Origin of the sequence: Streptomyces sp. NPDC004065 (assembly GCF_044903565.1) — a bacterium.
Lineage (GTDB): Bacteria > Actinomycetota > Actinomycetes > Streptomycetales > Streptomycetaceae > Streptomyces.
This window is the reverse complement of record NZ_JBJDQT010000003.1, coordinates 189,173-245,224: the sequence shown is the minus strand read 5'-3', so window position 1 is coordinate 245,224 and position 56,052 is coordinate 189,173. Positions and strand designations below refer to the sequence as shown.

The following is a 56,052-nucleotide window of genomic DNA, read 5'->3' as shown; positions in this document are numbered from 1 at the left end:
ACTTCTCCGACGTGCTCGCCGAGTACCCCTCGTTCCGGGTGCCGAGGTTCGTGCCCCCCTCCGCGTTCAGCGCGGCGGCCCTGCCGCAGCGCGAACGCCCGTACTACGAGCGCGTCATCGCCCTCTACGGCACCTACTTCCGCAGACGCGTCCACTTCGACGACGCGCGGGCCGCCGCCTTCGCCGGCCGTCCGTCCGCCCCGCGCGGGCGGACCCATCTGCGCCGCCTGCTCGACCACTGCCTCAGGGCCGGCTACCTCGGCACGCCCCGGCGGCCGGCCGCACCCCCAGCCCACGGGAGCGCCCAGTGACCACCCACCCCGAGCCCACGTACGGCATGCCGGTGTCGCCGCAGCTCACCTGCCACCCGGCCAAGCAGCGGCTGTACGGCGCCGACACCTACTACCAGGAGTGCGCGGAACAACTCGCCGCCCTCACCGACGACGTCACCGGCTTCGCCCGGCACCACGCCGCGCTGCTGCTCAAGCCCGACGCCGTGGTGGCCCGCAGACTCGAACCGGCCGTCCAGTGGCTGGCCGAGCGGGACTTCCGGATCGTCGGCGCGGCGATCACCCGCCTGACCCGCACCATGATCCGCGCCCTGTGGTACTTCCAGTGGAACCTGGCCACCCCCGAGCGCAGGCGGCTCGCCGCGCTCTTCCTCGAGGACGCCGACGCCCTCGTCCTCGTCGTCCGCCCCGGCCACCCCCTGGACATCCCGGCCGCGGTCGAGCTCACCCGGCTCAAGGGCCCCACCGATCCCGACGCCCGCCTCCCCGGCCAGCTCCGCCACCTCCTCGGCCGCCACAGCTACCTGCTCAACCTCGTCCACACCCCCGACGAACCCGCCGACGTGCTGCGGGAGCTGGGCGTCCACTTCGACGACACCGAGCGCGAACTCCTGCTGCGCTCCGCCCTCGCGGGCGAGGACCGCACCGGTCACGCCCTGGAACTCGCCCGCCGGCTCTACGCCGCCACCGACCCCCGCGACCTGGACTTCGCCCCCGCACTCCGGCGGCTGCGCGAGGCCCTGTCCCCGCACCCGGTCCCGCACCCGGCCGCCGACCCGGCCCGGATGCTGCGGGAGGCCTGGCGGCAGGGAGCCGAACTGGACCCGTGGGACACCGTCATCGTCGGCTCCCGGGTCCTCCCCATGCGCCGGCCCGGCCGCCTGCCCGTGCTGGACGGGGCCGACGCCGCGGCATGGCGCCGCCATCTGACCGCCCTGCGCGTCACCGCAACCTGAACGAGGAGTCCCCATGCAGTTCGCCCGGACCCTTCCCCGGGACCTGGTGCACCGGGCCGCGATCGCCGAGGTCCTCCTGACCGACGCGGAGCGCCTGAGCGAGGACGAGACACTGCTCGCGGCGCAGCTTCCGCGCCGCCACGCCTTCCACGACGACACGCTCGCGCCCCGTACCCACCACGACCCCCTCCTGCTGCTGGAGGCGTGCCGGCAGGGCATATTCGTGGTCGCCCACCGCCACCTCGGCGTCCCGGCCGGCCACAGGTTCCTGCTGCGTGCCGTCGAGTTCGAGGTGCCCGACCCGGCCGCACTGCGGGCGGGCCCGGCGCCCACGGAGGCCGTCATCACCGCCCGGATCGAGCACCGGTTCCGCGGGCGCGGCGGCGTCACCGGACTGCGGCTGCGCTTCACCGCGGTCATCGGCGGTCACGAGGCGATGTCGGCCCGCATCGACTACTCGTGGATGACGGCGGCGGACTGGACCCGGCTGCGCACCCGGCAGCGGCACGCCCTCGGCCTCTTCGGCACCCCCGTCGCCCTCGGCGGCCCGCGCGCCGACCCCGCCCGGGTCGGCCGCCGCGACCCCGCCAACGTGGTCATCTCGCCCCCGCACACCTCGGGCGACGGCCGCAGCACGGCCCGCCTGGTCGCCGAGACCAGCCATCCGACGCTCTACGACCACTGGGTCGACCATGTGCCCGGCATGCTGGAACTGGAGGCGTTCCGGCAGCTCGCGCTGAGCGCCGCCGTCTCCGCGGGCACGCTGCGCACCCCCACGGCCATGCCGGTCGGCCTGTCCGCACGGTTCAGCCGCTTCGCCGAGATGGACCTCCCCCTGCGGTGCGTCACCGCCCCGGTCCGGCCCGGCGACGAGATCGAGTGCGCCCTGCACCAGCTCGGCGCCGTCGTCGCCGAGGCCCGCCTCACCCTCGCCGGCGACCGGACACCGACCGGCGCCCTCGTCGGCACCGGGCCGGGCCGCGCCGCGGCCGGGCCCCGGAGCGGTCCCCGGTGAGCGCCGTCGCCGCACCGGCGCGGGCCCGGCGGGGCCGCGTCGTGCTGCGCCTGCTCCGCCCCCACGTCCACATCACCTACGCCCTGCTGTGGGTGCTCGCCCTGGAGGGCTCGGCGGCCTCGCCGGCCGGCACCGCCTGGCGTCCGGCCGCCGCCACCTGGGTGCGGGTGGCGAGCGTCGTGCTGGCCCTGCTGTTCCTGCGCCTGCTGGACGAGCAGAAGGACCTGGACTACGACCGGGTCCACCACCCCGGCCGGCCGCTGGTCACCGGCGAGGTCACCGCCACCGGGCTGCGCCTGGGCATGGCCGCCGCGGCGGCCGTGGCGACCGGCCTGAACACCGCGCTGTCGCCGGCCGCCGTGCTGCTGATCCTGGCGGTCCTCGGCTACGCCCTGCTGCTCGCCGCCCTGGAACGGGCTTCCGCGGCGGTACGCGACCGGCAGCTGCTCGACCTCGCCGTCACCTACCCGGTGCAGCTGCTGCTGGGCGGGTACGTGTACGGGTCGGCGGCCGCCGCCGGAACGGTGTCCGCCGACTGGCGCGGCGCGGTGCTGCTGGCGCTGAGCGCGTGTGTGCTCCTGCACTTCGAGTTCGCCCGCAAGACGGCCTGGGAGGCGCCCGCCGGAGAGCGTCTGTACTCCACGGTGCTCGGCCCCCGGCGCAGCGCCGCGGTGGCCGCACTCCTCGCCGCGGGGGCGGTCGCCTGCCAGCTCGTGCTGTTCCTCCCGGCGGACGGCCCGGCCGCCCTGCTGCTCGGCCTGACCGCGCTGCTGCCCGCCTGGGGTCTGCGGCAGTTCCTGCGGGCACGCCGCGGCCGCTGGCCGCTGCCGGCCGCCATGGGGTACGTCGCCGCCACCCATCTCGCCCTGACCGTCCGCGCCCTGCTGCCGCTGTGAGCCGCGCCGGCCGGCGGCCACGCCCCGCGACCCTCCGCGCGGGGGGTGGTGCGGGGCGGCGTGTGAGGTGTGCGGGCGGCGTGCGACATGATGAAAACGGCAAATGCGGATATCCAGCGACTTGATCGACTCCAGATAAGGCGTACGGTCGTATGTCTGACAAGAGACCCGCAGCCGTCCCCCCAAAGGCACACCCCTCCATGGACCCAACTGTTTCCCGCGCGACCGAACCGGGCGAATCCCTCGCCCGGGCGGCCGTTCTCCGCCCCTGGCGCCCCGAGGCGCCCGCTCGGCCCCCGGCCCCCGGGGCCGGCCTGCCCACGACCGGCGTGGAGTCCTTCGTGGGCGGCCCCTGGGTGCTGCCGTGGTCGCCGACCGCCTGCGCCACGGCGAGGGAGGCGGTGCGCGACGTCCTGCCCCGGTGGGGTCTGGAGGAACTCGTTCCGACGGCCGAGCTGCTGGTCAGTGAGCTGGTGTGCAACGCGCTGCGCCACGCCCGGGGACCGCTGAGCCTCACTTTCGAGTACCTGTCCGAGCTGCGCTGTCTGGTCGGCGACGGCTCCTCGCTGCCGCCCCGTCCCACCGAGGCCGGTCCCGACGACGAGAACGGCCGCGGACTGGCCCTGGTCGACATGCTGGCCGCGCGCTGGGGCTGCTCCTACGCCCCGGAGGGCAAGAGCGTGTGGTTCGAGCTCACCGCGGACGCTGACGCGGACGGCGCGACGGCGCGGCTGGACGAGGGCGAGGAGGACGCGGCGGCATGAACGGCACGACGGCCGCCTCGCCCGCCGGAGAACCCATGGCGCGGGCCGCGGAGCGGCTGCGCGCGGCCGGCCTGCGGGTGACCGCGCCGCGCATGGCCATGCTGGTGGCCGTCACCCAGTCGCCCGCCCATCTCGACGCCGACGCCCTGCGCGAGCGGGCCCAGCGGATCACGGGCAGCCTGTCCCTGCAGGCCACCTACAACGTGCTGCACGCCCTCACGGACGCCGGGCTGATCCGCTGCACCCAGATCCCCGGCCACTCCGCCCGGTACGAGATCGAGCGCCACGACAACCACCACCACTTCGTGTGCCGCCGCTGCGGCGCCATCGAGGACGTGCGCTGCACGATCGGTGCCCCTCCGTGCATGGAACCCCAGCTGCCCGAGGGGTACGCCACCCAGGAGGCGGCCGTCACCTTCTGGGGCCTGTGCCCCCGCTGCCGGGACACGGCTCCCGCGTCCTGAGCCACCCGCCACCCGCGACCCACCACTGGCCACCCGCCGACCCGCAACCCGTCACCACAACGCTGACCCGCCACCTGCTCACCGGCCGCCTGTCCCGCCCGCCCGCTCGGACGCGGACCGGCCACGCCCGCCCCGAGCCACCGCGATCCGCCCGCCGGACCGATACCGCCGCTATACCGCCGCTCTCCCCGAGCCCGGCAGGGTGAGGCACGCACTCCGCGGTGGAGCCGTCGCCCCGGAGCGCAGGGCTGGCGGGAGGGCCGTGATGCACGGGATCGCACGCAGAGAGGGCCGGTATGCGCCGACCGCCGCCGCGGGGCGCGGCAGGGGAGCCTGACATGACCCACCTCCACGACCCGCGCCGCCCGGAACGCCTGTGCGCCGGGCCGCGCGCCGAGGGATGCCCCGACTGCGACCTCGGCTTCGGCCGGCAGGTGCACCTGCATCTGCGGACGGCGGCCGTGGAGGTGCGCCGGGCCCGCACGGCGGCCGGCGCGGCCCTGGTCGCCTGGGGCTGTCCGCCCGCCACCGTCGACGACGGCCGGCTGCTGGTCAGCGAACTGGTCGGCAACGCGATCAGATACGCACCCGACACCGGGATCACCCTGGACGTGATGCAGATCGGCGACCGCCTCCTGGTGGAGGTCACCGACGGCTCGGCGGCCCGGCCCCTGGTCCAGCGGGTGGGTCCCGAGGAGGAACAGGGCCGCGGGATGTACCTCGTGCAGGCGATCGCCTCGGCCTGGGGCGCCCGCCGGGACCGCCACGGGAGGAAGACCACCTGGTGCACCCTCGCCGTCGAGGGGAGCGACGGGATCCCCCGGCCCGCCGACCGGTGCGGCCCGAGCTGAACCCGGAAGCAGGGGAGGACCGGTGAACGGTACGACCGACGGCGGGGACCGCCGCGCCCACGTGCCGGCGGGCGGCAGCCTGTACGGCTGGGAGGTGCACCAGGTCTGCGACAGCAGGCATCAGCAGGGCCCGTGCGGCACCTGCGCGACCGAGCAGAGCGCGCGCGCCTGCATCGAGGCGGCCCTGTCCGCCGCCGCCCGTCCGGGCGTGCACGCCTGGGGACTGCTCAGCCGCCTGCCGGCCGCGTCACGTCAGCCGCTGCCCTCCTGCCCGCCGGATCCCATCGCGCGGGCGGCCCTCGGACCGGACGGCAGCGTCGCGTGGCAGCCGCCCGGCGGCCGCGGGCTCGCGGACCCGGACGCGCCGGACGCCGCGTCCGGGAGGCCGGGCGGTGAGAGCCTGCTGTCCGCGCTGAACCGCTTCGGCGCCGCCCTGCGCGGCTACCGGCTGGCGGCCGGACTGGGCCTGCCGGAGCTCGCCGGGCGGATGGGCTGCCCCGAGGACGTCCTGGAGCGGGTCGAGAACGCCGGGCGGATGCCGTCCCGCGGCTTCGCCGAGGAGGCCGACCGGCTCCTCGGCACGGGCGGCGCCCTGGCGGCGCGGTGGCCCGCGCTCGTGGAGTCGGCCTACCCGGACTGGTTCTGGCAGGTCGTCGAGGTGGAACAACAGGCCAGTTTCCTCCAGGAGTTCGAGACGGTCGCCGTTCCCGGCCTGCTGCAGACGGAGGCGTACGCCCGGGCCGTCTTCACCACCGCCCAGCCGGTGCTCCCGGCGCTGCGGATCGAGCAGCTCGTGACCGCGCGGATGGACCGCCGGCGCCTGCTCGACCGGTGCGACCCGCCCCGCATCATGATCGTGCTCGACGAGTCGGTGCTCCGCCGCCGGGTCGGCGGCCGCCGGATCATGGGCGAGCAGCTCGGGCACCTGGCCGCCGTGACCGAACTGCCCAAGGTGGACCTGCAGGTCATCCCGTTCGGACTGCGCGAGCACCCCGGGACCATGACCCCCTTCCGGATCATGGGTTTCCGGGAGGGCCCGGACCTGCTGTACGGGGAGTCGTTCCTCGGCGGCCAGGTGACCGACGACGCCCACCAGCTCAGACAGCACCAGCTCGCCTTCAACCTGCTCCAGGCCAACGCGCTGTCACCGCACGACTCGCGCGTCCTGATACGGCGGCTGAGAAAGGAACTCGATGGCGGACCGGACTGAACCGCGCTGGCGCAGGAGCAGCCGCAGCATGGGAAACGGGGGCAACTGCGTGGAGGTCGCCGACTCGGGGGACGTGGTCCACGTCCGCGACAGCAAGAACCCCGACGGCCCGGTCGTGGGACTCGGCGCGCAGCCGTGGCGGGCCTTCCTCACGGCTCTCGCGGCCGACCGTGCCCCGGCCGACCGAGCCGCGGCCGACCGTGCCGCGGCCGACCGTGCCGCGGCCGGCCCACCGGGTCGGGGCCGGCCGACCGGGCCCGGGCAGGCCGGCCGGCCGAGCCCGGGGCCGGCCGCCCCGCCCCGGCCGGCCAAGTGACGTACGGCACACAGCACTTCTACACTCTCCACGGTTCCGCGGACCGCCGCGGCGCCTGTCGTCCACGGAGGCCTCATGGGTTCGTTCGGTGCGCACGCGGTGGTCGTCGGCGGGTCGATGGCGGGGCTGGCCGCGGCGCGCGTACTGGCCGACCGGTTCGACGAGGTCACGGTCGTGGAGCGCGATCACCTTCCCGGCGGGGCGGTGGACCGGCGTGGTGTGCCGCAGGGCGGGCACGCGCACGCGCTCCTCGTCAGCGGCAACCACGCGCTCGAGGAGCTGTTCCCCGGCCTCACCGACGAACTAGTCACCGCCGGCGCGGTGGCCTTCGACCCCGGGTCGGACGTCGTCTTCCACCAGATGGGAGGCGCCCGCCTCCGCTTCGCCAGCGGCATGCTCGGCATCAGCCTCAGCCGCGCCCTCCTGGAGCACACGGTACGGTCACGGGTGGCCGCACTGCCCGCCGTACGGATACGCGACCGCATCGCGGTGTGCGGGCTGACCGGATCCGCCGGGCGGGTGACCGGCGTCGAACTGGACGGGGGAGAGACGCTCGCCGCCGATCTGGTGGTGGACGCCACCGGCCACAGCGGTGCGCGGACCGACCGGTGGCTGCGCGCCCTGGGCTGCCCGGTCCCCGGCACGGCGACCGTGAAGGTCGACATCGGCTACACCACCCGGCTGTTGCGGCGCGAGCCGGGCGAGCGGCTGGCCGACGGCGCACTGCTGTACCTGATCGCCGGAGTCCCGCCGCACGACAGGCGGGCGGCCGCCGTCCTTCCCGTCGAGGACGGGCGGTGGGTGGTCACCCTGGCCGGCTGGCACGGTGCCCACGCGCCCGCCGACCCGCGAGGGTTCGCCGGCTTCGCCGCCGGCCTGCCCGCCCCGCACATCGGCGAACTGGTCGCCCGCGCGCGGCCCGCCGACGACGGCGGCCCCCGCAAGTTCACCTACCCGCGGTCCCGGCGGCGCTTCTTCGAACGGCTGCGCACGCCTCCCGCGGGCCTGGTGACCGTCGGGGACGCCCTGTGCAGCTTCAACCCGGTGTACGGGCAGGGCATGAGCGTCGCCGCGCTGGAGGCGATCCAGCTCGGGCGCTGCCTGGACCGGTTCGGCACCCCGTCGGCTCCCATGGCCCGCGCGTACTACCGCGCGGCCGCCAGGGTGGTCGCCGCGCCCTGGCAACTGGCCACGGGCGGGGACTTCATGTACCCGGAGACCGCCGGTCCCCGCCCGCCGGGCACCGGTCTGGTCAACCGCTACGTGCGCCTGATGCTGCGGGCGAGCCATGTCTCGGTGGAGGCGCACCGCGTCGTACTCGGCATGCAGCACCTGCTGGTCCCGCCGAGCGCGGCGCTGCGTCCCGCCACGGTGGTCCGCACCCTGCTGGCCGCCCGCCGGGCTCGGCGCGGTGCGGGCCCTTCATGAGGGGGCGGGCGGGATGTTCTGGTTGGCGCGGAAGAAGTTGTCGGGATCGTAGGCGCGCTTGACGGCGGCGAGCCGGTCGTAGTGGTGGCGGTACGTACCGCGGACCCGGTCGGCGCTCTCCTCCTCGCCGAGGAAGTTGATGTAGGCGCCGCCCATCGAGTAGGGGTGCAGGTCGTTCCAGTAGTCGACGCACCACTGGCGGATCAGGCCGGCGTTGGCGGGGTCGGGGTCGATGCCGGCGATGACGCCGGACCACGTGGCGTCGCGGTAGGCCCAGGCCGTGTCCCCGGCGCCGACCCGGCGGGTGGCGCCGTCGACCGGGTACAGGTGCATGGTGGACAGGGCGGTCGGGAGGGTGTGGCCGTACCGCTCGTGCACGTCGACGGCCTCGTCGGGGATGGCGTCGAAGAAGTCGCCGCGCCAGTACCACTGGAGTCCCCGCGGCAGCAGTCCGTCGAACATGCGCTGCAACTCGGGGTAGGGCATGGGGGCGACGAAGTGGAAGGCCGGCGGGCCCGGCGCGTCCACGACGGCCAGCGCCTCCTTCAGGCGGTCGGCCTCCGGTTCGCCGGTGTGGCACCACACGACGGCGCACATCCGCCGCCCGTGGACCGGCTCGGGGAAGGGCGGTGCGGGCGGTACGGTCAGCAGGGCGAAGAATCCGCTGAGCTCCTGGGGCGCGGCGGGCAGGAACTCCCGGTACCACTGGAGCACTTCGCGGACCCGGTCGAGGGGCCAGAGGGTCAGTCCGACGCCGACGGTGTCCACGGGGTGCAGCCGGAACGTGAACGACGTGACGACGCCGAAGTTGCCGCCACCGCCGCGCAGGGCCCAGAACAGGTCCGGGTGGTCGTCCTCGGAGGCGGTGACGAACGTGCCGTCGGCGAGGACCACGTCGGCGGACAGCAGGTTGTCGATGGTCAGGCCGTATGCGCGGGTCAGATGCCCGTGCCCGCCGCCGAGGGTGAGACCGCCGACCCCCGTGGTCGACACGATCCCGGCCGGGGTGGCCAGGCCGAAGGTGTGCGTCGCGTGGTCGAGGTCGCCCAGCAGGCTTCCGCCGCCCACCCGCGCGGTCCTCGTCCCCGGATCGACGTCCACCCAGCGCATCGGGGCCAGATCGAGCGTCAGCGCGCCGTCGGCCACGCACAGCCCCGGACCGCTGTGTCCGCCGCCGCGCACCGCCGGCGGCACCCCGGTGTCCCGGCAGAAGGCGAGCGCGGTCCGTACGTCCGCCACGTCGGCGCATCCGGCGATCACCGCCGGACGCCGGTCGATCATGGCGTTGTAGACGCCGCGGGCCTCGTCGTAGCCGGGGTCCCCCGGAGCGACGACGGGCCCCCGCAGCGCCCCGCGCAGACTCTCCAGAGCCGGTCCGCTGATACCGCCCATGGTCGAACGCCCCTGTTCACGCGCGCGGCGCGCGGACGGACGCGAGCGCGACGTCCGGACGGGCCACGGGACGTGGGACGCGGGGTCCGTACGCGCCTGTGAGGAAGGCCTGCGGGGTGCACACCCCACAGCGACAGTCTCCGCCCGCCCGCGCCGTTCCGCACATCGGCCGGCGGGCCCGGACGCGCCTCACTGGCGCGGCCGCCGGGGTGGCGGGACAGTAGTGGCACGAAGGAGTGAGGAAGCCCTTCCCGCCCCGTGGAGGGAGCACTCGTGATCGGTGTGACCGTTACCTTCTCCTACCCCGACGGCTTCGACCGCGCACGGATCACCGAGGTCGCCAGGAACGCCCGCGGCATGTTCGAGGGCATGCCGGGCCTGCGCTTCAAGTTCTTCACGTTCGACGAGAACCGGAAGCAGGCGGTGAACTTCTACGTCTGGGAGTCCGAGGAAAAGGCGAAGCGCTTCTTCTCCGAGGAACTGCGCGGGCGGGTCACCGAGCTGTACGGCGTGGCGCCGTCCGTGGACTTCGTGCAGATCGCCGAGATCGTCGACAACGCGCACTGACCGGCCCGCGCCGGGCCAGGAGGGGCCCGCCGGCCCCGCCGGCGCACCTCACCGCGTCCCCCCGGCCGTCACCACTTCCCCTGGCCATCACCACTTCCCCTGGCCGTCACCACGTCCCCTGTTTCCCTACTGGCTTGCCACGCAAGGAAATTGGGCCGAGGATGTGCCAATCCCGCGCCAGGTCCTGCGTGCGCGGGTGACGAGTGACGGAGCGTGGCAGGCATGCGGTATCGGTTCCTCGGTCCGCTCGGGGTGTGGCGCGACGGCGAGGAGATCCCCCTGGCCCCGGCGAAGTGGCGGATGCTGCTCGCGGTGCTGCTGTGCGACGCCAACCAGGTGGTCTCCACCGACCGGCTGGTCGCGGAACTCTGGGACGCCGCACCACCGCAGAGCGCCGGCAAGCTCCTCCAGGGCTACGTCTCGCGGGTGCGGCGCGCGCTGGGCGACGAGTCGGGCCGGCTGCTGGTGACCCACGCCCAGGGGTACCGGGCCCACGGCTACCGGCTCGTCGTGCGGCCCGGCGAGGCCGACGCGCACCGCTTCGTGGAACTGGTCGAGGAGGGCGGGCGGGAACTCGACCGCGACGCCCCCGAGGCCGCCGCCGACCGCTTCGACGAGGCGCTCGGGCTCTGGCGCGACACGCCCTTCACCGACGTGCCGCCGACCCCGGCCGTGGAGGCCGAGACGATGCGTCTGGCGGCGTACCACACCCAGGCCCGCGAGTCGCGCATCGAAGCCCGGTTACGGCTGGGCCGGCACGAGGCCGTCCTCGACGAACTGGACGCGCTGGTCGCCGAGCACCCGCTGCGCGAAGGACTGCGGGGGCGGCTCATGCTGGCCCTGTACCGGTCGGGCCGGCAGGCCGACGCCCTGGCCGCCTACCGCGACCTGCGCCACCGGCTCGCCGAGGAGCTCGGCATCGAGCCGGGGCCACCCCTGCAACAGCTCCACCAGCGCATTCTGCGGGCCGACGCCGCGCTGCTGCCCGAACCCCGGCCGCCCGCCGCGGCGCCGGGCACCCCGGAGCGCCGGCTCCCGGTGGTGCCCAGGGAACTTCCGCACCCCAGTCCCACCTTCGTCGGCCGCGCCGGCGAGAGCTCGGTGCTGCACCGCCTGCTGGAGGACGCGGCCGAGGGACAGCTGACGATCACCGTGATCGACGGGGCCGGCGGAGTCGGCAAGTCGGCGCTGGCCGTGCACACCGCGCACCGGCTCGCCGACCGCTTCCCGGACGGCCAGTTCTACGTCGACCTGCACGGCGCCACCGCCGGGCTGAAGCCCCTGGAACCCGCGGAGGTGCTGGCCCGCTTCCTGACCACCCTGGGCGTTCCGGAGACGGCCGTACCGGCCGGCACCGAGGAGGCCGCCGCCGCGTTCCGCTCGCTGGTGGCCGACCGCCGCCTGCTGATGGTGCTGGACAACGCCGCCGGTGTCGAGCAGGTACGGCCGCTGCTCCCGGCCGGGCCCGGCTGCGCCGTGCTGATCACCAGCCGCGAGAGCCTCACCCCCCTGGAGGGCGCCACCCATCTCCACCTCGGCGTCATGTTCCACGACCAGGCGAGCGCCCTGCTGGAGCGGCTGGTCGGCGCCGAGCGGGTGGCCCGCGAGCCGGAGGCCACCGACGCGCTGGTGCAGCTGTGCGGCCGCCTGCCGCTGGCCCTGCGCATCGTCGGCGCCCGGATGGCCGCCCGCCCGGGCTGGCCGCTGAGCGCCTTCGTGGAACGGCTGACCGACGCGCAGAACCGCCTGGACGAGATCCGGGTCGGGGACCTGTCCGTGCGCGCCAGCTTCCACGCCGGCTACGACGGCATCCGGCACAGCGAGCACCCCACGGACCGGGCCGCCGCGCGCGCCTTCCGCTTCTGCGGAGTGCTCCCCGGACCGAACACGGGCCTTCCGACGGCGGCCGCCCTGCTCGGCGTGGACCGCCGGCAGGCCGAGGACGCCCTGGAACGGCTGGTCGACGCCCACCTGCTGCACAGCCTCGCCCCGGGCCGCTACCAAATGCACGATCTCATCCGCCTGTTCGCCCGCGAGCAGGTGTGCGCCGAGGAACCGCAGGACGAGCGGGAACAGGCCCTGATCCGCGTGCTGCGCTTCTACCTGGCGACGGCCGAACGGGCGGTGGCGTTCCTCGACGGGCCGTGGCCGCCGGCGCACCGCCCCACCGGGGAGCGTCCCACCGGGGAGGCTCCGGCCGGGGAGGTTCCGGCCGCCGGGTTGCCTCCGGCCGGGTTGCTTGCGACCGGGGAGCGGTCCGGCGACGGCGACCCGCCGGGCATGCCGATCGGGGACCGGCGGCAGGCCGAGGCCTGGCTGGACGCCGAACGCGCCAACCTGACGGCCGCCGTCACGCACGCCGCCGCGGGCTCCGAGCCGGCCGCCCGGCTCGCGCTGCGCCTGGCACGGCCACTGCACCGGTACCTGTACCCGCACGCCCGCGCCCGGGAGCTGCGCGTCCTGGCCGACACCGTCCTCGGCGCCGCCCGCCGCCTGGGCGACCGGCGCGCCCAGGCCCAGGGCCTGGACCAGCTGTCGGCCGTGCACTGGCTGCACCGGCGGTACGACAGCATGCGGCAGTGCCTGGAGTCGGCGCTCGCCCTGTGGCGCGAGACCGGCGACCGCGACGGCGAACTGCACGCCCTGGGCACCCTCGCGGACGCGCTGGCGGAACTGGGCCGCTACGAGGAGTCCGTCGCCGTGCAGCACCGCCGCCTCGCCCTGGCCCGGGAGACCGGCGACCGCATGGCGCAGCTGACCGGCATGGGCAACCTCGGACGGGCCTACCAGGGCCTCGGCCGGACCGAGGACGCGCTGTCCTGCCTGCGCCAGAGCCTGGCGCACGCCCGGGACACCGGTGAACGGGCGCTGGAGAGCCTCGCCCTCAACGAGATCAGCTTCATCCTGTTCGACCAGGGCAGGACACGGGAGGCCCAGGAGCACATGCGGCGCGCCGGCCTCCTCGCGGACGGCGGGCTCGGGGCGTACGTGCGCTGGCGCGGGTACGCCTGGAGCGCCTTCTTCCCCGCCTGCCTGACCCTGGGCATCGACCGCGACACCGAACGGGGAGCGGCCTGATGACCCACTCCGTGATCGTCCCGGCGGCCGGCGGCACGCCCGCCCCCGGCACGGTATACCGCCGCTATACCGGCGCCCCGCAGACTGGGGCCACCGCCGCGGCGGGACGCCGGTCAGGGCCCTGTCGCACGCCGGGCGACCGGCCGCGGAGGCCCCGGCCTCCTTCCCCGGCCGGGCGCGCGCGTCCTTTCGAGAGCTCACCCACCCAGAACCTGGCAGGCCTCATGGAAGTCATCGCACACTCCGGCGAGCGCACGCTCCGCATCGCACGCACGCTCGATCCTCCGGGCATCCGGCTGGAGGGGGAACTCGACGCGACATGGCACCGGGAGGTCGAGGAGACGCTGCTCCCGCTGGCGGCCCGGGGCGGCCGGGTACGGCTCGACCTCGGCGGACTGAGCTTCATCGACCTCGGCGCCCTGCGCCTGCTGACGCGCCTGGTGGAGCGCTGCGCCAACGGCGTCGAACTGGTCCTGGACGACCTGCCGCCGCAGGTGGAACACATGATCGAGACCGTGAGCTGGGAACGTCTGCCCGGGCTGGTCCCGGGGCGGAAGGGGATGTCATGACCGCCGAGGCACCCGCGGAGCAGCCCATGGGGGCCGACGCGACGAACACCCCGCGGGGAGTCCAGCACTGCGCCCTGCTGTACGCGGACGAGCAGGAGTTCCTCGCCGGCGCGCTGCCCCATCTGCGCGAGGGCATCGAGGCCGGCGACCCGGCCTTCGCGGTCACCCCCCGGCAGGAGGCCGAGGTGCTGCGCGACTCGCTGGGCCGGGACGCCGCGGCGGTGCAGTTCATCGACCCCTCGGACTTCTACAGCACCCCCGTGCGGGCCATGGCCGGCATGATCGCCGTCGCCAGGACGCTCGGCTCGCGCCCGGCCTGGGTGGTCGCGTCGGCCGACTGGTCCAAGTATCCGGACGCGATGGAGTGGGTGCGCTACGACTCGATCTTCAACATGGGCTTCGGCAACGCGGACTTCCGGGGCTACTGCTGCTACAACACCGCGGTCCTGTCACCCGACGTCATCTCGCTGGTGCGGCAGACCCATCCCACCCTCCACGAGGGCGCCCGGCTGCGGGAGAACCCGGACTTCCGGGACCCCCGCGACTTCGTCGCCGACGTCGACAGCACACCGCTGCCGCCCTCGCCGCGCTCGGCGGCCACGATGGCCGTCCGGCCCACCGACCTGCACGCGGTGCGGGCCTTCGTCACCGAGCGGGCGAAGTCCTGCGGGATCGCGGGGGAGGCGCTGTACAACCTCCTCGTGGCGGTGACCGAGGTGGCCACCAACGCCCTGCGCCACGGCCGCGCGCCGGTGTCCCTGCGCGTGTGGCCCGACAACGGACTGGTCTGCGAGATCACCGACTCCGGCCACTGGCAGCCCGAGGAGTTCCTCAGCTGGGTGCCGCCGGAGTCCGCCCTGAAGTCCGGCTTCGGCATCTGGGGCGTCGGCATGCTGTGCGACACCGTGCAGGTGCGGACCGGCCCCAAGGGCACCGCCGTACGCCTGCGGACGTGCCGGGAGTGACACCCCGCGCGGCCGGCGTCCCCCTTCGGGCCCGGTCCTGGTGACAGCCGCCGGCGCCGTGGACGGAATCGTGGAAACCCGGCACCTGCTCGCGCGCGCCGCAGGAGAAGACGCCTGTGAACCTGGACGCCGTCGCCGACGGGCTGTACGGGCTGTACGGGCTGTACGGGCTGCGGCCGGACGGGTCGGTCCGGCCCCGGCCGGGGGTGCGACCAGCGGGGGCCGGGGCCGGCCTGCCCGGGGGCGCCGGGACCGGCCGCCGGGCCGTCGCCGAGGGCAGGACGGGCGGCGGCCGGTGGCGCCGGACCGGCATCGGGCGGGGCGAGGCCCACCGGTACCGGACGGTGACGCCGGGCCGGCCGCGCGGCCCTCCGGCGCGCGCGGAATGCGTCCGGCCGCACTCTGGTTACCCCGCCATGACCGATGCTTCCCCTGCCCAAGTCCTGCGCTACACCGCGTTCTCCGCCGACCCCGGCGGCGGCAACCCCGCGGGAGTCGTGCTGGACGCCACGGGTCTCGCGGACCACGAGATGCAGGCCATCGCCGCCGAAGTCGGATACAGCGAGACCGCCTTCCTGTTCCCGGGCCCGCCCCCGGGCCCCACGCCGCACAAGGCCGGACGGCGGAAGGACCAACGGACCTTCCGCGTCCGCTACTTCAGCCCCGAGGCGGAGGTCACCTTCTGCGGGCACGCGACGATCGCGAGCGCCGTGGCGCTCGCCGAACGCACGGGCCCCGGCGACCTCGTGTTCCACACCCCGGCGGGGACCGTGCCCGTCACGGTGACCGTGGACGGGGCCGGCCGGCCGCGTGCCACGCTGACCAGCGTCGAGCCTCGCGTCGAGGACGCGGCGCCGGAGGTCGTCGCGGAGGCGTGCGCCGCACTCGGCTGGAAGCCGTCCGAACTGGACGCCGCGCTCCCGCCGCGAATCGCCTACGCGGGCGCGCGCCACCTGGTCCTGGCCGCCGCCACCCGGGAGCGGCTGGCGGACCTCTCCTACGACTTCTCCCGCCTGGCCGGGCTGATGCGCCAGGAGGACCTGACGACCCTTCAGCTGGTGTGGCGGGAGTCGGCGACGACCTTCCACGTACGGGATCCGTTCCCCGTGGGCGGCGTGGTCGAGGACCCGGCCACCGGCGCCGCGGCGGCGGCCTTCGGCGCGTACGCCCGGGAGACCGGGCTGGTCCCCGGCGCGGCGGTCCTCACCCTGCACCAGGGCGCCGACATGGGACGCCCCAGCACGCTGACGGTCGAACTCCGGGCGGGCGACCCCCGCGTCCGGGTCTCCGGCACCGGCGCCCGCATCTGAGCCCGGCGGACGGCCGGACCCGCCGGCCGTCCGAGCCCGGCGGCCGGCCCGACCCACCGGCCGTCCGGCTTGCCGCACCGGCGGCGGGTGGGCCCGCTCGGCGGTGGCGCTACCTGGATCCCTGACACACCACACCCGCCCGACGGGGGCGGCAGTGGCGGCCGCTTGCCAAGCGGAACGGCGCTCCGTATTGTTCCGGAGCGAGGTTCCGTTTATTTGCGACGCCGCGCCGTCACGGCGGCGCGGAACCCGCCGCCGGCCCGCGCGCACGACGTGCGCCGCCGCGGCGCCACTCGGCGTCGCCCCCGCCCGCAAAGGAAGAACACGGTCATGCAGTACCGCACTCTGGGCCGCACCGGTGTACAGGTCAGCTCCCTCGCGCTCGGCGCGATGAACTTCGGCAGGATCGGGCGCACCACCCAGGAGGAGGCCACCGCCATCGTCGACGCCGCCCTGGAGGCCGGCGTCAACCTCATCGACACCGCCGACGTCTACAGCGGCGGCGAGTCGGAGGAGATGGTGGGCAAGGCCGTCGCCGGCCGCCGCGACGACATCGTGCTGGCCACGAAGGCGAGCCTGCCCATGGGCGAGGAGCGCAACCACCGGGGCGGCTCGCGCCGCTGGCTGGTCACCGCACTGGAGGGCAGTCTGCGCCGGCTCGGCGTCGACCACGTGGACCTCTACCAGATCCACCGGTGGGACCCGGCCACCAGCGACGAGGAGACCCTGTCGGCGCTGACCGACCTGCAACGGGCCGGGAAGATCCGCTACTTCGGCTCCTCCACCTTCCCCGCCCACCGCATCGTCCAGGCCCAGTGGGCCGCCCGCGAGCACCGCCTGGGCCGCTACGTCACCGAGCAGCCCAGCTACTCGGTCCTCCAGCGCGGGATCGAGGCCCACGTCCTGCCCGTGGCCGAGGAGTACGGGCTCGGAGTGCTGGTGTGGAGCCCCCTGGCCTCGGGCTGGCTGTCGGGGGCGATCCGGGCCGGCCGGGAGATCACCACCAACCGCTCGGCGTTCATGCCCCAGCGCTTCGACCCCGCCGTCCCCGCCAACCGGGCCCGGCTCGACGCCGTCGAGAAGCTGGCCGGGGTGGCCGACGAGGCCGGCCTCACCATGATCCAGCTGGCCCTCGGATTCGTCACCGCGCATCCCGCCGTCACCGGCGCCCTCATCGGCCCCCGCACCCTGGACCATCTGCACGCACAACTCGCCGCCGCGGACACCGTGCTGCCCGCCGACGTGCTGGACGCGATCGACGCGATCGTCGCCCCCGGCACGGACCTCGCCCCCCACGAGAAGAACGACACCCCGCCCGCGCTCCTCCACCCTTCGCTGCGCCGCCGCTGAGCCGGCCGCCGCTCGCGGCCCGCCCGCACCGCTCCCGGTCCGGCCGCCCGGGGAAGCCTCTGAAGTTCCTCAAGACGCTTGTTGGTGCCCGGACTTGGCAGAGAGGGTGATCCATATGAGGGGTATCGCGGCACTGAACCGCAAGAGCAACCACGTACTGCTGATCCGGGACGCGGACGTCATCGCCCACGCGGTGGGGGAGGCGCTGGCCCAGGCCTCGCCCGAGGAACGGCCGGGCCTGGAACGCGCCGCCGCGCTCGTGGAGTCCACCGCCGCCGCGACCGACGGCCGGCTGCGGGCCCGCTGGGTGCGCTCCCGGCTGGCCGCCACCGGGTTCACCGGTGACATCGCCTCGGTCGCGGCGATCCGCGCACTGCGTCAGGCGGAGCCCCGGCTGAGCCTGATCGCGGCGGTGGAACTGCAGAAGGAGGCCGTGGCCCACCCGGAGTGATCTCCGCGGCGCCACCCGAGGGCCGGCAGGCGTGCACACCTCGCCTGCGTCGGCCTGCGTCGCCGGACCGCCGCCGGCGCCGGCCCGGGCCCGCTGCATCGGTGCTGACGCGCCGCCCGACGGCCCGGGCCTGGCCGGCCGATCGCCTGACCTTCCATCACCTCGCCCCGCCTGACACCCTGTTGGCGGCAGGCGGAGTTCTGACAACGATGTCCGATACGGGTGTGGACACCGGGAATCCGGCGTGGTCTCATGCCTGGGAGCCGCGATGACAACGTTGTAAAAGCCGTGTCCGGGTAGGCCGTTCACGGCCGACGGCGCCTGTCCGTCGCGTGTTCGCCGGAGTGCTGCCTCCCGAGACGGAGCGTGCTGGATGGAACGTGCTGTGCGACCAACGCCCTCGAGATCTCCCCGCACCTGGCGCACGTCCGTGACCGGCCACCTCGTGGCCGTCGCGGCGCTGGGGCTGAGTCTGGCCGGCCCAGGCGTCACGGCCGCGGACGCCATGGACACCACGGCCGCCATGGACGCCGCGGCCCGCACCGCGACGGTGTCCCTGCCGGACGCCCGCTTCGAGATCCTGTCACCGACCCTGCTCCGCACCGAGTACGCCGGCGACGGCCGCTTCGAGGACCGGCCCACCTTCAACGCGGTCGGCCGGAACTCCTTCACGCCGCCCCGCTACACGTCGTCGGTCCGCGACGGCGTGCTGACCGTCACCACGAGCGCGATGACGCTGCGCTACCGCGTCGGGTCCGGCCCGTTCACCGCGGACAACCTGACGGTCCGGCTCAAGGCGGGGCAGCAGGACGTGCTGGCGGCCCCCTGGAAGCACCCTGTCTGCTCCCCGGGCGCCCTGTGCGAGGCCGAGGACCAGCTGTACGACGGCCCAGGACTGGCCGGCGACCACGCCGGGTTCACCGGCAAGGGCTTCCTGGCCGGCTTCGAGGCCGGCAACAACTCTCTGGCCACGGACGTACAGGTCGGCACGGCCGGCACCTATGACTTCGCCGTGCGGTACGCCAACTCCACCGGCGGCGACGGCCGGCACGAGACCCGCACCCTCAGCCTCGCCGTGGACGGCGGCGCCGCCCGGACCCTCACCCTCCCCGCGACGGCCGACTGGAACACCTGGGCGGTCGCCCGGCTCCCGCTCACCCTCACCGCCGGTCACCACACGGTGCGGCTGCGGCGCGCCGCCGCCGACTCCGGCAACGTCAACATCGACAGCGTCGCCCTCCTCGCGCCCTCCGCCACGTACCCCGGCCGGGCCGCCACCGCGCTCCCCGGCTGCCGGTTCGGCACCGGCTGTGAGGCCGAGGACGCCGTCCTGTCCGGCTCCGCCGTCGTCGCCACCGACCACAAGGGCCACGCCGGCCACGGCTTCACCGCCGAGCTCGACCAGGGCTCCGGCGTCACCGACCGGATCGTGGGCGTCCCCGCGGACGGCACCTACACGCTCAGCCTGCGCTACGCCAACGGCACGGGCGGCGACGGCCTGCACCGGGCACGGAACGTCCGGATCACCACCAAGGGCGGCACCGACAGCACCCTGTCCCTGCCGCCCACGGACGACTGGGACACCTGGGCGTCGGCGTCCGTCCCGGTCGGCCTCAAGGCCGGCACGGACGAGGTCACCCTGTCCTGCCCCGGCGCCGCCGACTGCCACGTCAACGTGGACACCCTCGCCCTGGCCGCCCAGGGCGACCGGGCCCCCGCGCCGCACCTGGCCCTGGGCGGCTACCGGCGCAGCCTCGACGGACTCGACGGCGACCGCGACCCCACCCCCTGGACCACGCCCGGCCTGCTGCACCGGGACGGCTGGTACCTGCTCGACGACACGCCGTCCGCCCGCTACGACACCGGCACCGGGAAGACCTCCGCGCGCCCGGGCCACGGCGGCCGGCCCTACCAGGACGGATACCTCTTCGGCTTCGGCCACGACTACGCCCGGGGCCTGTCCGACCTCGCCACGCTGACCGGGCCGTCGCGGCTGCTGCCCCGCTGGGCCTACGGCGTCTGGTACTCCGAGTACATCGACCGCACCGCCGCCGACTACGAGAAGACCGTACTGCCCGCGTTCCGCGCCGCCGGGGTGCCCCTCGACGTCCTCGTCACCGACACCGACTTCAAGTCCCCCAACACGTGGAGCGGCTGGAACTTCGACCCGGCCAAGTTCCCCGACCCCGAAGGCTTCTTCGACTGGTCCCAGAGCCAGGGCCTGCACAACACCCTCAACGTGCACCCCAGCATCGTCGGCAGTGACCCGCGGTACGCCGCGGCGCAGGCCACGGCGGGCGGCAAACTGAGCAAGGGCGCCTGCGCGGCCGGCCCCGACTGCCACACCTTCGACTTCGGGGACCCCGACCAGCTCAGGGCCTATCTGGACCTGCACCGGCCGATGGACCGGGCCGGCAACGACTTCTGGTGGCTGGACTGGTGCTGCGACGCCTCACGGTCCTCGCGGGCCGGTGTCACCCCGGACGCCTGGATCAACCAGAAGTACGCCGAACTCACCTCCGAGACGAGTGAGCGGGGCTTCGTCCTCTCCCGCGCCTACGGTTCCCTCCAGGCCGGCGGCTACAGCGGGGGAGTGGGCCTGCCCACCGGGCCCTGGGCCGACAAGCGCAGCACGGTGCACTTCTCGGGCGACACCACCTCCAACTGGGGAACGCTGCGCGCCGAGGTCGGCTACACGCCCGGGGAGTCCGCCGCCACCGGCCTGGCCGCCGTCAGCCACGACATCGGCGGCCACAACGACGGCTACGGCATCCCCGGGGCGGAGACGTACACTTCGGGCGGCCAGACGCGCCGCACCACGAAACTGCCCGACGACCTGTACGCGCGCTGGGTGCAGTTCGGGACGTTCCAGCCGGTCGACCGCCTGCACAGCAACCACAGCGACCGGCTCCCCTGGCAGTACGGCCCCGGGGCGAAGGCGTCCGCGGAGAAGTTCCTCCAGCTGCGCGAGGCGCTGGTGCCCTACACCTACACCCTGGCGCACGAGGCCGGCGTCACCGGAGTCCCGATCGTCCGGCCGCTGTACCTGCAGTACCCGGAGGAGGAGGCCGCGTACGCCAGGGCGGGCACCGAGTACCTGTACGGGCCCGACCTGCTGGTCGCGCCGGTCACCACGCCCGGGACGAGCACCACGACCCCCGTCTGGTTTCCGCCGGGCCGGTGGACGGACTACTTCACCGGACGCACGTACACGGCGCCCGCCGGCGGCGCCACCCACGACGTCACGACCACCCTGGACACCATGCCGGTCTTCGTCCGGGCGGGCGGCGTCGTCGCCACCCGCGCCGAGGACGTGCCGGGCGACGCACGGCACCCGCTGGACAAGGCCGCCGTCACGGTGGCCGCCGGCGCCTCCGGCGCGCTGTCCCTCTACGAGGACGACGGCGTGGGCAAGGTGTCCGGGCGGGCGGCGACCACGGCCCTGCGGTACACCGAGCACCACGGCGACCACCGGTTGCGCATCGCCCCCGCGAGGGGCTCCTTCAAGGGCCAGGTGACCCGGCGCGCCTGGACGGTGTCCTTCGTCGGGGTGGAGCGCCCGCCGTCCCGGGTGACCCTCAACGGCACCCGGGCGGCGGCCCCGGCCTGGCGGTGGAACGCCGGCACGCACACCCTCAGCGTGACCGTGCCCTCGCGCGGCGTCCGCGAGGCGGTGACCGTCGCGTTCCGCTAGCGGGCCGGCGACCGCCGGGCCCGCCCTCGCGTCCGCGACGCGCCCCCGCCGTACGGCCGCCCCGGCCGTACGGCGGGGGCACGTGCGTCATGCCACCGGGGCGCGCCGGCCGGAACCCGCCGTGGCGCGCGGGCCGGGTGGTCACAGCACCCCGCAGGCGCAGGCCAGCGCGTAGGCGGCGAGGGTGAAGCCGTCGGTGATCTCGCCGTCCGCGATCATCCGGCGGAGAGTCTCCGGGGCCACCGGCCGCACTGCGTCGATCCCCTCCTCCACGGCGTGTTCCGCGACCGCGGTCCCGTCGAAGCTCCGCGCCGGGATGTGCGCCACGTAGATGTCGTCCGCGGCGGCACGCAGCCCGCTGTCGCCGTTGACCGCGCCGAGCCGCTCCATCCGCTCCACCGAACACCCCAGTTCCTCCGCGAGTTCACGGCGCGCGGTGTCACCGCCCCGGTCGCCGGCCTCGGCGAAACCCCGCGGGATCTCCCAGTGCCAGCCGCGGTCGGCGTGCCGGAAGTGCCGGATCAGCACCACCCGGCCGTCGGACAGCAACGGCAGTACCGCCGCCCCCACCCCGTCCTGAGCACCGCAGAGCCTGATGTACGCCCCGCGCCGGCCGGACCGGAAACGGACGGCGTCGCGGACCAGCATGACGAAGCGGTCGCGGTAGACCACGCCGATGTCCCCGTCCTCCGCCGGCAGGCCGCCTCGTTCGTTGTCGGCGGCGCTCCGGTCGGCGACGGACTCCTGCTCGGCGGGGTCGAAGAGGATCTCGAAGGCGGCGTCGGGCGGATTCGCGAAGAGCCGGGGCCGCTCCGCCCTCAGCCGTTCGTAGGCCGCCAGCCGGACCTGGCGCCGCTGCTCGTTCAAGGCAACGTCCTTCCCTGTTGTCCGCATCTCCCGAATGATCACGACGCTATACTCCGCAGCATCCGACGGACGGCGGACGGGGGCCGGGGTGCTGGTGAGCGGTGCGATCGGCTTCGGCGCCGTCGTCGGCTGGTGCCTGGCACACGGTCTCGCCCCGCACCCGGCCCGCTGGCCGGCGCGCACCGCCGCGGTCGTCGCGGCGGCGGGGGTCGCCCATCTCGCGGCAGGTCCCCAAGGACCTCCGGTCGTCGTCGCCGGGGTGGCGCTGGGTGCCGGTCTGCACCTTGCCTTCCGCGCTCTCGTCCGGCGCTCGACGGCGGGCCCGGCAAGCGACTCCAGGGGGATCAGGTGACATTCGTCGAGTGCGGAGCGCTCCTGTTCGGAGTGGTCGTCGGCTGGCAAGCCTATTTCGTCAACCGTTACCGTGCCAGGGTGGCCGTCACGGACGTGGCCGCCATCGTGGCCGTCCTCGGCGGGGGCACCGTCCTCACGCTCTTCCCCGAGCAGACGCGTCTGTTCGCGGCCTACGGAGTCGGTCTCGCCCTCGGTTTCTTCGGGTATTTCGTGCTGCTCGTCGTGCTCGTGCTGTCCAGCGGGAGGAGGAGCGCGAAGGGCACGGCCCAGGGAGAGCCGGCCGAGGGCCGCTGGACCATGGAGTGGTTCCTGGACGGCCGCCGGCCCAAGCTGAAGGAGTGGCAGATCGCCTCGGACGGCAGCCGTGCCATGGGGCGCCCGGAAGGAACCCCGCGGGTACGGTGACCCCGCCGCCGTGCCGGGTCACACCTTCCGCAACCGAAGATGCGGTGGTGCGTAGGCGACGTAGATCAGCCCGAGCGGGTTGCCCTGGGCGAGGAGCGCGAGCCGGGCGGCCCGCATGGCGTACGCGATCGACGTCCGCCCCTCGATGAAGTGGGCGAGCACCGCCTCCGCGAACTCGGCCGCGAGCGACTCATAGGTGATGATCTCGGTCCCGATCAGGCCCGAGGCGCGGGCGCGCCGGACGAAGGCGTCGACGAAGGTCAGGGCGTGCCGGGGTTCGACGGCGGCGGTGCGGCAACCGTTGAGGAAGACCAGGGGCCGGCTGTCCGGCCAGTACATGTCGTCGGCGATCTGCTCGTAGGAGATGGCGGGCGTCGCCGCATCGCCGATCAGCAGCACCGGCATGCCTCTGTCCAGGTCTCCGTGGCAGTAGAAGTAGACGAGCTGGGACGCCGTGCTGCCGCGCAGCTCCGCCAGGAGTTCCTCGCGGTCGGTGTAGATCCTGCCCAGATACCGCTCCCGCATCGTCGCGGTGTGCCCGCCGGCGAACTCCTCGGCGATTCCGATCACGCAGGACGGCCGGTCGGCGCAGGGGATGCAGGGCGCGCCGTGGGACGGAACGAGCGACGCGTCGTCGAGGACGGGGGCGATCGACTGGGGCAGACCGATCTCGTGCCGGTAGCCCCAGAATCCGCTGGGACACACCACGGCCCTGTCGTCGTACCAGGGGCAGCCGCCCTGGAAGCACGGGGTGCTCAGCGGATCGGCGCCGTCGCGCAGGGCGGCGAGCGCGTCCGGGCAGAAGGACAGGTCCAGTCCGCTGTCCAGGGGCTGATCGTAGAAGAGCGCCGCCGGGACGACCATCCTGGCGCCGACCTTGTTGGCGATCTCGATCACACCGGGTGCGCGCAGCCGGTCCGCCAGCTGCCGGACGGGCGCCGTGCGGGCCGGCGGCAGGGACGACTCGGCGAACTCCCCGCCGATGGACACCCACAGGCGGTAGCCGCTGCATGCCAGGTCGATCAGGTCCTCCGTCCAGTCGTGCGGAGGGCCGGCGTCGTACCGGAACGGCGGCCCGCAGGTGTCCGCCCCGCTGTCGCCCCAGGAGACTCTGCGCAGTGCGCCCCGCGCGTGGTCGATGTGGCTCTGCAGGGCGCCCTCGCCCAGGACGGCCTGCCCCTTGACGTCGCCGTCGCCCCAGAAGCGGAAGGCGTGGGTGCCGTCACCGTTGTCGTTGACGAAGACGGACAGGGTCAGCGGCCGCAGGTCCGCCAGCGCGTGCAGGTCGAGAGCAGTGCCCGAGGTGTAGTCCACCCTTGTCGTCAGCGCGTGCGTCCGGACGCGGGCGCCGTCCGCGACCTCCATCTCGACCAGCCGGGACTGCAGCAGCGTACGGTCGTGGTACAGGTGGCAGCGCATGCGGTATCGGCCGGGCTCGTCCGGTGTGCGGATGGGGAAGAACAGGCGGGATCCGGCGGCCGGGGTGCCGGCCGGGCGGCTGCGCACCACGGCCGCCCCGTCCTGCCGCAGCAGGAGGCGGCCGATGTCCCGTCCGGCCTGGATCTCGATGTGCCCCTGGAACGGGAAGAGCATCACGGTCAGCTCTCCGGCGGGCAGTTCCACCGGATCGGGGTTCTGCTCGATGCTCCCGGCCGCCGGGCGGGCGCCGATCTCGAACCAGAACAGGTAGTCCGCCGCCGGTTCGAGACATCGCCCGGCGGGCAGGGGGAGCTCCGGTGCCGCGGTCGTCGCGACTCCCGTGCTGATGTGCCGGGACAGCCGTCCGGGGGCACCGAGCGGGCCCGGCCGTCCGGGGTCGTCGAACGGGCCCGGCCGGCCGAGGGCACCGGCGTCGTCGTCGGCCGCCCGGAAGGACGAGTCCTCGTCGGCCATCCACGGGGACGGGGCCTCCCCGGTGTCCAGGTCCTCCTCCTCGACGACCCACGGCGCCCCCCGCACCGGCGGGACCGGTCCCGCGGTCCCAAGTCTCTCCTCGAGACGCGAGACGGCCTGCCGGCACGCCGACCGGACCACGTCCCGGCCGAGTCGGGCCGCGACGTGGTCGGCGTCCGGGAGGCTCGCATGGGACGCGTCCAGCTCGGCCGCCGCCGACGGCCAGGGTGCCCGTCGCCTGGCCAGTTCGGCGAGACGGCGGCCCCAGCGCGGGCCGAGCCGGTCCGCGACCGAGGAGACGCCCGCCCGGCTCGCGTCGTCGAGGCAGGGCGCCGCCCTGGCCGCGAGTGCCGTCGCGTACCAGCCGGCCTCCGCCCGCGCGGCCGCCTCCACCGCTGTCACCACCCGCGGACCCAGGTCCCGCCGCACGGAGCCGGGCAGAAAGGGCAGCAGGTAGACGACCTCCTGGTCGGTCAGTTCGTACAGAGGCGTGCCGCGGGGCAGCGCGAGCCGGGCGAGGCCCTCGTCCAGCGAGGCGGGCGGCGGCGCGTCGGGCGCGAGGAAGGGCACCCCGTCCCGGCGGGAGGCGACCTGCTGCCGTACCGCGTCGCCGATGACCGGCCAGCCCGTGTGCGGCCTCATACGGCCCGCCACCGCGGCGAGTTCGGCGACGCGCGGCAGCTCGGAGGGGGAGCAGTGGGCCGCCAGCCAGCCGAGCAGGGAGGGTTCCGGCGGTTCCGTCCCGACGGCTCCGAGCAGCCGCTCCAGCTCGTTGCTCATCCGTCCCGCCTCCGGGCGTGCAGGGCGTGCGCCAGGTCGTCGAGGTACTCGCCCGCCGCGAAGGACTGGTCCAGCTCCTCCTCCGCCGGCCGGCCCATCTGGACGGTCTGCACACAGCCCAGTTCGCCCGACGGCACGGGGACCGCCAGCCGGCCGCGCTCCACGGCCACCACATGGGGCAGCCCCGCCCGCAGCTGGGCCAGATGGGACTCCCACGCGTGCCGCAACTCCTCGTCGACCGGGCGGCGCAGGCTCAGCAGACGGTCGAGATACGCGCAGGAGTCCTGCCACGCGGGACGCAGTTCGTCGTCGGCCAGCAGCGCCCAATAGGCCTCGAACACCTTGCGCAGCGGAGCGACCGACAGCCCGGGCACCGTCTCGGCGGCGGCGAACATGCCGGCCATCCGGGGAGAGCGGACGTCCGCGTCCGCTTCCCCCGTCCGGTCACCGAGCTTCGCCCGGCGGGTGTCCTGGATGACGGCCATGGCCAGCGCGTTGACGTACTTCAGCTCGTCACGTCCGTCCACACGCGGCACCGAGGACATGTAGTCGAACCGCGCGCAGGCCGACTCCGCCAGCACGGCGTTGTACAGCGTGTCCACCAGTTCTCTGAGCTGGTCGGCGAGCAGCGGCTCCGGCCCGGCAGGATCCCCGACGTGGTGCGCCCAGCCGCGGTTCACCGCGCCCGGGCCGGCCTCGGTGGCCGCCGCTCTGGCGGCCACCGCCGCCCGCACCCCTCGCGCGTCCGGCTCCGGGCAGCCGTACTCGGCGGCCAGCTCCACCAGTCCGCTCTCCGGGAGGCCGATGAGCCGGGTCACGTACTCGGACAGCGGGATGCCCGGCACGGCGGCCTCCCGGCTGCGGTCGTGCCGGGAGAAGTAGGAGTTCAGCCTGCGCAGCAGGTCGAGCCGCCGGCTCAGCTGGTCGTCCTCGCGGATCTCCGCGGGCAGGACCCGGGCGGCGCCGCCGCCGTCCTCCTGCTCCAGCGCGTCCGCCAGCGCGTGCCGGACCGCGGGCAGTCCGTCGATCCGCTGCCATGCGGAGAGCTGGAAGAAGTCCGCTCCGGACCGGTCGGAACGGCGCAACTGGTCGGCGCAGGCCGCGAAGAAGGTGGGCCGGCGGAAGCGGTGCAGGACGAAGGGACGCGCCCGGTTCAGCTCCGCCCGGCTCGTGGCCGGGGCGGTGCGCACCGCCTGCTGCCAGGTGTCCAGGACGACTTCGGCCAGGTCGTGCATCCCCCGCGAGTCGAAGGCGTAGGTGTGGTTGACGGACAGCGACCGGCCCAGCAGCAGGCTCACCACGGCCTCCGCCTGTGCCTGGGCGAGGTTGGGGTGGTCGTCGGGGTCGGCCGACGTGGCGCGGGTCGAGTCGAAGGATTCGTGGAAGACCAGCCGGTCCGGCATGGCCACCTCCAGTCACGACGAGATCAGGTGTGGTCCGGTGCGGGAAAGAGGCGGCCGTCGGAACCGGCGGCCAGATGCAGCAGCGGTACCGCCGGAGCGCCGGGCTGACCGGTGAGCACGTAGTGGCGCAGGGCCTCGGCGAAGGCCAGGTCCACGGGGGTTCCGGTCAGGGCTCGTGCCGTCAGCTCCTCCACGAGTGGTTGCACGGTATGGCTGTACACCGCCACCCGCATGCCCACCACGGCCGCCACGCCGCGGCGCACGGTCTCCCTGCCCAGCGCGGCCGAGCTGCAGCCGACCAGGACGACCAGGCGTGCGCCGGTGGCGGCGATGCGGCGCGCCATGTCCTCGACCGGCACCGGGCCGGCCCGCGCGGGGAGTTCCACACCGTCGGGTCCCGAGTGCGCCCAGAGGTGGACGATGTCGGCGGCCCGCAGCGCGCGGTCCAGGTGATCCGTCGTCCGTACGATCTCCGGCATGCCGCTGACCAGCCGGACGTCGGTACGGCGGGTGCGCCGGCGCATCATGTCGTAGGCGGCGTCCACGCCGGCGAGGACCGGATCGTCCGTCCTGACCACCAGCAGGCGGGGACGGCCCCCGCGCTCTCCGGAGCCGTCGGGGGCGGCCGGTTCGCCGTCCGGCCGCACCACGCGGACCATGGTGACCGGGGGTTCGGCGAACCACGGCAACGGTTGCAGCGCGGGATGGAGCAGTTCCCAGGGGAGGTCGACGAAGGGGCCCTCCTCGATCAGCCAGTCGAGCCTGACGCGCCCATCGGGGCGGTCGCCGCGCGCCCTGTCGATCTCCCGGTCGAGTCCCGCCGCCCACAGCCGGTCCCCCAGCCGGGCGCCGAGGTGAACCGCGTCCGACAGCGCCCGCACACTGTCGCCGGCGGCCTGGTCCCGGAACCGGGCGAGCCCGGCGGCGGGAAGGACGGGCCCGGCGCCGTCGGGGAGCCGGACGCGGCAGTCGCCGCCCTCGGCGACGACGCGCAGGGGCACGGTCCAGGACGGTCCCCGGCCGCTCCCGGGGTCCTCGCGGTCGTAGCCGGCCACCCGTCCGCGCCCGGCGGCCACGATCCGCCGCCCGCGGACCGCGACCGCGGAGAACTGGCCGGGAACCTTGCTCACCACCACGGGACCGCCCGCTCCCGCGGCGCCGGACCGGTCCACGACCGTCAGCCCCGCGTCGGGGAAGGCCGCCACCAGCGCGCCGTCGTCCGTCGCGGCGACCGACGCGGCCCCGGGAGGCAGCCGGGCGTACGCACGGCTGCCGCGGGGCGACACCAGGGAGACGACGCCGTCCGCGGCGGCCAGCGTGAGAAGCCGTTCTCCCGGGAGGCAGGCCAGCAGCCGGTCACTCGTACGGTCCCGTTCCCGCGGTGTGCCGTCGGGTCCCCACACCACCACGGTGCCACCGCGGTCCCGCGCCGCGAGACAGCCGTCGGCGGCGACCGCCAGGTCGAGGACGGGCTCGGCGAATTCCCGCAGGACGGCCCGGCCGCCGCCGGGCAGGTCCCGGCCGTCGGCGCGCAGGCTCCGGCGGACCAGTGAGGTGCCACAGCCGAACACCGCCGTTCCGCTCGTCGCCGCCACGGCCAGGCACATCCTGTTGGACAGCCGGCGCGGGGCGGCGGGAGGCCGCCACCAGTAGGCGCCGCTGTGACAGGCGACCAGCCATCCCCCGCGGTGCGCGACCAGTTGGTGCACCGTCCCCCTCACCCGGGCGGGGCTGCCCGGGGACGGGACGCCGTGGCCGTCGTACTGCCACAGCAGCCCCACCCGGGAGCCGGCGGCCGACGACGCGCGGTCGTCCGGTGCCAGGCCGACCGCCGTGATCTCGTCGTCGGCCTCGAAGGTGGGGTCGTCGCTGCCCGACCGGTGCAGGTCCCATTGCACCAGGTCACGACCGTGGGCGGTGACGAGGAAACGGTCGCCCGCGAACGCCATCGCGGTGACGCGGCCGCCGACGCCCAGCTCGTCGGGGTCCGCGCCCGGCAGCGGTGACGCGACACGGACATGGTGATCCGCGCCGGCCGTCGCCAGCCGGCCCGCCGACGACCAGGCGACGGCGCGCACACCGTGGTGGGACCAGGCCGTGCGGATCTCGTCGCCCTCCCTGATCCGGACGGCCGCGGTCCCGGCCGGTACGAAGGCGAGCCGGCCGTCGGCGGACCAGGCGGCGCAGCCGACCGGGCCGCCCAGGTCGCCGTGCGTGTGCCGCTGCCAGGTGTCACCGTGCCGCGTCATCACGGCCACCGCGCCGTCGCGCCACACGGCGCTGACGCGCCCGCTGTCCACGGCGACCGCGAGCACCTTGGACGACTGGCGCACCGGCAGCTCGGTCCACCGGCCGCCGGGGGCGCAGCAGCGCACGACACCCCGCTCGTCACCACAGACCACGAGCCCGTCCGGGCCGATGGCCGCGCAGCTCACGCCCGCCGTGTGAGAGGGCTCGGGCCAGGGCGAGCCACCGGCCGGGTCACGGCCCCAGGAATGGGCGTGCGCGCCCGTCGCGAACAGCCACCGCCGGTGCGCCGCCACGGCCCACACCGCCTCGCGCACGCTGCCGATCGGCGTCGAGCCGCCGTCCGGCGTCCACGTCTCGACGACGCCGGCCTCGGTGCCCAGGCAGACGCCCGTGCCGAACCCCGCCATGGTCCGGACCTCACCGGTGGCCCGCCCGTCCAGCCGGGCCCTGCCGTCGCGTGAGCGGGACGACCAGCGCAGCCGCAGATACGGGCGCCGCGACGCCCTGAGCCAGGCCACCGCCCAGCGTTCGACCTCCGGCATCCGCCACTCGACCGCCGCCTCGACAACCGCCTGCGCGTGCCGGACCGCGAGCGGCGCGGCGTTGGGTCCGGCCGGGACGAACCCCCTGACCCGGGCCGAGGCGTGCCGCAGGGCGACCGCGAGATCCCCCGCCCGGCCGGCGGCTTCCGGCCGGGCGTCCAGTAAGCGCAGCAGGGCGCCCACGTCGATGTCGGCGGCCCCCTCCCGCCACGGCACCGGCAGGCCACCCGCGAGCGTCGTCATATGTGCTTCCCCCCAGTCGAACCGGCACCTGTGACGGCCCACCCCCGAAGCTAGCGGAGGTCACCGGCGGATGTGACGGGAAAGCGCCTCGACCACACCCGAACCGGAGCCGCACCGGCCGGGGTTGACACCGACGCGGGCCGGCCATCCCCGGAGTGCCCCCGGGCCGCCGCGCGCCGGTGCGAGAAAAAGATCACGTCGGCCGGGGCGGTCTTGGCCCGGCATCCGCCACGCGGTACGGTCGGTGCGATATCGACGACGGCGGAACGGAAGCCGGTGGGAATCCGGCACGGTCGCGCCACTGTAAGCGAGGGCCCCTCGGGGCGAGTTCGTGAGTCAGACCCGGAGCCGTCGTCTCCTGCACCACCGAGATGGGACGCGAATTCCCAGAGGAGGTCCTGCCATGGCGCAGACCGTCGCTCAGCCGACAGCCACCAACCCCGTCGTTCCCGCCAAGCTGCCGCTGAAGGCGATCGCCCCGTGGGCGGTCTTCTTCGGCGTCCTCATGCTCGTCCTGCTGTACTTCGTCGGCGCCGAGCAGGGCGCCACCTCCGTGTTCAACGGCACGGACGTCCACGAGTGGGTGCACGACGCCCGCCATCTGCTCGGCTTCCCCTGCCACTGACGCCAGGGACGGACGCCGTACGCCCATGAATTCCGCACTGGTCAGAAACCTGCTCGTGCGGGGCATGCTCGCCGGCCTCGCCGCCGGCGTGCTCGCCCTGATCGCCGCCTACTTCCTCGGAGAGCCGAGCGTCGACCGCGCCATCGGCTTCGAGGAGGCCCACTCCCACGAGCACGAGACGGAGGTCGTCTCCCGTTCCCTTCAGTCAACCGCCGGACTCGCCACGGGCGTTCTCGTCTACGGCATCGCGTTCGGCGGTATCGCCGCGCTCGTCTTCTGCTTCGCGCTCGGCAGAGTCGGCCGCTTCGGCCCACGGGCGACCGCACTGCTGCTGTCCGGCTGTGCGCTGCTCGCCGTCTACGTGGTGCCCTTCCTGAAGTACCCGGCGAACCCGCCGTCCGTCGGCGACCCCGGCACCATCGGCGAACGGACCAGCCTGTACTTCCTGATGATGCTGCTCAGCGTGCTGCTGGCGGTCGCCTGCACCCTGCTGGGCAAGCGGCTCGCGGGTGCGCTCGGCACCTGGTACGCCACCGTGGCCGCGGTCGCCGCCTTCGCCCTCGCGATCGGTCTGGCGTACGCCTTCCTGCCGGCCGTCAACGAGGTGCCGAAGGACTTCCCGGCCACCCTGCTGTGGCGCTTCCGGCTGTCCGCACTGGCCGTCCAGGCCGTGCTGTGGGGCGGTTTCGGCCTGCTCTTCGGCGAGTTGGCCGAACGGCTGCTGAACCCGAGGCCCGCGGCGGCGGTGCCCGGGCACACCGCGCCCGCGGCGCACTGACAACTCCCGCGCGCGCCAGGGCCCTCCGGAACCGTCCGGAGGGCCCTGGCGCACTTTCCGGTACCGGGTACCCGCTACCCGGTAGGCGGTACGACTCAGGAAACCCCGGTGAGGACCCTGCCGAGCCGCAGGTTCCAGCGGCCGGACCGGCCGGTGACCTCCGTCGCCGTGAGCGGGGGGACGTCGACGCGCCAGAACGCGGCCTGCGGGGCGCCCAGGACGTGCACCGCCACCGCCCGCACCACCTCCGGTTCCACCACGGCGACCGTCCCGCCGCTGTGCGTGCCCGCCCCGTCCAGCCAGCGCGCGACCCGCGCGCACAGCGCCCGCACCGACTCCCCGCCGTGCGGCGCGGCCTCCGGGTCGCCCAGCCAGCGGGCCACCGCCTCGGGCTCGGCCGCGCTCACCTCCTCCAGCGTCCGCCCCCGCCAGCGGCCGACGTCCAGGCCGCGCAGCTCCGCCTCCTGCCCGGCGTCCAGACCCAGCGCCACCGCCGTCTCACGGCACCGCACGCTGGGGGAGGCGACGGCGCGCCCGGCGGCCCGCAGGGACGGCGCGGCCGACCGGGCCCGTGCCGCCGCGCCGTCCTCGACCGAGTCGCCGTCGTCGAAGCGGCCGCGCCGCAGGGAGGGCGTGATCGCCGGTGCGATGAGGGTCACTCGGCTGGTCACGCGGCTGCTCCTCCTGGTTGCGCCGTCCGGACGGCCGGCCGGACGCCGTGCGCCGCCCGGCCCGCGTCCACGGCGCGGGCGGCGGCGTCGCGCGGGTGCACACGGCGGCGTCGTGCGGGTGCACGCCGCCATGGTACGGACCGCGGCAACAGGCCGGTCAGGAGAGCCAGTCGGTGTAACGGGTGGCCGCGGTCCGGGCGTCGGGGTCGGTGAGGACGTCGCCCCGCACGGCGGCGAAGATCCCGGCGGTGGGGTCGGTCACCACCCTGCGGTTGTCGCCCCTGCAGGCCAGGGTGATCCTGCCCAGCTCGTCCAGGGTGAAGACCTCGGGTCCGGCGATGTTGCGCACGCCGTTCAGCGGGGAGCCCGCGGCGACCTCCGCCACCGCGGCGGCCACGTCGTCGGCGGCGATCGGCTGGATCGGCGTGGCGGGCAGCCGGACCGTGTCGCCCTCGGTGGTCCAGGCCATGACGTCCTCCATGAACTCCATGAACTGCGTCGCCCTGACGATCGAGTAGGGGACCGGCCCCGCCGCGAGCAGTTCCTCCTGGAGCGTCTTGGCCCGGTAGTACACCAGCTCCGGCACCTGATCCACGCCCACGATGGACAGCACGACGACGTGGCCGGCACCGGCCTTGCCCGCCGCGGCCAGGAGGTTGCCCATCGAGGTCCGGAAGAAGTCCAGGGAGGCTTCGTCGAAGGTGGGCGAGTTCGTCAGATTGACGACGACGTCGGCTCCGGCCAGCGCCTCGTCCAGTCCCCGGCCGCCGACGATGTCGACTCCGGTGGACTTCGAGTGCGGTACCGCCTCGTGCCCGGCGGCGTTCAGCTTCTCGACGACCCGGGAACCGATCAGCCCGGTACCGCCGATGACTGCGATCTTCATGACGCGCCTTTCGTCAGCTCCTCGTACGAAATATGGCATATGGGCGGCGCTGTGGCCGGGGTGGCGGGGAGCGCCCCTGCCCCTGACGCCCCCGCCGGACGTGATTCACGCGTTCGGCCCACCTCAACCACCCGCCGGGCACGTTCCGTGATGGGCTGATCGCAGCACGGAGACAGGGCGCGCCGGTGCGACACCACGCACGGCGGCCCCGCGCACCGATCCGTCCGGACGCGTGCCGGTCCCGCCGAAGCCCCGCCGTCCGCCGGGCCCCCTGGGACCGCCCGCGGTTCGCGGAGCGGCCCGACGCCCCCGCCGAACGCCCGGGCGACGGCCGTGCCCGCGCTGCCGTGACGGCCCGCCCGGCAGGGCCCGGGGCGTCACGGCCGTACGAGGAAGGCATGGCGATGACCGCTGTTCAAGACCCCGACCCCACGCCCGGCCCCGGCTCCCCGCCCGGCCCCGACCCCACGCCCGGCCCCGAGCCCGCGCCCGGTCCCCGCCGCACCCGCGGGGGCAGGCGGCGCAGAACCCTGTCGGTGCTGGCCGGCTGCGCGCTGCTGCCGGCCGCCCTCTACCCCGCCGCGCCCGCGGCGGCGCCCTCCGCCGCACGCCCGGCCGGCGCGGACGGCACCGCCGCGCACAGCGCCGCGGACGCGGGCATACCCGCGGAGCTGCGGCGGTACTACCGGCAACGGCTCCAGTGGGAGCCCTGTCCCAGCCGCCCGTCGTACCAGTGCGCCACCCTGGACGTCCCGCTCGACTACGCCCGTCCGCGCGCCGGCGAGCTGCAGTTGACGGCCGCCCGGAAGAAGGCCACCGGCAACGGCGCCGGACTCGGCTCGCTGCTGGTCAACCCCGGCGGCCCCGGAGCGTCCGCGATCGACTATCTGACGGGCGGCGGCGCCGACGTGTTCTCGCCGTCCGTGCGCGCCTCCTACGACCTGGTCGCCCTCGACCCGCGCGGCGTGCAGTACAGCACCCCGGTGCTCTGCGAGAGCGGCACCTCCTCGGCGACCCTGGGAACCGGACGCCGCGTGTCCGCCGAATCGACCCGGCTCGCCGCCTCCGACGCGGCCTACGAGCAGCTCACCGACGCGTGCGCACAGCGCGCGGGCAAGCTGCTGCCCCACGTCGGAACCCTCGACGCGGCCCGCGACATGGACGTACTCAGGGCGCTCCTGGGCGACGAACGCCTCCACTACGTGGGCTTCTCCTACGGCACCTACCTGGGCGCCACCTACGCCGGCCTCTTCCCCTCCCGCGTGGGCCGGATGGTGCTGGACGGCGCCGTCGACCCGACGATCGACGGCTACCAGGACTTCCTGGACACCGCGCGGGGCTTCCAGGTGGCCTGGGAGTCCTTCGCCGCCGACTGCGCCGCCCGCGCCGACTGCCCGCTGGGCCGCTCGACCGGGCAGATCGGCCGCGCACTGGACGCGCTGCGCGACCGCCTGGACAGCACGCCCCTGCGCCAGGGCAAGGACATCTCCATCACCGGCGACGACCTGCTCACCGCGGTTGTCGCCGGACTCGAGGCTCCCAACTGGCAACTGCTGCGCGCCGCGCTCCAAGGAGCGCTCAAGGGGGACACCACCGCCCTGCAGCAGCTTCTCGCACCCGCCACGGACACCTCCAGCAACGCCGGCGACGCCTTCTTCGCCATCAGCTGCCTGAGCGAACCCCTGGCACCGCGCTCCACCCCCGCCCAGGTGCAGGCGGCGCTCGGGCAGTTCCTGCGGGCCTCGCCCCAGTTCGGCAAGTTCTACGCGACCCAGCTGATGCAGTGCTCCCACTGGCCGGTCCGGCCGGTGCAGCCCTCGGGCCGCGTCACCGCCCCGGGCGCCGCCCCCATCCTGGTGCTGGGCACCACACGCGACCCGGCCACCCCGTACCCCTGGGCCAAGGCGCTCGCCGCCCAGCTCTCCTCCGGCCGTCTGCTCACCTACGACGCCGACGGCCACACCGCCTACCACCGCGGCAGCGCCTGCGTCGACGACGCCGTGGACCGCTATCTGGCACAGGGCCGGCTTCCCGCGCCCGGCACCGTGTGCACGGACCAGGCCCGGCCCGCCGCGCCGCCCCCGGAGTGACCCGGCCCGCGCCCGAACCGGTTCCGCCGCCCGGGCGGACGTCCCTCGCCCCCCTGTTCGCGGTGTGCGTCGGCTACTTCATGGTCATCCTCGACGTGACCATCATCAACGTGGCCGTACCCGTCGTGGGCCGCGACCTGTCCGCCTCGCTGACCGCAATGCAGTGGATCACGGACGGATACACCCTGGTCTTCGCCGGCTTCCTGATGACCGCGGGCGCGCTGGGCGACCGCTCGGGCAGCCGGCGGGTCTTCTGCTGGGGCGTGGTGGTGTTCACGGCGGCCTCGGCCGGGTGCGCGGCCGCGCCGGACGTACCCGTCCTGGTGGCCGCCCGCCTGGTGGAAGGGTTCGGCGCGGCCCTCGTCGTGCCCGGATCGCTGGCCCTGCTCCAGGAGGCCTATCCGGAGCCGGCGGCCCGGTCACGGGCCTTCGGGCTGTGGGGGTCGATGGCGGGCGCCGCCGCCTCCGCCGGTCCGCTGCTGGGCGGCCTGCTGGTCTCCGCCGCGGGCTGGCGGTGGGTGTTCCTCGTCAACCTGCCCGTCGGCGCGGCGTGCCTGCTGCTGACGCTGCGGCACGTCGCGCCCTCGCCACGCGACCCCGCCCGGGCCCTGGACTGGCCGGCGCAGTGCGCGGTCGTCGTGGCCGTGGCCCTGCTGACCGGGGCGCTGAACGAGGCCGGGCGGCGCGGGTGGACCGATCCCGCCGTGCTCGCCGGGACCGGCCTCGCCGCGGTGGCCGCCGCGGCCTTCGCGGTGCGCGAGCGGCTGGCGCGGTCTCCGGTCCTGCCGCCGCGACTGCTGCGCTCGCGCCCGCTGTCCGGCGGTACGGCCATCGGCCTGCTGTTCAACTTCGGCTTCTACGGCATGGTGTTCACCGCCAGCCTGTACTTCCAGCACCAGCGCGGCTACACCGCCCTCGAGGCCGGGGCGGCGCTGTTCCCGGCGGTGGCGATGACCATGTTCGCCTCCGCGCTGTCCGGGCGCCTGGCCCGGCGCACCGGTGACCGGCCGCTGGTCGCCGGCGGGATGCTGCTCGCCGCGGCGGGGCTCGCCGGCTGGTCGCTGGCGGGAGCCGATCCGCCCTACGCGCTGCTGGTGGCACCGCTGATGGCCGCGGGCTTCGGCACCTCCTTCGCCCTCACCGGGACCACCACCACCGTCATGGGCGCCGCACCCCAGGCCCACGCGGGCGCCGCCTCCGCGCTGTTCAACACCGCCCGCCAGATCGGCAGCGCCGTCGGCGTGGCCCTGGGGGGCAGTCTTCTCGCCTCGGCCGCCGGCTACGGCGCCGGGCTGCGCACCGGCATGGCCGTCGGCGCGGCGGCCTACCTGGCCGCGGCGGTCCTCGCCTGGCGGTGCGTACCGCCGGGACCCGCGCGCACGGCGGTGGCAGCGGGACCCACCCGGGCCCCGGAGGAGACCTGACCCCCTTGGCGCAAGGGACACCCTCAGTCGCCCGAGAACCCGAAAATGCCCAGGTGGGTGGGGCGTTCACCGGTGTACAGCACCACGTAGACACCGGTCCACCGCATACGGCACTCGTCGAGAAGCGTCCGAGGGCCGTCGGGCCCGGGTCCCCTGCCGGCACGGGCCCGGGCGAGCGACCCGGTGAATGCGTCGGGCGTGGGCCGGTCGGTGCCGAAGTGGCGCACGACGCGCTCGGGCGCCAGCGGGCGCAGCGTGCCGTAGTCCTCGACGCGGTGGGGCGACGGGGCCTCGGTGGTGTGGACGACGCGATCGATGTCCAGGATCGAGTGGGTCCCCTCCTCACCCATGAACTCCTCGTCCCGCCACAGCTCCCCGACACTGCGGTACGTCCTGTCGCCGCCGTAGAGCTCCTGGAAGACCCGCTCGTGCAGAGATCTCAGGGACTGCTCGACGGTGCCTTCGAACTCGGTGACGTACTCCCAGCAACTGGCACCCACGTGCCGCTCCTCCCACTCGGGTCCCGACCGCACCGCTGCCACCGTAAGGCGGGCCACTGACAGAGCCGTTGGGCTACAGTCGGCAGCGGTGAGGTGCTGATCCGAGGGGGGCGGACCAATGCCGTCGCACACCCGGCGTCCGGTGCGGACCGGGCGGCCGCCGCTGCCCCTCGACGAGCGCGACACGCGCGCCCGCGCCCGCCTGTCCTCCGTCCCCGCCCCTGAGGTGGTAGCCGATGACCGTCGTCGATCTGGCCGCGCTCGGTGAGTCGTTCACCCGCGACCCCTATCCCGTCTACGCCCGCTTACGGGCCCAGGGCCCCGTGCACCGCATCCGGATGCCGGAGGGCGGCGCCGAGGCCTGGCTCGTGGTCGGATACGAGGCCGGACGGGCCGCACTCGCGGACCCCGGACTGTCCAAGGACTGGAGCAAGGCCTCGCCCGCGCTGCCGCTGGGCGCCGTCTCGGCCGGCCCGCACATGCTCAGGGCGGACCCGCCCGAACACGCGCGGCTGCGCCGGCTGGTCGCCCGCGAGTTCACCGCCCGCCGCGTGGCGGAACTGGAACCACGCGTGCAGCGGACCACCGACGAACTCCTGGACCGGATGCTCTCCTCCGACGGCGGCCGCGCCGACCTCGTCGAGGCGCTGTCCTTCCCGCTGCCCATCTCGGTGATCTGCGAACTCCTCGGCGTCCCCGACCTGGACCGCGACTCCTTCAGGAACTGGTCCAACGAGGCGCTCGGCGCCACCGACCCCGAACTGCGCCGGGCCGCCGCGGTCTCGATGGCGAAGTACATCGAGGAACTGGTCGAGGGCAAGCGGCTGCGGCCCGGCGACGACCTCATGAGCGCGCTGATCCACGGCTCGGACGACTCCGGCGACCGGCTCACGCGGGAGGAACTGGTCGGCATGGCCTGGCTGTTGCTCGTCGCGGGCCACGAGACCACCGTGAACCTGATCTCCAACGGCGTCCTCGCCCTGCTCACCCACCCGGAACAGCTCGCCGCCCTGCGCGCGGACCTCACCCTCGTCGACGCCGCGGTCGAGGAAATGCTCCGCTACGAGGGCCCGGTGGAGACCCCCACCTACCGCTTCACCACGGAGCCGCTGACCATCGGCGACACGGTCGTCCCCGGCGGCGGCGAACTAGTCCTGGTCGCCATGGCCGACGCCAACCGCGACCCCGCCCGCTTTCCCTCGCCCGACCGCTTCGACATCTCCCGCGACGCCCGCGGGCACGTGGCGTTCGGCCACGGCATCCACTACTGCCTGGGCGCGCCGCTCGCCCGGCTGGAGGCGCGCGTCGCCGTGCGGACCCTGCTGGAACGGTGCCCCTCCCTGGCGCTGGACATCCACCCGGCGGCCATCACCTGGCGGCCGGGGATGATGATCCGCGGCCCGCTCAGCCTGCCGGTACGGTTCGCCTGACGCGCCGGTGCCACGGCCGCCGCCCGCCGCCGCTCACGCCGCCTCGGCACCGGCCGGCCCACGTCCGGCGGAGGCCTTCCCGCGGTGCGGCACCGGCGAGTTCCCGGTCGCCGGCGGGCGGTTCGCGGCCGGCGGGACGACGGCGACGTACGGGCCCGCGTCCCGGCCGACGGCGAAAGCCTCCTCGGCCGGGCGCCGGCCGGCCCCGCGCGACGACGCCGCGCGGCCCCCGCGCGGTGCGTCACACGGCGCGTCACGCGGTGCGTCGCACGGCGCGTCACGCGGCGTCGTCGCCGAGCGGATCGTGGCCCCAGTTCATCAGCGAGTGCCGCCAGCGGGTACCGCTGACGTCCCCCGGCGGCCGCTGCGCGAGATGCCGGCGGATGTAGCCGACCACCTTGCGCATGTGGTCGTAGTCCGCGTCCGACAGATCGGCCTTCTTCTTGCGGAGGATGGACACGATCCGGCGGCCGGAGGCGTGCCCCGTGGACTCGCCGCCGTCCTTGTGCTCGCCGGCCGCCCACGACTCCTCGGTGGCCAGCCACTTCTCCAGGTCGGAGGGCGTCATGTCGACCAGTGCGCGGAACGCGTCCCAGGTCTCCTGCCGGTCGTCGCCCGCCACGGCCGCTACTTCCTCCCCGGCTTCTTCAGCGCCGACGGATTGTGCACCGCCGAGCGGCCGGACTTGTCGCTGCGCACCTGGTACTGGGGCTCCTCGGGGGAGGCGTCCACCGTGCGGCCCGCCGCCTCGGTCCGCTCGGTGATCTTCTTCTCCACCCGCCCCGTCGTCTCGCTGCCGTGGCTGCGCCAGGCGACCTCGTCGCCCTTGGCCGGCTCCTTCTTCGTCTTCCTGCCCGAGGTGCCCGAGGTGCCCGAGGTGCCCGAGGTGTCCTTGGCCGTCATGGTCTCTCCCGCGCTTCGGTGATGTCCCCTCCAGCCTGCTGGCAGCTCCGCTCGCCCGCACCTTCGTACGGGCCGTCCCGCCCGGCCTCGGGATGGGTCGCCCGCCCGGCGGCCCGGGGGTTCCGCCCCGCCCGGCGGCCCGGGGTCCGGTCCGCTCAGGCTTCCGGGTCTTCCGCCCGGCGGTAGCGGGCGGCCACCGACCTGCCGGACCCCTCGCGCAGGGCGCGCTCCACGGCGGCCAGCCGGTCGACGACCCCGGCGTCCGGCAGGCCGGGCACGCACACCACCTCGCCGCTCTCCAGCGCGGCGAGGGAGGCGGTGACGACGTCGGCGGCCGGCATCCCGCCTTCCTCGTGCACCCGCGCCTCGCCCGGCACCGGGGCCTCACCCCGGCTCAGGTGGAACTCGGTGGCGGTCAGGCCCGGGCAGACCACCTGCACCCGCACCGGCGTGCCGGCCAGCTCCGCGGCCAGGGTCCTGGTGAACGTCACCACGTACCCCTTGGTGCCGGCGTAGACGGCCCGCTGGGGGAGGGGGCCGGGGGGCAGCGAGCCGGCGAACGCCAGCAGGAAGGCGACGTTGACGACCGCGCCCCGGCCCCGCTCCAGCATGTGGGGAACGGCCGCGCGGGTCAGCACGGTGAGCGCCACCACGTTCACGTCCAGCACCTTGGTCAGCAGCGCGGCGTCGACCTCGGCGAAGGGGCCGTACCCGTTGATGCCGGCGTTGTTCACCAGCAGCGCCACGTCGCCGGCGGCCACCCGGGCGGCGACCCGGGCCAGGTCCTGCGGGTCGGCGAGGTCGGCGACGGCCGTCTCCACCCGCGCACCGGTCTCCTCGCGCAGCCGGTCCGCCAGCGCCGCCAGCCGTCCGGCCCGGCGGGCCACCAGCACCAGGTCCCAGCCCCGGCGCGCCAGCCGTACGGCGTACTCGGCGCCGATCCCCGACGACGCCCCCGTGACCACGGCGGTGCCCTTGGTCCGCTCTGTCATGCGACGCACCCTCCGCTCGACGGCCCCGGCCCCCGGCACCCCGGCCCCTGGCCTCCGGCCCCGGGCCACCACCGCGGGGAGCGGCCCTCCCCGACCGCCCTGCCGGGTCACCAGCCGCCGGCGAGCCGAAACCCCACGTCGGCGGACACCCTCTGACGTGGTGTTTTACAGTGACTTCCATCAGCTCCGGCGACAGGACCTGTGAGGTAATCGCGAACATGGCAACCGAGACGTTTGAGTTTCAGGTGGAGGCCCGTCAGCTGCTCCAGCTGATGATCCACTCGGTGTACTCGAACAAGGACGTGTTCCTGCGGGAACTGGTCTCCAACGCCTCCGACGCGCTGGACAAACTGCGCCTGGAGAAGCTGCGGGACGACTCCCTCGACGCCGACGTGTCCGATCCGCACATCGAGATCGAGGTCGACAAGGACGCCCGCACGCTCACCGTCCGCGACAACGGCATCGGCATGTCGTACGACGAGGTCGGACAGCTGATCGGCACCATCGCCAACTCGGGCACCGCGCAGTTCCTCCAGGAGCTGCGGGAGGCCAGGGACGGAGCCGGGGCGGAGGGGCTCATCGGCCAGTTCGGCGTCGGCTTCTACTCCGGCTTCATGGTGGCGGACGAGGTCACCCTGGTGACCCGGCGGGCGGGCGAGGCGCACGGCACCCGCTGGACCTCGCGCGGCGAGGGCACGTACACCCTGGAGACGGTCGACGACGCCCCGCAGGGCACCTCGGTCACGCTGCACCTCAAGCCCGCCGACCCGGACAACCAGCTCCACGACTACACCGACCCGTGGCGGATCCGGCAGATCATCAAGCGGTACTCGGACTTCATCACCTGGCCCATCAGGATGGCGCCCGCCTCCCCGGCCACGGCCGGCGAGAAGGCCCAGGACGGCACGGGAGCCCCCGCCGGCGCGAGCGACGCGACGTCCGGGCCCGAGACGCTCAACTCCATGAAGGCGCTGTGGGCGCGCTCGCGCGACGAAGTGTCCGACGAGGAGTACCACGAGCTGTACAAGCACATCGGCCACGACTGGCGCGACCCGCTGGAGACCATCCGGCTCCAGGCCGAGGGCACCTTCGAGTACCAGGCCCTGCTGTTCCTGCCCGCCCACGCCCCGCACGACCTGTTCACCCGGGACTTCCGGCGCGGCCTGCAGCTGTACGTCAAGCGCGTGCTCATCATGGACGACTGCGAGGCGCTGCTGCCGCCCTACCTGCGCTTCGTCAAGGGCGTCGTCGACGCGGCGGACCTCTCGCTCAACGTCTCCCGCGAGATCCTCCAGCAGGACCGCCACATCGAGCTGATGCGGCGCCGGCTGACGAAGAAGGTCCTGTCCACCGTCAAGGAGATGATGGCCAAGGACCGGGACCGCTACACCACGTTCTGGCGGGAGTTCGGCACCGTCCTGAAGGAGGGCCTGGTCACCGACCCGGAGAACCGGGACGCCATCCTCGCCGTCGCGACCTTCGCGAGCACCCACGACGACACCGAGCCCACCTCGCTCAGCGGCTACGTCGAGCGGATGAAGGACGGGCAGGACGACATCTACTACCTGACCGGCGAGTCCCGGCAGAGCATCGAGAACTCCCCGCACATGGAGGCGTTCCGGGACCGGGGCATCGAGGTGCTGCTGCTCACCGACCCGGTCGACGAGGTCTGGGCCGAGACCGTCGGCGAGTACGAGGGCCACAAGCTGCGGTCCGTCGCCAAGGGCCGCATCGACCTCGACGCCGAGGGCGGCGAGAGCGGCGACGGCGAGCGCGAGAAGCGGAGCGAGGAGTACGCCGGGCTGCTCGGCTGGATGAAGGAGCAACTGGAGGACGACATCAAGGAGGTGCGCCTGTCCTCCCGCCTGACCGTCTCCCCGGCCTGTGTCGTCTCCGACGCGCACGACCTGACCCCGGCCCTGGAGAACATGTACCGCGCGATGGGCCAGGAGGTGCCCCGGACCAAGCGGATCCTGGAGCTCAACCCGGACCACCAGCTCGTCAAGGGCCTCAACCAGGCGTACCGGGAGCGCGAGGACCGCACCTCGCTCGCCGAGACCGCCGAACTCCTGCACGGCCTCGCGGTGCTCGCCGAAGGCGGTCAGCCGAAGGAACCGGCCCGCTTCGTCAAGCTGATGGCGGACCGCCTGGAGCGCGCACTGTGACACCGCCGTCCGCACACCCGCGGGCCGGCCGGGTCCGCGGGCGTCCGGACGCGCTCAGGGAAGGACGCCCGCCGGGCCGCACGCGGCGTCCCGCGGACGGGCCGCCTCCCGCAGCAGGGCGGCGTCCCGGCTCGGCGGCGCCCCGAACCGGCGCCGGTACTCACGGCTGAACTGGGACGGGTTGTCGTACCCGACGCGCCGCCCGACCCCGGTGACGTCGCCGGGGCGGGCGGCCAGCAGCAGCCGTGCCTCCTGGAGCCGGATCTGCTTCTGGAACTGGACGGGGCTCATCGCGGTCACCGCCTGGAAGTGGCGGTGGAACGCGGACACGCTCATCCCGGACAGCCGGGCCAGGTCCGCCACCCGGAACGGCTGCGCGTAGTGCTCGCGGATCCAGCGCACCGCCCGGGAGATGTGGCTCAGACCGCTGTCGGCGAGTCCGAGCCGGCGTACGGCCCGGCCCTGCTCGCCGGTGATCAGACGCCACAGGATCTCCCGTTTCACCAGCGGCGCCAGCACGGCCCGGTCGCGGGGCTCGTCGAGCAGACGCAGCAGCCGGACCACGGCGTCCAGCCGATCTGGGCGGCCGGCGGCCAGGCCGAACTCCACGTCTGGGCAGGCGGGTTCCACGGCTTCGATGCCCTGTACCCGCAGGCGCGCGTCTCGGCGACGGTCCGCCGCACCCGCACGGCGTGGCTCGCCCGCCTGCTGCGCCCGCACGAGCCCGTCCGGGAGGAGCCGCGGCCGTGAGGACCGAGGGCCTGAGCCCGCTCGGGGGCGGCCCACGGTTCAAGCGGCGGTCTCGCCCGCGCCGGCGCCCGGTGCGGGCGGGAGCGTCGATGAGCTCCTCGCGGCTCATCCTGGACCGGCCCTGAACGTCCTGTTCGGCGGCGCGGTCGTCCCCCTGGGAGTAGTCGAATGGTCGTATACTCGCGGTATGGGACGATCGAGCGACGCCAGGGGCAAGATTCTCACCGCCGCGCAGTCGCTGATCGAGCTGCGGGGCTACTCCGCGCTGGGTGTGGCGGAGATCTGCAAGACGGCAGGGGTGCCCAAGGGCAGCTTCTACTACTTCTTCGAGTCGAAGGAAGCCCTGGCGCTGGCCGTGATCGACGAGCACTGGGCCGCTCAGCGGCGCGACTGGGAGCGCGTCCTGCGTGACGAGCGCGAGCCCCTGCAGCGGCTGCGGCGGCTCTTCGAGGAGACCGAGGCCGCTCAGCGCGCCGGCCGGGAGACCTGCGGATCGGTCTCGGGGTGCATGTTCGGCAACCTCACCCTCGAGCTGAGCACCCAGACCGAGGCGATCCGGCTCCGGCTCCAGCAGATCTTCGAGGAGCAGGTCGACATGATCGAAGAGGTGGTCGCCGCCGCACTGGCGCGCGAGGACGTCACCGTCGCCGACACCCGGGCCGCCGCCCGCTCGGTCGTCGCGCAGCTGGAGGGCCAGGTGCTGTTCGCCAAGCTCTACAACGACACCGCCACTCTCGACGCGCTGTGGCACAACTGCCTGGCTCTGCTGGGGGCCCGCACCGCCGGCCGGGACGCCACCGCGCCGGCCTGACCCGCCCCGCCCCGCGCCGCCGGCCGGCGGCCGCCCGACCCGACCCACTCCGCCGCCGGCCGCGGCGGCCCGGCACCCCTGAGCGCGCCCGGATCGACCACCCGCGCGCCCTTTCCGGGGTCTGAGGATATCGGTATCAGATCGTCGCCAAGCCCTCGTCGGCCCTGGTGGGCGGCCGACCTGTTCCTCGACTTGCTCGGCAACCCGAACGCCGTCCGGAACTACGGCATTGCCGTCGGGAAGACCGTCGAGCGCCTCGGCGAGGGCCGGCCGCTCGCCTCGGTGGAGGACGCCGAGATCGGCGAGGCGCTGGAGCTGCTGTGGGGCCGCTCGGCGGTGAACACCTGGAACGCCCGCCGCGGTGCCGTGCTGTCCTGGACGGGCTGGTGCTCCGAGCGCGGGTACGAGGGCCCGACGGTCCCGGCCTGGGCGAAGCGACCGGCCGTGCCGGACTCCGAGACCCCGGCCCGCTGGAAGATGGCCGTCGACCGGCCGCCCGGCGCGAGGTGGCCGCACCCGCGGGCCGGTGTTCGTCACCCACCGCCGCCCGGGCCCGGGAAGGTCGTCAGCCCGCGCGATGTCTGCCCGGACACTGGGTTCGCCCGGCTGCCGTACGGGCAGGCCCGCGCCCCCTCACCCGCAGCGTGCCTGCGGCCTGGTCAGGCGCCGACTGCACGAGGCGTCGGTGCTGTTCTCTTGACGCCGCGGTCCAGCGAGAAGGACCTCTCCGCGACGGCGGTCCGTCGGTTCCTGGGCCGTGACGGCGGATTCCTCAGCCCGCTCCGGCGTCGTGATCAACAGCTCGGCGACCGGGCCTTGTGAGCGATCCGGCCGGTCGGCGGACCCGGTACAAACCCCAGGCGAAGCCTGGCCACACCCCACAGGGGCGGTCCGGCCGGGAGGACTCGGTCGACGTACGCGACACAACATGCCGACGGGCGCGTCGGCAACATCCGATAAGATGCCGACATTCACGTCGTCAAGTTCAGGCAAAGAGGCGACGTGGCCAGTCTGTCGTGTCCTCATTCCCTTCTCGCTCGGAGAGCTCCGTGTTCCTTGCCCTACGCGATCTGCGCTTCGCCCGCGGTCGCTTCGCCCTGATGGGCGCGGTGGTAGCGCTCATCGCCGTACTCGGTGTCCTCCTGTCCGGGCTTGCCTCCGGTCTGGCGGACGCCGGCATATCCGGCCTGCGCGCGCTGCCCGTGACTCACATGGCCTTCGACGAGAAGGCGACCAGCGAGCAGTTCTCCCGCTCGACCGTGGAAGAGGAGGACTGGCAGACATGGTCCAGGGCCCCAGGCGTGGAGCGCGCGGAGCCGTTCGGGAACACCCTGGCCAATGCCCAGGTGACCCAGGGCGCCAAGAAGGGCGAGCAGGTCAACCTCGCCGTCTTCGGTATGACACCGGACTCCTCCCTGGCGCCCCGCCCCAGCAAGGGTGAGGGCCTGAAGAAGGGCAGTGCGGGCATCGTGATCACCCGGGAGATCGCCGATCTCGGGGTGGAGATCGGCGACGTTCTGACCGCGGACCGGAGCGGGGTGCGGCTGAAGGTCGTAGGACTGGTCGACGAGACCGTCTCCTACGGCCACATCGGCGTCGTCTACGCAGACCTCGGCACATGGCGGCATCTGCACTACGGCCTGCCCGGCGACCTGCCCGAGGCCGCGAGCCGCCAGGCCACCGCCGTCGCCCTGACCCTGAAGCCGGGCGCCGACGTCGCCGCTGTGGAAAAGGCAACCGGGACCCTCGCCGAGACCAAGGAGGCCACGTTCGACGCGTCCCCCGGCTACGAGGCCGAGTCGAGCACCATGGCCCTGATCAAGGGATTCCTGTACGTCATCTCCGCCCTGGTCGTCGGCGCGTTCTTCACCGTCTGGACCGTCCAGCGCAAGCCCGAGATCGCCCTGATGAAGGCACTGGGCGCCCCCACCCGGTACATCCTGCGCGACGCGCTCGCCCAGGTCGTCGCCGTGCTCGTCGGAGCCACGGCCCTCGGCACCGCCGTCGGCCTGGCCCTGGGCAGCGCGATGATCGGCAAGGCCCCCTTCTCCCTCTCCGCACCGGCCATCGCCACCTCCTCCGGCCTCCTCATCGTCCTCGGGACCGTGGGCGCCGTCGTCGCAGTCCGCCGCATCACCGCCGTCGACCCCCTGACCGCTCTGGGAGCCACCCGATGACCACACCTGCCACCGGCCACCAGGCCGCCGCGGACCCCGACCGCTCCGGCGGGCTGCGCCTGGACGACGTCACCCTCACCCTCGGTGACGGCGATACCGCCGTCACCGCCCTCGACCACGTCGGCCTGAGGGTCGCCCCCGGTGAGTTCGTCGCCGTCGTCGGCCCCTCCGGATCCGGCAAGTCCAGCCTCCTCGCCGTCGCCGGCGGCCTCCAGCGGCCCACCTCGGGCACCGTGCACATCGCCGGCACCGAGCTGACCGCCCTCTCGGACAAGGAACGCACCGCCGCCCGCCGCCGCCACATCGGCTTCGTCTTCCAGCAGTCGAACCTGCTGGCCTCCCTCACCGTCAGGGAACAGCTCCTGCTGCCTCTGCACATCGACGGACGCCTCGACGCCGCGGCCCGCAGCCGGGCCGACGAACTCATCGAGGCAGTCGGGCTCAGCCACCGGGCAGGCTCCCGTCCGCACCAGCTCTCCGGCGGCGAGCGCCAGCGCGCCGGCCTGGCCCGCGCCCTGATGACCTCCCCCGCCGTCCTGCTGGTGGACGAACCCACCTCGGCACTGGACCGGGTACGGTCCGCCGAGGCGGTGCGGCTGATCGCCGAGCAGACCCATGAGCGCGGCACGGCCACGGTCATGGTCACCCACGACACGGCGATAATGGACGCTGCCGACCGGGTGTACGAGATGGTCGACGGCCGCCTGTCCTGACGGGGGCCGCCAACCGGCATCGCATTCCCGGCCCTGTCCACCCTTCCAGGAGCCCGCCCCGCATGCCGAAGATCAACGCCTCCAGCGTCGCCGAGCACCGTGCCCAGCAACGGGAGGCGCTGATCGGGGCGGCGATCGACATCCTGGTCAACGAGGGCGCCGCCGCCGTCACACCGGCGGCGGTCGGCGCCCGCGCCGGCCTGGCCCGCTCCAGCGTCTACCAGTACTTCGACTCCTCGTCAGCCCTCCTGGCCACCATCACGGAGGAAGCCTTCCGGCGCTCCAACGAGGCACTCACCCGCGCCATGGCCGCCGCGAACGGCCCGCTGGGACGCGTCGAGGCGTTCTTCGGGGAAAGCCTCCGCCTGGGCGCCGAAGGCGCACACCGGCCCGCCGTCGCCCTCATGAACGCCGGACTTCCTCCGGCCTGCCAGCAGCGGCTGATGGAACTCCACCTGGACCAGGTCGAACCGTTCCGCGCCGCCGTCCGGGAGCTCGGCGTTCCCGAGCCCGCGCTCACGGCCGACCTGATCGCCGGAATGCTGCACACCGCCCTGGCCGCCGTCGAGAACGGCACCCCCCTCGATACGGTCACACAGCGCACCCTCGCACTCGTGCGCCGCTGCCTCACCCCGGTCGGCAGCACAGCCCGCGCACCGGAGCAAGGGGCCTGAAGCCCTCGTACCGCCGAAGCACCTCGGGCGACCGCGGCCCGGCACGCCTTCTTCATCTTCTCCTCGACGGTCTCGCGCTCGGCCTCGGCCAGCAGCTTCGTAGACCCCTTTCCCCGCATCCTTCCCTTCCCGCATGTCCCGGCTCCGCGGCCCGTGGCGGCGAGCACACCCCGATTTGCTTGACTGGGCAACTTTTCGCAATTAGCTTGCTTGGCGAAGCAAATATTTCCGGCGCCGTGCCGGGGGCTTCCTCAGAAGGGCTTTGCAGTGATCAGGATTGGCATCATCCTCGGCTCCACCCGTCCCGGCCGCAACGGCGAAGCGGTCGCGCGCTGGGTGCACGAGATCGCCTCCCAGCGCACGGGCGCGGAGTTCGAACTCGTCGATCTGCTGGACTACCGGCTCCCGCACCTCGACGAGATGCTCCCGCCGTCGCTGGGCCAGTACGCCCAGCCGCACACCCGGGAGTGGGCGGAGAAGATCGCCTCCTTCGACGGCTTCATCATGGTGACGCCCGAGTACAACCACTCCACGTCGGGCGTGCTGAAGAACGCGATCGACTTCCTCTATGCCGAGTGGAACAACAAGGCGGTCGGCTTCGTCAGTTACGGCGGCCTCGGCGGCGCCCGTGCGGTGGAGCACCTGCGCCTGATCGCCGGTGAGCTGCAGATGGCCGACGTGCGGTCCCAGGTCGCGCTGTCGCTGTTCCACGACTTCGAGAACTTCAGCGTGTTCAAGCCGGGCGACTTCCAGCTCGAGGCGCTGAACACCACGCTCGACCAGGTGCTGGCCTGGAGCGCGGCACTCGCCCCGCTGCGCGCCGCGTAACCCGCGCCGCGTAACCCGCGCCGCGTAACCCGCGCCGCGTAACCCGCGCCGCGTAACCCGCGCCGCGTAACCCCGCGCCGCGCCCGGCCGACCGGCCCCGGCCGCCCCGCCCACCGGCGGCGCGACCGGGGCTCGCTGCCCTTCAAGACCCCTGTCCCGCCAAGGTGCTTCGTCGAGCAAGTACCATGAGACGCATGTCACGCACAGCACGGCGGCCGGATCCGGGGGAGCGCGAGCCGCGGCCCCTCACACCCGAGGAGGACGCCGTCGTGCGATTGCTCGGCCGTGTCGTCCACGCCCTGCCCCGTGCCATCGACGCCGACATGATCCGCGAACAGGGGCTCTCCCTGGCCGAGTATCTGGCCCTGGTGAACCTCTCCGAGGCACCGGAGCGGCGGATGCGGATGAGCGACCTCGCCGCCGCGGTCGAGATGTCGCTCAGCGGCATGACCCGTCTGGCGAGCCGGCTCGAGAGCCAGGGGCTCATCCGGCGGGTCAGGTCCGAGGAGGACGCCCGTGGCTGGAACGCGGTCCTCACCGATGCGGGCCTCACGCGCCTGGAAGAGGCCTATCCCACCAACCTGGCGTCCGTGCGCCGTCACTTCCTCGACCACCTGGTCGACCTGGACCTCGGGAAACTCGCGACGGCGTTCAGCAACATCGCCACGTGACCGCGGCGAAGGTCCGCGGCCCGGGCGTCCGGAACACTCAGAGCGGCCGGGTCCTCGTGGCGAGGTCCGACGCCGCGGCCTCGAGCGCGGCCGTGTGACCGAAGAGGCCGGGAAGCCCGCCGGTGTGCACGAACACGGTGCGGCTGCCCCGGGTGATGTGGCCGTCCTCCACGGCGGCGATGAGACCCGCCATGGCACGCCCGGTGTAGACGGGGTCCAGCACGATGCCCTCGGTGCGCGCGGTGCGGTCGAGGGCGTCCGTGACCGGAGCGGTCAGCGCGCCGTACCCCTGCCCGACCTGGTCCAGCCGCAGCCGCAGCGCGTCCGGCGGGCAGTCGGCGCCGGACAGCTCGGAGACGAAGGCGGACACGGTGGCCGCCGGATCGGGTACGGCGCCGCAGTGCACGCCGAGGACCCGGCCGGGGCCGAGCACCTGGACGAGTCCGGCCATGGTGCCGCCGGACCCCAGCGCCACCACCACGGTGTCCACCTCCGGCGCCTGAGCGAGGAGTTCACGACCGCAGACCGCGGAGCCGCGCGCGCCGAGCGCGCTGGAGCCGCCGAACGGGATCAGCGCCGGCACGGCCCCCTCCGCCCGCAGCCGCGCGGCCACCTCACCGGCGGCGGCGGTGAGTTCGGCGCCCGCGCGCTCGCCCGCCCACACCACGGTGGCGCCGAACAACGCGTCGAGGGTGAGGTTGCCCCGGGCCGGCGCGCCGGGTGTCCCCGCCAGCACCAGCACGGTCTCCAGCCCCAGCCGGGCGCCCGCGGCAGCGGTCAGCCGGGCGTGATTGCTCTGCGGCGCGCCGGTCGTCACCAGATGGGTCGCCCCGCCGGCGAGCGCCGCGCCGCACAGCCACTCCAGCTTGCGGACCTTGTTGCCGCCGCCGCCCAGGCCGGTGAGGTCGTCGCGTTTGACCCAGAGGTCGTCCGGGCCCAGACCGAGGGAGCGGGCGAGCCGGGGCATGGGCTCCAGGGGGGTGGGCCACGTGCCCAGTCCGACGGGCCGGGGGACATCGCTTGCTGAAGTCATGCCCATATGATCACCGAATCCGTCTCCGTCATCGGGCGAGGAGGTCCCGGCAGCCGGGCCGGAACACCTCACGGGCCTCCTCGTCGGTGTCCGCGACGAACTCCGCGCTGAGGACGGTCACGCCGGAGGACAGGCGGATGCGACTGGTGCGTGCGGCGATGCCGGCGAGCACGGTCTCCGGTGTCGAGACGGGCGCCCGCGCTCGCCGCTCCCGCGTACCGCGCCTCGCCGCTCCCGCGTACCGCGCCTCGCCGCTCCCGCGTACCGCGCGCGGCAAACGGCTCGCCCCCCGCGGCGGCGCTCCCGTAGGGTCGCGCGTCGACGCCCGGGACAGGGCGGGACGGATCGTGAGTGGGAGCGCGGTGGGAGCCGCGGACGAGGGGGAGCGGCGGCTGATGGCATCCGGTGCGATGACGAGGGAACGGCTGACGGGGGTGGCGCGGGCCGCGCTGGGGGCCGGGCGGCGGCTGGAAGGGGTCCAGCGGCTGGCGGGCGGCAGCAAGAAGGGCGTGTACCGCCTGGTGATGGACGACGGGACGACGGCCGTCGCCTACCTGTGGGCCGCCACGGAGAACCACTGGCCGGCGGCCGAGGGCGACGACGACCTCACCGACCCGTTCTCGCCCGGCCTCGGCCTCGACCTGTTCCAGGCCGCGCACGCGCGGCTGCGCGCACTCGGCGTACGCGTCCCGGAGATCCGCCTCGTCGACCGGGACGGCGCCCACGGCCCGGCCGATCTGGTGGTCGTCGAGGACGTTCCGGGCGAGAGCCTGGAGGAGGCGCTGGCCCGCGAGCCCCGCGAGGCCGGGCCCGTCCTGGCCCGGCTCGGCGAGGCGCTGGAGCGGATGCGCCGCCACCGGGCCCCGGCGTACGGCAAGGTGGCCGTGGTCGACGGGGGAGGAACGTCACGCGGAACGTCGTGCGGGGCAGTGGTCCTGGACCGGGCGCTGCGGGACCTCGGCGAGGCCGCGTCCCGCGATCCGCGCATCGCGGCGGCCCGCGACCGCCTGGAGTCGCGACTGCGGGAACTGGAGGCCGCGGTACGGCCGCGCGCCCGGTACGCGGTCGTGCACGGCGAACTGGGACCCGACCATGTGCGGATCGACGCCCACGGGAACCCTGTGCTGATCGACATCGAGGGCACGATGTACTTCGACGTGGAGTGGGAGCACGTCTTCCTGCGGATCCGGCTGGGCGACGCGTACCGGCAGCTGGCGGTGGACGGACTGGACGAACCCCGGCTGGCCCTCTACACGCTGGCCCAGCGGCTGTCGCTGACGGCCGGGCCGCTGCGGCTGCTCGACGGGGACTTCCCCGACCGTACGTCCATGGCGCGCATCGCCGAGCACAACCTGGGGAAGGCGCTGGAACTGCTCCGGGCCTGAGCGCGGCGGGCGGTCCGGCCCGCGAGGGTGGCGCGCGCCGTGCCGGGGCGCCGCCCCGACCGCCGGGGACCGGCCACGGCCGGTCCGTGGCCGGTCCCCGGCGGGGCGGCCCCGGAGCCGCTCAGCGCGCCCCGGGGACCTCCTCCGTCGCCCCGTTCAGCGGCGAGGAAGGAGCGCTGCCGTAGGGGCGGGTGATGACCTCCATGCCGTGACCGGCGGGATCCCGGAAGTACACGCCGCGCCCGCCGTCATTGCGGTTGATCCGGCGCGGCTGCCTGCCGTGCGGGTCGGCCTGGATCGGGACGCCGGCCGCCAGGAGCCGGGAGAGCACCTGGTCGAACTCCTCCTCGGAGACGAGGAAGGCGTAGTGCTGCACGGGGATGTCGATGTCGACGGTCGCGAAATCCAGGGTGACCCCGTTGGCGGTCGTCACCGGCAGGAACATCCCGGCCGGCTCACCGACCTCCAGCCCCAGGATTCCGGCGAGGAAACGGGCGGACGTCTCCCGGTCACGGGAGTGGACGATGGTGTGGTTGAACTCGACTGACACTGGTGAATGCCTCCGCGGGCATCTCCGCGGCGCCTCCATGCCTCACCCGGCCGGTGACCGGCACGCGATGCCGCGGCCGAAATCCTAGGCGCCCGGGCCCGGTTGCGTCGAGCGGCCGGCGAGGCGGTCGAGAGGGCGGCGAGGGGGGCGAGAGGGCGGCGAGGGGGGCGGGGCGGCGGCGGGGGGCCGGCCCCGCTCACTCCGGCCACCGGGGCGCCCGCTTCTCCAGGAAGGCGGCGACGCCCTCCCGGGCCGCCGGTGTCCGGGAGGAGGCCGCCATGACCTCCCCGGCGATCTCGTAGGCGTCGCTCTCGGGCCGGTCCAGCTGGGCGTACAGCGTCCGCTTGCCCAGCGCCTTGGCGGCCGGGCTGCCGCGGGTGGCGCGGGACAGCAGGTCCTCGACGGCCGCGTCCAGCTCGCCGTCGGGGACCGTCCGGTTGACCAGTCCCCAGTCGGCGGCGGTCCGCGCGTCGATCACGTCGCCGGTGAGGGCCATCTCCATCAGCCGTTTGCGCCCGATCGAGCGGGCCACCGCGACGGCGGGCGTATGGCAGAACCAGCCTCCCTTGCCGCCCGGGAGCGAGAACCCGGCGGACTCCGCGGCCACCGCCAGGTCGCAGGTCGCCACCAGCTGGCATCCGGCGGCGACGGCCGGCGCGTGCACCCGGGCCACCACCACCTGCGGCATGGTGTGGATCAGCTGCATCACGCCGGTGCACAGCTCCAGCAGCCCGCGCATCTCCTCCACGCCCGCCGCGCGGACGTCGGCGAAGTCGTGCCCGGCGCTGAAGACGGGGCCGTTCGCCGCCAGCACGACTCCCGTGGCCTGTGAACCGGCCACTTCGGTGAGGGCCTTGTGCAGTTCCCGCAGCATGCCCCAGCTCAGGGCGTTCCGGCGCGCGGGATGGTCCAGGGTGACCCAGGTGGCCCGGCCCCGAGTCGCCACCGTCAGGTGCTCGTACGCGGCCATGAACCCCACCCTACGCCGGACCTCGGCACCGCGCGCCCGGCTCCGCACCCCCGGTGAGCAGGCGGAATGCCGGCCCGCGGGCTGCCCTGCGGGCGTCTGGCCCTGTGCGGTTGCGGCGGTGTCCGCGGGCGAGAGACGCTCGAAGCCGGGGGGACGGGAGCGCCACCGTGCACGACACCACCTCCACCAGCCTGCTCATCGTCGGCGCCGGACCGTTCGGCCTGTCCGCGGCCGCCCTCGCCCAAGAGCGCGGCATCGACGCGGTCACCGTCGGCCGTCCGATGGGTTTCTGGCGCGAGCACATGCCCGGCGGACTGTTCCTGCGGTCGGGCCCCGACTGGCATCTGGACGCCGCCGGCCGGCACACCCTGCGGGCCTATCTGCGCGAGCGCCGCCTGCGGCCGCGGGAGGTGGACCCGATACCCGTCGGTGTCTTCCTCGACTACGCCGACTGGTTCCGCGACGTCAAGCGGCTAGACGTCCGCGAGGAGTTCGTCACCGCCCTCACCCGGCACGACGGCGGCTTCGAGGCGGAGCTGTCCGGCGGTGGACGCGTGCGCAGCGAGGTGGTGATCGCCGCCCCCGGAGTCGGCCGTTTCGGGGCGCTTCCGCAGTGGGCCGGCCGCGTGCCGCCCGGCCGCGCCGCCCACAGCGGCGACCTGGTCTCCTTCGGCGCGCTGTCGGGGCAGCGGGTCGTCATCGTGGGGGGCAGGCAGAGCGCCTACGAGTGGGCGGCGCTGATCGGGGAGCACGGCGCGGAGCGCGTCGACGTCGTACACCGCCACCCCGCGCCCCGATTCGCCGCCGTGAACTGGGACTTCTTCGACGACTACGTGGAGAGCACCCTGCGTGTGCCGGGCTGGTGGCGCCGGCTCACCGACGCGGAGCGGACCGCCGTCGTCGCCCGGTGCTGGCAGGCCGGACGCGGCACCCTGGAACCCTGGCTGCCGCCGCGGCTGGCCTCGTGCGCCGTGCACGTCTGGCCGCGGTGCGAGGTGGTGCGCGTGGACGCCGGCCGGAGCGACGGGGCCGTGCGGATGGACCTGTCCAACGGCGAGACCCTGCGGGCCGACCGGGTGGTGTTCGCCACCGGGTACGCCCCCGACCTGGCACGCGTCCCCTACCTGTCCGGTCTCCTGGACCGCATCGCCACCCGCAACGGCTTCCCCCGGCTGGACGAGGGCCTCCAGACCACGGTGCCCGGCCTGTACCTCACCGGCTTCGCGGCAACCCAGGACTTCGGCCCGTTCTTCGGTTTCGTCAAGGCGGCCCCGGCCTCCTCCACGCTTCTCCTGCGGGCCCTGCGGGCCCTGCGGTCACGCCGGGCCGGCTGAACCAGGGCCTGTTCGCGCAGGCCCAGGACGTCCTCGTGGTGCGGGATGCGCCGGATCGGGTCCATGCCGTCAGCGGTCCATGCCGCCGGCGGTCCATGGCGTCGGCGACGGAGTCGGCCGGCCCGACGAGTGCTGCGGCGGGCCGCTGTTCGCGGTGGGTCACTGCCGCCCCTCCCTTCCGTCGTCCCCGGAGTCCCGCCGGTAGCGGCCCTCGTCGTCCTCGTGACCCGGCCCGGAACCGAAGCGGAGCGTGCGGGCCAGGACGTCCCTGGCCGTCCGGCTGACCGACTGCCCGTTGGCGAAGGCGTGCGCCCGCAACCGGTCCAGAGCCTGCTCCGGGTCCAGACGGAGCTGCACCATCACCATTCCGACCGCCTCATGGACCTCCGTGTGATCGGCCGCGGCGGCCTCCACCCATGACGCCACTCCGTCGTCTCGCTCCGCCTCGCCGTCGCGGGCGGCGGAGTACAGATTCAGCAGGGCGAAGGTGATCGCGTCACGCGCCCACAGCGCGATCCGCAGATCGCGCTCGGGCAGGGCGCCGGCCGTGTCGCGGTACAGGTCGAGGGTGCCGATCGCCGCCCCGCCGACCCCCAGCGGCAGTGAGAAGACCGCGCGCACGCCGAGGGCGAGCGCCTCACTGGCGAACACCGGCCAACGGCGCATGTCCGCACCCCTGGTGAGGTCCGCCGCCAGGACCGGGGCCGCACGGTCCAGGGCCGTCTGGCAGGGGCCGTCGCCGAGGGTGTACTGCGCCTCGGCGAGCCGGGAGGCGACGTCGTTGCTCGCGCACCACATGGCGCTCACGCCCCGCCCGCCGGAGAGGGACACCGACGCCCCGCCGACCGGCAGCAGCCGCACGCACGCCCGGCACAGCTCCTCGGGCGCCTGCCGCGCCCCGACGCCGAGGGTGGCGGCCGTCACGGCCTCCACGACCCGCCGCCGCTCCTCCGCCTCGGAGGGCCCGCCGTCCTCGCCCGGCTCCTCGACGGGATCAGACCGCATTGTCACCACCCTCGCGTCCCCGCGCCGCCCGGCGCACCCGGTCCACCGACATTCACGAGCCACCCCGGCGACCGGCGGCTCGCCCTGACCTGTCGAGTGCCCAGATCGCGGCGGATACGGCCGCCTCTTCGCCCGCGCCTCGGCGGGCGTACCGCGGCTGGGCGGGCGTGCCGCGCCTCGGCGGGCGTACCGCGCCTGGGCGGGCGTGCCGCGCCTGGGCGGGCGTGCCGCGCTCGGGGCGGGCGGCCGGCCGTCACGTTCGAGCCGGCCGGCGGACCGCCGCCGTTCAAGCCAGAGGCGAGTGCGGTGATCCGGGGCCGGGCGGCGCCGACAACGGCTGCGTCCGTGCGATGAGGAGCGCGACGTCGTCGCGGCCGGCCGGGT

51 protein-coding genes, 3 pseudogenes and 1 riboswitch (2 of these 55 only partly in view) are annotated in these 56,052 nt (G+C 74.4%); of the genes and pseudogenes, 36 read left to right on the top strand and 18 right to left on the bottom strand.

From position 1 onward, the window contains the following. The 10 genes from ACI2LW_RS07330 to ACI2LW_RS07285 all read left to right on the top strand — a co-directional run. Positions 1-311, top strand: the end of a protein-coding gene (locus ACI2LW_RS07330) for an SDR family oxidoreductase (RefSeq protein ID WP_404730174.1). It extends 772 nt beyond the left edge of the window; only the last 311 of its 1,083 coding nucleotides appear in the window; the start codon falls outside the window, past its left edge; its stop codon occupies positions 309-311. Next, positions 308-1,246 (top strand): nucleoside-diphosphate kinase, encoded by a 939-nt coding sequence (locus ACI2LW_RS07325; protein ID WP_404730173.1) that lies wholly within the window; start codon positions 308-310, stop codon positions 1,244-1,246. The genes ACI2LW_RS07330 and ACI2LW_RS07325 overlap by 4 nt, the downstream gene beginning before the upstream one ends. A gap of 13 nt (positions 1,247-1,259) precedes the next feature. Then, positions 1,260-2,261: a ScbA/BarX family gamma-butyrolactone biosynthesis protein gene (locus ACI2LW_RS07320; protein WP_404730172.1), complete on the top strand. Its 1,002-nt coding sequence runs from the start codon at positions 1,260-1,262 to the stop codon at positions 2,259-2,261. After that, positions 2,258-3,157: a hypothetical protein gene (locus tag ACI2LW_RS07315; protein ID WP_404730171.1), complete on the top strand. Its 900-nt coding sequence runs from the start codon at positions 2,258-2,260 to the stop codon at positions 3,155-3,157. Before ACI2LW_RS07320 ends, ACI2LW_RS07315 begins: the two co-directional genes overlap by 4 nt. A 200-nt stretch (positions 3,158-3,357) precedes the next feature. Further along, complete coding sequence (locus tag ACI2LW_RS07310; protein WP_404730170.1) at positions 3,358-3,921, top strand: ATP-binding protein; 564 nt, start codon at positions 3,358-3,360, stop codon at positions 3,919-3,921. After that, positions 3,918-4,385: a Fur family transcriptional regulator gene (locus ACI2LW_RS07305; RefSeq protein WP_404730169.1), complete on the top strand. Its 468-nt coding sequence runs from the start codon at positions 3,918-3,920 to the stop codon at positions 4,383-4,385. The genes ACI2LW_RS07310 and ACI2LW_RS07305 overlap by 4 nt, the downstream gene beginning before the upstream one ends. A 338-nt stretch (positions 4,386-4,723) precedes the next feature. Continuing rightward, positions 4,724-5,236 carry an ATP-binding protein gene (locus ACI2LW_RS07300; RefSeq protein WP_404730168.1) on the top strand — a complete coding sequence of 171 codons (513 nt, stop codon included), beginning with the start codon at positions 4,724-4,726 and terminating at the stop codon, positions 5,234-5,236. Between the two features lie 22 nt (positions 5,237-5,258). Next, the gene (locus ACI2LW_RS07295; RefSeq protein WP_404730167.1) at positions 5,259-6,446 is read left to right on the top strand and encodes a helix-turn-helix domain-containing protein; all 1,188 of its coding nucleotides are present in this window, start codon (positions 5,259-5,261) and stop codon (positions 6,444-6,446) included. Beyond that, entirely contained in the window at positions 6,430-6,762 is a 333-nt protein-coding gene (locus ACI2LW_RS07290; RefSeq protein ID WP_404730166.1) for a DUF397 domain-containing protein, read from the top strand. Before ACI2LW_RS07295 ends, ACI2LW_RS07290 begins: the two co-directional genes overlap by 17 nt. Positions 6,763-6,837: 75 nt before the next feature. Then, the gene (locus ACI2LW_RS07285) at positions 6,838-8,190 is read left to right on the top strand and encodes an FAD-dependent oxidoreductase (RefSeq protein ID WP_404730165.1); all 1,353 of its coding nucleotides are present in this window, start codon (positions 6,838-6,840) and stop codon (positions 8,188-8,190) included. Here the strand turns inward: ACI2LW_RS07285 and ACI2LW_RS07280 are convergent. Then, positions 8,185-9,582, bottom strand: a complete 1,398-nt coding sequence (locus ACI2LW_RS07280; protein WP_404730164.1) for an FAD-binding oxidoreductase — start codon at positions 9,580-9,582, stop codon at positions 8,185-8,187. The genes ACI2LW_RS07285 and ACI2LW_RS07280 overlap by 6 nt on opposite strands. 273 nt (positions 9,583-9,855) lie before the next feature. On the opposite strand from ACI2LW_RS07280, the gene ACI2LW_RS07275 reads away from it, so the two are divergent. From ACI2LW_RS07275 to ACI2LW_RS07240, 8 genes are all read left to right on the top strand, one after another. Further along, positions 9,856-10,149: a hypothetical protein gene (locus ACI2LW_RS07275; RefSeq protein ID WP_404730163.1), complete on the top strand. Its 294-nt coding sequence runs from the start codon at positions 9,856-9,858 to the stop codon at positions 10,147-10,149. Positions 10,150-10,371: 222 nt separating this feature from the next. Next, entirely contained in the window at positions 10,372-13,227 is a 2,856-nt protein-coding gene (locus tag ACI2LW_RS07270; protein ID WP_404730162.1) for a BTAD domain-containing putative transcriptional regulator, read from the top strand. A 224-nt stretch (positions 13,228-13,451) separates the two neighbouring features. After that, complete coding sequence (locus ACI2LW_RS07265) at positions 13,452-13,796, top strand: STAS domain-containing protein (RefSeq protein WP_404730161.1); 345 nt, start codon at positions 13,452-13,454, stop codon at positions 13,794-13,796. Next, on the top strand, positions 13,793-14,761 hold the full coding sequence (locus ACI2LW_RS07260; protein ID WP_404730160.1) for an anti-sigma factor RsbA family regulatory protein: 969 nt from the start codon (positions 13,793-13,795) through the stop codon (positions 14,759-14,761). The genes ACI2LW_RS07265 and ACI2LW_RS07260 overlap by 4 nt, the downstream gene beginning before the upstream one ends. 416 nt (positions 14,762-15,177) lie before the next feature. Next, the gene (locus ACI2LW_RS07255) at positions 15,178-16,071 is read left to right on the top strand and encodes a PhzF family phenazine biosynthesis protein (RefSeq protein ID WP_404730159.1); all 894 of its coding nucleotides are present in this window, start codon (positions 15,178-15,180) and stop codon (positions 16,069-16,071) included. 330 nt (positions 16,072-16,401) lie between these two features. Further along, positions 16,402-17,421: an aldo/keto reductase gene (locus tag ACI2LW_RS07250; RefSeq protein WP_404730158.1), complete on the top strand. Its 1,020-nt coding sequence runs from the start codon at positions 16,402-16,404 to the stop codon at positions 17,419-17,421. A 115-nt stretch (positions 17,422-17,536) separates the two neighbouring features. Then, complete coding sequence (locus ACI2LW_RS07245; RefSeq protein WP_404730157.1) at positions 17,537-17,872, top strand: hypothetical protein; 336 nt, start codon at positions 17,537-17,539, stop codon at positions 17,870-17,872. A gap of 505 nt (positions 17,873-18,377) precedes the next feature. After that, positions 18,378-21,566, top strand: a complete 3,189-nt coding sequence (locus ACI2LW_RS07240; protein WP_404730198.1) for a TIM-barrel domain-containing protein — start codon at positions 18,378-18,380, stop codon at positions 21,564-21,566. Between the two features lie 141 nt (positions 21,567-21,707). On the opposite strand, the gene ACI2LW_RS07235 is transcribed toward ACI2LW_RS07240, so the two are convergent. Continuing rightward, positions 21,708-22,433, bottom strand: coding sequence for an NUDIX hydrolase (locus ACI2LW_RS07235; protein WP_404730156.1), 726 nt, complete (start codon positions 22,431-22,433; stop codon positions 21,708-21,710). A gap of 34 nt (positions 22,434-22,467) precedes the next feature. Here ACI2LW_RS07235 and ACI2LW_RS07230 point away from each other — a divergent pair, with 34 nt between their 5' ends. Together ACI2LW_RS07230 and ACI2LW_RS07225 are read left to right on the top strand one after the other, a co-directional pair. Beyond that, positions 22,468-22,785 (top strand): hypothetical protein, encoded by a 318-nt coding sequence (locus ACI2LW_RS07230; protein WP_404730155.1) that lies wholly within the window; start codon positions 22,468-22,470, stop codon positions 22,783-22,785. Further along, on the top strand, positions 22,782-23,192 hold the full coding sequence (locus ACI2LW_RS07225) for a hypothetical protein (protein WP_404730154.1): 411 nt from the start codon (positions 22,782-22,784) through the stop codon (positions 23,190-23,192). Before ACI2LW_RS07230 ends, ACI2LW_RS07225 begins: the two co-directional genes overlap by 4 nt. Positions 23,193-23,210: 18 nt before the next feature. On the opposite strand, the gene ACI2LW_RS07220 is transcribed toward ACI2LW_RS07225, so the two are convergent. The 3 genes from ACI2LW_RS07220 to ACI2LW_RS07210 are packed head-to-tail and all read right to left on the bottom strand — an operon-like array spanning position 23,211 to position 30,303. Beyond that, a complete protein-coding gene (locus ACI2LW_RS07220) occupies positions 23,211-25,865 on the bottom strand; it encodes a hypothetical protein (RefSeq protein WP_404730153.1) in 2,655 nt (884 codons plus the stop codon). Beyond that, positions 25,862-27,268: a hypothetical protein gene (locus ACI2LW_RS07215; protein ID WP_404730152.1), complete on the bottom strand. Its 1,407-nt coding sequence runs from the start codon at positions 27,266-27,268 to the stop codon at positions 25,862-25,864. Before ACI2LW_RS07215 ends, ACI2LW_RS07220 begins: the two co-directional genes overlap by 4 nt. Before the next feature lie 23 nt (positions 27,269-27,291). Next, a complete protein-coding gene (locus tag ACI2LW_RS07210) occupies positions 27,292-30,303 on the bottom strand; it encodes a WD40 repeat domain-containing protein (protein ID WP_404730151.1) in 3,012 nt (1,003 codons plus the stop codon). Between the two features lie 225 nt (positions 30,304-30,528). Beyond that, a riboswitch (cobalamin riboswitch) is annotated at positions 30,529-30,671 on the top strand. A gap of 35 nt (positions 30,672-30,706) precedes the next feature. On the opposite strand from ACI2LW_RS07210, the gene ACI2LW_RS07205 reads away from it, so the two are divergent. After that, positions 30,707-30,928, top strand: a complete 222-nt coding sequence (locus tag ACI2LW_RS07205) for a CbtB-domain containing protein (protein ID WP_404730150.1) — start codon at positions 30,707-30,709, stop codon at positions 30,926-30,928. A 25-nt stretch (positions 30,929-30,953) separates the two neighbouring features. Next, entirely contained in the window at positions 30,954-31,706 is a 753-nt protein-coding gene (locus ACI2LW_RS07200; RefSeq protein ID WP_404730149.1) for a CbtA family protein, read from the top strand. 95 nt (positions 31,707-31,801) lie between these two features. On the opposite strand, the gene ACI2LW_RS07195 is transcribed toward ACI2LW_RS07200, so the two are convergent. After that, the gene (locus ACI2LW_RS07195) at positions 31,802-32,377 is read right to left on the bottom strand and encodes a histidine phosphatase family protein (protein ID WP_404730148.1); all 576 of its coding nucleotides are present in this window, start codon (positions 32,375-32,377) and stop codon (positions 31,802-31,804) included. A 157-nt stretch (positions 32,378-32,534) separates the two neighbouring features. Next, positions 32,535-33,263 carry an SDR family oxidoreductase gene (locus ACI2LW_RS07190; protein WP_404730147.1) on the bottom strand — a complete coding sequence of 243 codons (729 nt, stop codon included), beginning with the start codon at positions 33,261-33,263 and terminating at the stop codon, positions 32,535-32,537. 404 nt (positions 33,264-33,667) lie between these two features. Between ACI2LW_RS07190 and ACI2LW_RS07185 the strand changes: the two genes are divergently transcribed. Both ACI2LW_RS07185 and ACI2LW_RS07180 read left to right on the top strand, forming a co-directional pair. After that, positions 33,668-35,353, top strand: coding sequence for an alpha/beta hydrolase (locus ACI2LW_RS07185; RefSeq protein ID WP_404730146.1), 1,686 nt, complete (start codon positions 33,668-33,670; stop codon positions 35,351-35,353). After that, positions 35,350-36,777 carry an MFS transporter gene (locus ACI2LW_RS07180; RefSeq protein WP_404730145.1) on the top strand — a complete coding sequence of 476 codons (1,428 nt, stop codon included), beginning with the start codon at positions 35,350-35,352 and terminating at the stop codon, positions 36,775-36,777. The genes ACI2LW_RS07185 and ACI2LW_RS07180 overlap by 4 nt, the downstream gene beginning before the upstream one ends. 23 nt (positions 36,778-36,800) lie before the next feature. Here ACI2LW_RS07180 and ACI2LW_RS07175 read toward each other — a convergent pair whose 3' ends face one another. Beyond that, the gene (locus ACI2LW_RS07175) at positions 36,801-37,310 is read right to left on the bottom strand and encodes a hypothetical protein (RefSeq protein ID WP_404730144.1); all 510 of its coding nucleotides are present in this window, start codon (positions 37,308-37,310) and stop codon (positions 36,801-36,803) included. 203 nt (positions 37,311-37,513) lie between these two features. Between ACI2LW_RS07175 and ACI2LW_RS07170 the strand changes: the two genes are divergently transcribed. After that, positions 37,514-38,707, top strand: coding sequence for a cytochrome P450 (locus ACI2LW_RS07170; protein WP_404730143.1), 1,194 nt, complete (start codon positions 37,514-37,516; stop codon positions 38,705-38,707). Between the two features lie 277 nt (positions 38,708-38,984). Here ACI2LW_RS07170 and ACI2LW_RS07165 read toward each other — a convergent pair whose 3' ends face one another. The 3 genes from ACI2LW_RS07165 to ACI2LW_RS07155 form a co-directional block, all read right to left on the bottom strand. Beyond that, positions 38,985-39,329: a DUF3140 domain-containing protein gene (locus ACI2LW_RS07165; protein ID WP_404730142.1), complete on the bottom strand. Its 345-nt coding sequence runs from the start codon at positions 39,327-39,329 to the stop codon at positions 38,985-38,987. 5 nt (positions 39,330-39,334) lie between these two features. Then, positions 39,335-39,610 carry a DUF2945 domain-containing protein gene (locus ACI2LW_RS07160; protein WP_404730141.1) on the bottom strand — a complete coding sequence of 92 codons (276 nt, stop codon included), beginning with the start codon at positions 39,608-39,610 and terminating at the stop codon, positions 39,335-39,337. 155 nt (positions 39,611-39,765) lie between these two features. Further along, on the bottom strand, positions 39,766-40,602 hold the full coding sequence (locus ACI2LW_RS07155; protein ID WP_404730140.1) for an SDR family NAD(P)-dependent oxidoreductase: 837 nt from the start codon (positions 40,600-40,602) through the stop codon (positions 39,766-39,768). Positions 40,603-40,820: 218 nt separating this feature from the next. On the opposite strand from ACI2LW_RS07155, the gene htpG reads away from it, so the two are divergent. After that, positions 40,821-42,767 (top strand): molecular chaperone HtpG, encoded by a 1,947-nt coding sequence (gene htpG / locus ACI2LW_RS07150; protein WP_404730139.1) that lies wholly within the window; start codon positions 40,821-40,823, stop codon positions 42,765-42,767. 54 nt (positions 42,768-42,821) lie between these two features. Here htpG and ACI2LW_RS07145 read toward each other — a convergent pair. Beyond that, positions 42,822-43,340 (bottom strand): annotated as a pseudogene (locus ACI2LW_RS07145) (helix-turn-helix domain-containing protein); the annotation flags it as partial. 3 nt (positions 43,341-43,343) lie between these two features. Between ACI2LW_RS07145 and ACI2LW_RS07140 the strand changes: the two are divergent. From ACI2LW_RS07140 to ACI2LW_RS07105, 8 genes and pseudogenes are all read left to right on the top strand, one after another. Continuing rightward, positions 43,344-43,517: pseudogene (locus ACI2LW_RS07140) on the top strand (alpha/beta hydrolase); the annotation flags it as partial. A gap of 187 nt (positions 43,518-43,704) precedes the next feature. Further along, positions 43,705-44,328, top strand: a complete 624-nt coding sequence (locus ACI2LW_RS07135; protein ID WP_404730138.1) for a TetR/AcrR family transcriptional regulator — start codon at positions 43,705-43,707, stop codon at positions 44,326-44,328. 129 nt (positions 44,329-44,457) lie between these two features. Next, positions 44,458-44,958 (top strand): annotated as a pseudogene (locus ACI2LW_RS07130) (site-specific integrase); the annotation flags it as partial. A gap of 419 nt (positions 44,959-45,377) precedes the next feature. Next, a complete protein-coding gene (locus ACI2LW_RS07125) occupies positions 45,378-46,505 on the top strand; it encodes an ABC transporter permease (RefSeq protein ID WP_404730137.1) in 1,128 nt (375 codons plus the stop codon). Beyond that, the gene (locus tag ACI2LW_RS07120) at positions 46,502-47,218 is read left to right on the top strand and encodes an ABC transporter ATP-binding protein (protein WP_404730136.1); all 717 of its coding nucleotides are present in this window, start codon (positions 46,502-46,504) and stop codon (positions 47,216-47,218) included. Before ACI2LW_RS07125 ends, ACI2LW_RS07120 begins: the two co-directional genes overlap by 4 nt. Positions 47,219-47,280: 62 nt before the next feature. After that, entirely contained in the window at positions 47,281-47,892 is a 612-nt protein-coding gene (locus tag ACI2LW_RS07115) for a TetR/AcrR family transcriptional regulator (protein ID WP_404730135.1), read from the top strand. A gap of 267 nt (positions 47,893-48,159) precedes the next feature. Beyond that, positions 48,160-48,720 carry an NADPH-dependent FMN reductase gene (locus tag ACI2LW_RS07110; RefSeq protein WP_404730134.1) on the top strand — a complete coding sequence of 187 codons (561 nt, stop codon included), beginning with the start codon at positions 48,160-48,162 and terminating at the stop codon, positions 48,718-48,720. A gap of 194 nt (positions 48,721-48,914) precedes the next feature. Further along, positions 48,915-49,391: a MarR family winged helix-turn-helix transcriptional regulator gene (locus tag ACI2LW_RS07105; protein WP_404730133.1), complete on the top strand. Its 477-nt coding sequence runs from the start codon at positions 48,915-48,917 to the stop codon at positions 49,389-49,391. A 37-nt stretch (positions 49,392-49,428) separates the two neighbouring features. Here ACI2LW_RS07105 and ACI2LW_RS07100 read toward each other — a convergent pair whose 3' ends face one another. Both ACI2LW_RS07100 and ACI2LW_RS07095 read right to left on the bottom strand, forming a co-directional pair. Next, entirely contained in the window at positions 49,429-50,424 is a 996-nt protein-coding gene (locus ACI2LW_RS07100; protein WP_404730132.1) for a D-cysteine desulfhydrase family protein, read from the bottom strand. 28 nt (positions 50,425-50,452) lie between these two features. After that, a complete protein-coding gene (locus tag ACI2LW_RS07095) occupies positions 50,453-50,596 on the bottom strand; it encodes a hypothetical protein (protein ID WP_404730131.1) in 144 nt (47 codons plus the stop codon). A 238-nt stretch (positions 50,597-50,834) separates the two neighbouring features. Here ACI2LW_RS07095 and ACI2LW_RS07090 point away from each other — a divergent pair, with 238 nt between their 5' ends. Beyond that, positions 50,835-51,809, top strand: coding sequence for a phosphotransferase (locus ACI2LW_RS07090; RefSeq protein WP_404730197.1), 975 nt, complete (start codon positions 50,835-50,837; stop codon positions 51,807-51,809). A 121-nt stretch (positions 51,810-51,930) separates the two neighbouring features. On the opposite strand, the gene ACI2LW_RS07085 is transcribed toward ACI2LW_RS07090, so the two are convergent. Both ACI2LW_RS07085 and ACI2LW_RS07080 read right to left on the bottom strand, forming a co-directional pair. Further along, on the bottom strand, positions 51,931-52,359 hold the full coding sequence (locus tag ACI2LW_RS07085; RefSeq protein WP_404730130.1) for a VOC family protein: 429 nt from the start codon (positions 52,357-52,359) through the stop codon (positions 51,931-51,933). A gap of 196 nt (positions 52,360-52,555) precedes the next feature. After that, the gene (locus ACI2LW_RS07080; protein WP_404730129.1) at positions 52,556-53,329 is read right to left on the bottom strand and encodes an enoyl-CoA hydratase-related protein; all 774 of its coding nucleotides are present in this window, start codon (positions 53,327-53,329) and stop codon (positions 52,556-52,558) included. Positions 53,330-53,496: 167 nt separating this feature from the next. Between ACI2LW_RS07080 and ACI2LW_RS07075 the strand changes: the two genes are divergently transcribed. Continuing rightward, positions 53,497-54,663, top strand: coding sequence for an NAD(P)-binding domain-containing protein (locus tag ACI2LW_RS07075; protein WP_404730128.1), 1,167 nt, complete (start codon positions 53,497-53,499; stop codon positions 54,661-54,663). A 159-nt stretch (positions 54,664-54,822) separates the two neighbouring features. Here the strand turns inward: ACI2LW_RS07075 and ACI2LW_RS07070 are convergent, their stop codons facing one another. Together ACI2LW_RS07070 and ACI2LW_RS07065 are read right to left on the bottom strand one after the other, a co-directional pair. After that, a complete protein-coding gene (locus ACI2LW_RS07070; RefSeq protein WP_404730127.1) occupies positions 54,823-55,668 on the bottom strand; it encodes a GAF and ANTAR domain-containing protein in 846 nt (281 codons plus the stop codon). Positions 55,669-55,954: 286 nt separating this feature from the next. Next, positions 55,955-56,052, bottom strand: the 3' end of a protein-coding gene (locus tag ACI2LW_RS07065; protein ID WP_404730126.1) for a SpoIIE family protein phosphatase. The gene runs 2,002 nt beyond the window's last position; the window shows 98 of its 2,100 coding nt (coding positions 2,003-2,100); the start codon falls outside the window, past its right edge — the gene reads right to left on this strand; it ends in the stop codon at positions 55,955-55,957.

Excerpts from the sequence above, each read along its gene's own strand:
- ACI2LW_RS07320 (WP_404730172.1), top strand. The coding sequence starts at position 1,260 with ATGCAGTTCGCCCGGACCCTTCCCCGGGACCTGGTGCACCGGGCCGCG.
- ACI2LW_RS07310 (WP_404730170.1), top strand. The coding sequence starts at position 3,358 with ATGGACCCAACTGTTTCCCGCGCGACCGAACCGGGCGAATCCCTCGCC.
- ACI2LW_RS07305 (WP_404730169.1), top strand. The coding sequence starts at position 3,918 with ATGAACGGCACGACGGCCGCCTCGCCCGCCGGAGAACCCATGGCGCGG.
- ACI2LW_RS07300 (WP_404730168.1), top strand. The coding sequence starts at position 4,724 with ATGACCCACCTCCACGACCCGCGCCGCCCGGAACGCCTGTGCGCCGGG.
- ACI2LW_RS07290 (WP_404730166.1), top strand. The coding sequence starts at position 6,430 with ATGGCGGACCGGACTGAACCGCGCTGGCGCAGGAGCAGCCGCAGCATG.
- ACI2LW_RS07285 (WP_404730165.1), top strand. The coding sequence starts at position 6,838 with ATGGGTTCGTTCGGTGCGCACGCGGTGGTCGTCGGCGGGTCGATGGCG.
- ACI2LW_RS07280 (WP_404730164.1), bottom strand. The coding sequence starts at position 9,582 with ATGGGCGGTATCAGCGGACCGGCTCTGGAGAGTCTGCGCGGGGCGCTG.
- ACI2LW_RS07270 (WP_404730162.1), top strand. The coding sequence starts at position 10,372 with ATGCGGTATCGGTTCCTCGGTCCGCTCGGGGTGTGGCGCGACGGCGAG.
- ACI2LW_RS07265 (WP_404730161.1), top strand. The coding sequence starts at position 13,452 with ATGGAAGTCATCGCACACTCCGGCGAGCGCACGCTCCGCATCGCACGC.
- ACI2LW_RS07260 (WP_404730160.1), top strand. The coding sequence starts at position 13,793 with ATGACCGCCGAGGCACCCGCGGAGCAGCCCATGGGGGCCGACGCGACG.
- ACI2LW_RS07255 (WP_404730159.1), top strand. The coding sequence starts at position 15,178 with ATGACCGATGCTTCCCCTGCCCAAGTCCTGCGCTACACCGCGTTCTCC.
- ACI2LW_RS07250 (WP_404730158.1), top strand. The coding sequence starts at position 16,402 with ATGCAGTACCGCACTCTGGGCCGCACCGGTGTACAGGTCAGCTCCCTC.
- ACI2LW_RS07245 (WP_404730157.1), top strand. The coding sequence starts at position 17,537 with ATGAGGGGTATCGCGGCACTGAACCGCAAGAGCAACCACGTACTGCTG.
- ACI2LW_RS07240 (WP_404730198.1), top strand. The coding sequence starts at position 18,378 with ATGGACACCACGGCCGCCATGGACGCCGCGGCCCGCACCGCGACGGTG.
- ACI2LW_RS07230 (WP_404730155.1), top strand. The coding sequence starts at position 22,468 with ATGATCACGACGCTATACTCCGCAGCATCCGACGGACGGCGGACGGGG.
- ACI2LW_RS07220 (WP_404730153.1), bottom strand. The coding sequence starts at position 25,865 with ATGAGCAACGAGCTGGAGCGGCTGCTCGGAGCCGTCGGGACGGAACCG.
- ACI2LW_RS07215 (WP_404730152.1), bottom strand. The coding sequence starts at position 27,268 with ATGCCGGACCGGCTGGTCTTCCACGAATCCTTCGACTCGACCCGCGCC.
- ACI2LW_RS07210 (WP_404730151.1), bottom strand. The coding sequence starts at position 30,303 with ATGACGACGCTCGCGGGTGGCCTGCCGGTGCCGTGGCGGGAGGGGGCC.
- ACI2LW_RS07205 (WP_404730150.1), top strand. The coding sequence starts at position 30,707 with ATGGCGCAGACCGTCGCTCAGCCGACAGCCACCAACCCCGTCGTTCCC.
- ACI2LW_RS07200 (WP_404730149.1), top strand. The coding sequence starts at position 30,954 with ATGAATTCCGCACTGGTCAGAAACCTGCTCGTGCGGGGCATGCTCGCC.
- ACI2LW_RS07190 (WP_404730147.1), bottom strand. The coding sequence starts at position 33,263 with ATGAAGATCGCAGTCATCGGCGGTACCGGGCTGATCGGTTCCCGGGTC.
- ACI2LW_RS07185 (WP_404730146.1), top strand. The coding sequence starts at position 33,668 with ATGACCGCTGTTCAAGACCCCGACCCCACGCCCGGCCCCGGCTCCCCG.
- ACI2LW_RS07170 (WP_404730143.1), top strand. The coding sequence starts at position 37,514 with ATGACCGTCGTCGATCTGGCCGCGCTCGGTGAGTCGTTCACCCGCGAC.
- ACI2LW_RS07160 (WP_404730141.1), bottom strand. The coding sequence starts at position 39,610 with ATGACGGCCAAGGACACCTCGGGCACCTCGGGCACCTCGGGCACCTCG.
- ACI2LW_RS07155 (WP_404730140.1), bottom strand. The coding sequence starts at position 40,602 with ATGACAGAGCGGACCAAGGGCACCGCCGTGGTCACGGGGGCGTCGTCG.
- htpG (WP_404730139.1), top strand. The coding sequence starts at position 40,821 with ATGGCAACCGAGACGTTTGAGTTTCAGGTGGAGGCCCGTCAGCTGCTC.
- ACI2LW_RS07135 (WP_404730138.1), top strand. The coding sequence starts at position 43,705 with ATGGGACGATCGAGCGACGCCAGGGGCAAGATTCTCACCGCCGCGCAG.
- ACI2LW_RS07120 (WP_404730136.1), top strand. The coding sequence starts at position 46,502 with ATGACCACACCTGCCACCGGCCACCAGGCCGCCGCGGACCCCGACCGC.
- ACI2LW_RS07115 (WP_404730135.1), top strand. The coding sequence starts at position 47,281 with ATGCCGAAGATCAACGCCTCCAGCGTCGCCGAGCACCGTGCCCAGCAA.
- ACI2LW_RS07105 (WP_404730133.1), top strand. The coding sequence starts at position 48,915 with ATGTCACGCACAGCACGGCGGCCGGATCCGGGGGAGCGCGAGCCGCGG.
- ACI2LW_RS07100 (WP_404730132.1), bottom strand. The coding sequence starts at position 50,424 with ATGACTTCAGCAAGCGATGTCCCCCGGCCCGTCGGACTGGGCACGTGG.
- ACI2LW_RS07090 (WP_404730197.1), top strand. The coding sequence starts at position 50,835 with ATGACGAGGGAACGGCTGACGGGGGTGGCGCGGGCCGCGCTGGGGGCC.
- ACI2LW_RS07080 (WP_404730129.1), bottom strand. The coding sequence starts at position 53,329 with ATGGCCGCGTACGAGCACCTGACGGTGGCGACTCGGGGCCGGGCCACC.
- ACI2LW_RS07070 (WP_404730127.1), bottom strand. The coding sequence starts at position 55,668 with ATGCGGTCTGATCCCGTCGAGGAGCCGGGCGAGGACGGCGGGCCCTCC.